Origin of the sequence: Streptosporangium sp. NPDC049644 (assembly GCF_040675205.1) — a bacterium.
GTDB lineage: Bacteria > Actinomycetota > Actinomycetes > Streptosporangiales > Streptosporangiaceae > Streptosporangium > Streptosporangium fukuiense.
The window spans coordinates 1-54,300 of the sequence record NZ_JBFAOJ010000069.1; the positions used below are offsets into that span (position 1 = coordinate 1).

The 54,300-nt window shown below is 70.5% G+C and carries 48 protein-coding genes; 26 read left to right on the forward strand and 22 right to left on the reverse strand.

Going from position 1 to position 54,300, the window contains the following annotated elements; translation table 11 throughout:
• Positions 1 to 226 precede the first annotated feature (226 nt).
• Both AB0J58_RS30655 and AB0J58_RS30660 read left to right on the forward strand, forming a co-directional pair.
• On the forward strand, positions 227 to 877 hold the full coding sequence (locus tag AB0J58_RS30655) for a lysophospholipid acyltransferase family protein (protein WP_364222229.1): 651 nt from the start codon (positions 227 to 229) through the stop codon (positions 875 to 877).
• Between the two features lie 72 nt (positions 878 to 949).
• Positions 950 to 2,581, forward strand: a complete 1,632-nt coding sequence (locus AB0J58_RS30660) for a penicillin-binding transpeptidase domain-containing protein (protein WP_364222232.1) — start codon at positions 950 to 952, stop codon at positions 2,579 to 2,581.
• A 31-nt stretch (positions 2,582 to 2,612) separates the two neighbouring features.
• Here AB0J58_RS30660 and AB0J58_RS30665 read toward each other — a convergent pair whose 3' ends face one another.
• Complete coding sequence (locus AB0J58_RS30665; RefSeq protein WP_343980587.1) at positions 2,613 to 2,903, reverse strand: DUF3040 domain-containing protein; 291 nt, start codon at positions 2,901 to 2,903, stop codon at positions 2,613 to 2,615.
• 581 nt (positions 2,904 to 3,484) lie between these two features.
• Here AB0J58_RS30665 and AB0J58_RS30670 point away from each other — a divergent pair.
• Together AB0J58_RS30670 and AB0J58_RS30675 are read left to right on the forward strand one after the other, a co-directional pair.
• Positions 3,485 to 3,664 (forward strand): hypothetical protein, encoded by a 180-nt coding sequence (locus AB0J58_RS30670; RefSeq protein WP_343980585.1) that lies wholly within the window; start codon positions 3,485 to 3,487, stop codon positions 3,662 to 3,664.
• A 70-nt stretch (positions 3,665 to 3,734) separates the two neighbouring features.
• Positions 3,735 to 6,950, forward strand: coding sequence for a PDZ domain-containing protein (locus AB0J58_RS30675; RefSeq protein WP_364222235.1), 3,216 nt, complete (start codon positions 3,735 to 3,737; stop codon positions 6,948 to 6,950).
• A gap of 57 nt (positions 6,951 to 7,007) precedes the next feature.
• Here the strand turns inward: AB0J58_RS30675 and AB0J58_RS30680 are convergent, their stop codons facing one another.
• Together AB0J58_RS30680 and AB0J58_RS30685 are read right to left on the reverse strand one after the other, a co-directional pair.
• Positions 7,008 to 7,403, reverse strand: coding sequence for a VOC family protein (locus AB0J58_RS30680; protein ID WP_343980579.1), 396 nt, complete (start codon positions 7,401 to 7,403; stop codon positions 7,008 to 7,010).
• Between the two features lie 268 nt (positions 7,404 to 7,671).
• Positions 7,672 to 8,628 carry a YafY family protein gene (locus AB0J58_RS30685; RefSeq protein WP_364222238.1) on the reverse strand — a complete coding sequence of 319 codons (957 nt, stop codon included), beginning with the start codon at positions 8,626 to 8,628 and terminating at the stop codon, positions 7,672 to 7,674.
• 83 nt (positions 8,629 to 8,711) lie between these two features.
• Here AB0J58_RS30685 and AB0J58_RS30690 point away from each other — a divergent pair, with 83 nt between their 5' ends.
• From AB0J58_RS30690 to AB0J58_RS30710, 5 genes are all read left to right on the forward strand, one after another.
• The gene (locus AB0J58_RS30690) at positions 8,712 to 9,458 is read left to right on the forward strand and encodes an alpha/beta fold hydrolase (protein WP_364222241.1); all 747 of its coding nucleotides are present in this window, start codon (positions 8,712 to 8,714) and stop codon (positions 9,456 to 9,458) included.
• Positions 9,459 to 9,659: 201 nt separating this feature from the next.
• On the forward strand, positions 9,660 to 10,547 hold the full coding sequence (locus tag AB0J58_RS30695; protein WP_364222244.1) for an ABC transporter ATP-binding protein: 888 nt from the start codon (positions 9,660 to 9,662) through the stop codon (positions 10,545 to 10,547).
• Positions 10,547 to 11,272 carry an ABC transporter permease gene (locus AB0J58_RS30700; protein WP_364222247.1) on the forward strand — a complete coding sequence of 242 codons (726 nt, stop codon included), beginning with the start codon at positions 10,547 to 10,549 and terminating at the stop codon, positions 11,270 to 11,272. The genes AB0J58_RS30695 and AB0J58_RS30700 overlap by 1 nt, the downstream gene beginning before the upstream one ends.
• 117 nt (positions 11,273 to 11,389) lie before the next feature.
• A complete protein-coding gene (locus tag AB0J58_RS30705) occupies positions 11,390 to 12,439 on the forward strand; it encodes a histidine kinase (RefSeq protein WP_364222250.1) in 1,050 nt (349 codons plus the stop codon).
• A gap of 67 nt (positions 12,440 to 12,506) precedes the next feature.
• Entirely contained in the window at positions 12,507 to 13,112 is a 606-nt protein-coding gene (locus tag AB0J58_RS30710; protein WP_364222253.1) for a response regulator transcription factor, read from the forward strand.
• Positions 13,113 to 13,137: 25 nt separating this feature from the next.
• Here the strand turns inward: AB0J58_RS30710 and AB0J58_RS30715 are convergent, their stop codons facing one another.
• On the reverse strand, positions 13,138 to 13,992 hold the full coding sequence (locus AB0J58_RS30715) for a GDSL-type esterase/lipase family protein (protein ID WP_364222256.1): 855 nt from the start codon (positions 13,990 to 13,992) through the stop codon (positions 13,138 to 13,140).
• A 179-nt stretch (positions 13,993 to 14,171) separates the two neighbouring features.
• Here AB0J58_RS30715 and AB0J58_RS30720 point away from each other — a divergent pair, with 179 nt between their 5' ends.
• Together AB0J58_RS30720 and AB0J58_RS30725 are read left to right on the forward strand one after the other, a co-directional pair.
• Positions 14,172 to 15,401: an isochorismate synthase gene (locus AB0J58_RS30720; protein WP_364222259.1), complete on the forward strand. Its 1,230-nt coding sequence runs from the start codon at positions 14,172 to 14,174 to the stop codon at positions 15,399 to 15,401.
• 176 nt (positions 15,402 to 15,577) lie between these two features.
• Positions 15,578 to 16,132: a GNAT family N-acetyltransferase gene (locus tag AB0J58_RS30725; protein WP_343980551.1), complete on the forward strand. Its 555-nt coding sequence runs from the start codon at positions 15,578 to 15,580 to the stop codon at positions 16,130 to 16,132.
• 138 nt (positions 16,133 to 16,270) lie between these two features.
• Here the strand turns inward: AB0J58_RS30725 and AB0J58_RS30730 are convergent, their stop codons facing one another.
• Positions 16,271 to 16,954, reverse strand: coding sequence for a GntR family transcriptional regulator (locus AB0J58_RS30730; RefSeq protein ID WP_364222262.1), 684 nt, complete (start codon positions 16,952 to 16,954; stop codon positions 16,271 to 16,273).
• A gap of 236 nt (positions 16,955 to 17,190) precedes the next feature.
• On the opposite strand from AB0J58_RS30730, the gene AB0J58_RS30735 reads away from it, so the two are divergent.
• The 6 genes from AB0J58_RS30735 (at position 17,191) to AB0J58_RS30760 (ending at position 24,621) form a co-directional block, all read left to right on the forward strand.
• Positions 17,191 to 18,015: an ABC transporter ATP-binding protein gene (locus AB0J58_RS30735; RefSeq protein ID WP_364222265.1), complete on the forward strand. Its 825-nt coding sequence runs from the start codon at positions 17,191 to 17,193 to the stop codon at positions 18,013 to 18,015.
• A complete protein-coding gene (locus AB0J58_RS30740; protein WP_364222268.1) occupies positions 18,012 to 18,833 on the forward strand; it encodes an ABC transporter permease in 822 nt (273 codons plus the stop codon). Before AB0J58_RS30735 ends, AB0J58_RS30740 begins: the two co-directional genes overlap by 4 nt.
• Positions 18,830 to 21,010 (forward strand): arylsulfatase, encoded by a 2,181-nt coding sequence (locus tag AB0J58_RS30745; RefSeq protein WP_364222271.1) that lies wholly within the window; start codon positions 18,830 to 18,832, stop codon positions 21,008 to 21,010. Before AB0J58_RS30740 ends, AB0J58_RS30745 begins: the two co-directional genes overlap by 4 nt.
• Complete coding sequence (locus AB0J58_RS30750) at positions 21,007 to 21,990, forward strand: formylglycine-generating enzyme family protein (protein ID WP_364222274.1); 984 nt, start codon at positions 21,007 to 21,009, stop codon at positions 21,988 to 21,990. The genes AB0J58_RS30745 and AB0J58_RS30750 overlap by 4 nt, the downstream gene beginning before the upstream one ends.
• A 118-nt stretch (positions 21,991 to 22,108) precedes the next feature.
• On the forward strand, positions 22,109 to 23,035 hold the full coding sequence (locus AB0J58_RS30755) for an ABC transporter substrate-binding protein (protein ID WP_364222277.1): 927 nt from the start codon (positions 22,109 to 22,111) through the stop codon (positions 23,033 to 23,035).
• A 245-nt stretch (positions 23,036 to 23,280) separates the two neighbouring features.
• The gene (locus tag AB0J58_RS30760; RefSeq protein ID WP_364222348.1) at positions 23,281 to 24,621 is read left to right on the forward strand and encodes a sulfatase-like hydrolase/transferase; all 1,341 of its coding nucleotides are present in this window, start codon (positions 23,281 to 23,283) and stop codon (positions 24,619 to 24,621) included.
• A gap of 437 nt (positions 24,622 to 25,058) precedes the next feature.
• Here AB0J58_RS30760 and AB0J58_RS30765 read toward each other — a convergent pair whose 3' ends face one another.
• Positions 25,059 to 25,694, reverse strand: a complete 636-nt coding sequence (locus AB0J58_RS30765) for a DedA family protein (RefSeq protein ID WP_364222280.1) — start codon at positions 25,692 to 25,694, stop codon at positions 25,059 to 25,061.
• Positions 25,695 to 26,042: 348 nt separating this feature from the next.
• Positions 26,043 to 26,672, reverse strand: coding sequence for a YigZ family protein (locus AB0J58_RS30770; protein ID WP_364222283.1), 630 nt, complete (start codon positions 26,670 to 26,672; stop codon positions 26,043 to 26,045).
• A 445-nt stretch (positions 26,673 to 27,117) separates the two neighbouring features.
• On the opposite strand from AB0J58_RS30770, the gene AB0J58_RS30775 reads away from it, so the two are divergent.
• The gene (locus AB0J58_RS30775) at positions 27,118 to 28,104 is read left to right on the forward strand and encodes a sulfotransferase (protein ID WP_364222285.1); all 987 of its coding nucleotides are present in this window, start codon (positions 27,118 to 27,120) and stop codon (positions 28,102 to 28,104) included.
• A 227-nt stretch (positions 28,105 to 28,331) separates the two neighbouring features.
• Here the strand turns inward: AB0J58_RS30775 and AB0J58_RS30780 are convergent, their stop codons facing one another.
• The 3 genes from AB0J58_RS30780 to AB0J58_RS30790 form a co-directional block, all read right to left on the reverse strand.
• A complete protein-coding gene (locus AB0J58_RS30780) occupies positions 28,332 to 29,222 on the reverse strand; it encodes a hypothetical protein (protein ID WP_364222288.1) in 891 nt (296 codons plus the stop codon).
• 337 nt (positions 29,223 to 29,559) lie between these two features.
• Positions 29,560 to 30,882, reverse strand: a complete 1,323-nt coding sequence (locus AB0J58_RS30785) for a lanthionine synthetase LanC family protein (RefSeq protein ID WP_364222291.1) — start codon at positions 30,880 to 30,882, stop codon at positions 29,560 to 29,562.
• A gap of 111 nt (positions 30,883 to 30,993) precedes the next feature.
• The gene (locus tag AB0J58_RS30790; protein WP_364222294.1) at positions 30,994 to 31,797 is read right to left on the reverse strand and encodes an inositol monophosphatase family protein; all 804 of its coding nucleotides are present in this window, start codon (positions 31,795 to 31,797) and stop codon (positions 30,994 to 30,996) included.
• A gap of 412 nt (positions 31,798 to 32,209) precedes the next feature.
• Between AB0J58_RS30790 and AB0J58_RS30795 the strand changes: the two genes are divergently transcribed.
• Positions 32,210 to 34,516 (forward strand): AAA family ATPase, encoded by a 2,307-nt coding sequence (locus AB0J58_RS30795; RefSeq protein WP_364222297.1) that lies wholly within the window; start codon positions 32,210 to 32,212, stop codon positions 34,514 to 34,516.
• 214 nt (positions 34,517 to 34,730) lie between these two features.
• Here the strand turns inward: AB0J58_RS30795 and clpB are convergent, their stop codons facing one another.
• The 9 genes from clpB to AB0J58_RS30840 all read right to left on the reverse strand — a co-directional run bounded on the left by clpB (position 34,731) and on the right by AB0J58_RS30840 (position 44,361).
• Entirely contained in the window at positions 34,731 to 37,337 is a 2,607-nt protein-coding gene (clpB, locus tag AB0J58_RS30800; protein ID WP_364222300.1) for an ATP-dependent chaperone ClpB, read from the reverse strand.
• Positions 37,328 to 37,762, reverse strand: coding sequence for a chaperone modulator CbpM (locus AB0J58_RS30805; RefSeq protein WP_343978299.1), 435 nt, complete (start codon positions 37,760 to 37,762; stop codon positions 37,328 to 37,330). The genes clpB and AB0J58_RS30805 overlap by 10 nt, the downstream gene beginning before the upstream one ends.
• Positions 37,759 to 38,715, reverse strand: a complete 957-nt coding sequence (locus tag AB0J58_RS30810) for a DnaJ C-terminal domain-containing protein (protein ID WP_364222304.1) — start codon at positions 38,713 to 38,715, stop codon at positions 37,759 to 37,761. Before AB0J58_RS30810 ends, AB0J58_RS30805 begins: the two co-directional genes overlap by 4 nt.
• The gene (locus AB0J58_RS30815) at positions 38,715 to 39,398 is read right to left on the reverse strand and encodes a nucleotide exchange factor GrpE (RefSeq protein ID WP_364222307.1); all 684 of its coding nucleotides are present in this window, start codon (positions 39,396 to 39,398) and stop codon (positions 38,715 to 38,717) included. Before AB0J58_RS30815 ends, AB0J58_RS30810 begins: the two co-directional genes overlap by 1 nt.
• Positions 39,391 to 41,289: a molecular chaperone DnaK gene (gene dnaK / locus AB0J58_RS30820; RefSeq protein ID WP_364222309.1), complete on the reverse strand. Its 1,899-nt coding sequence runs from the start codon at positions 41,287 to 41,289 to the stop codon at positions 39,391 to 39,393. The genes AB0J58_RS30815 and dnaK overlap by 8 nt, the downstream gene beginning before the upstream one ends.
• Before the next feature lie 131 nt (positions 41,290 to 41,420).
• Positions 41,421 to 41,903: a general stress protein gene (locus AB0J58_RS30825; RefSeq protein WP_364222312.1), complete on the reverse strand. Its 483-nt coding sequence runs from the start codon at positions 41,901 to 41,903 to the stop codon at positions 41,421 to 41,423.
• Between the two features lie 500 nt (positions 41,904 to 42,403).
• Positions 42,404 to 43,033, reverse strand: coding sequence for a response regulator transcription factor (locus AB0J58_RS30830; protein ID WP_364222315.1), 630 nt, complete (start codon positions 43,031 to 43,033; stop codon positions 42,404 to 42,406).
• A gap of 175 nt (positions 43,034 to 43,208) precedes the next feature.
• Complete coding sequence (locus AB0J58_RS30835; protein ID WP_364222318.1) at positions 43,209 to 43,862, reverse strand: histidine kinase; 654 nt, start codon at positions 43,860 to 43,862, stop codon at positions 43,209 to 43,211.
• A 346-nt stretch (positions 43,863 to 44,208) separates the two neighbouring features.
• Positions 44,209 to 44,361 (reverse strand): hypothetical protein, encoded by a 153-nt coding sequence (locus AB0J58_RS30840; protein ID WP_364222321.1) that lies wholly within the window; start codon positions 44,359 to 44,361, stop codon positions 44,209 to 44,211.
• A gap of 12 nt (positions 44,362 to 44,373) precedes the next feature.
• Here AB0J58_RS30840 and AB0J58_RS30845 point away from each other — a divergent pair, with 12 nt between their 5' ends.
• Positions 44,374 to 44,772 carry a hypothetical protein gene (locus AB0J58_RS30845; protein ID WP_364222324.1) on the forward strand — a complete coding sequence of 133 codons (399 nt, stop codon included), beginning with the start codon at positions 44,374 to 44,376 and terminating at the stop codon, positions 44,770 to 44,772.
• Positions 44,773 to 44,811: 39 nt separating this feature from the next.
• Here the strand turns inward: AB0J58_RS30845 and menD are convergent, their stop codons facing one another.
• Both menD and menB read right to left on the reverse strand, forming a co-directional pair.
• Positions 44,812 to 46,470: a 2-succinyl-5-enolpyruvyl-6-hydroxy-3-cyclohexene-1-carboxylic-acid synthase gene (menD, locus tag AB0J58_RS30850; protein WP_364222327.1), complete on the reverse strand. Its 1,659-nt coding sequence runs from the start codon at positions 46,468 to 46,470 to the stop codon at positions 44,812 to 44,814.
• Between the two features lie 117 nt (positions 46,471 to 46,587).
• On the reverse strand, positions 46,588 to 47,442 hold the full coding sequence (menB, locus tag AB0J58_RS30855) for a 1,4-dihydroxy-2-naphthoyl-CoA synthase (protein WP_051752699.1): 855 nt from the start codon (positions 47,440 to 47,442) through the stop codon (positions 46,588 to 46,590).
• A gap of 116 nt (positions 47,443 to 47,558) precedes the next feature.
• Here menB and AB0J58_RS30860 point away from each other — a divergent pair, with 116 nt between their 5' ends.
• From AB0J58_RS30860 to AB0J58_RS30870, 3 genes are all read left to right on the forward strand, one after another.
• A complete protein-coding gene (locus tag AB0J58_RS30860; protein WP_364222352.1) occupies positions 47,559 to 48,761 on the forward strand; it encodes an AMP-binding protein in 1,203 nt (400 codons plus the stop codon).
• A 21-nt stretch (positions 48,762 to 48,782) separates the two neighbouring features.
• A complete protein-coding gene (locus AB0J58_RS30865; RefSeq protein ID WP_364222330.1) occupies positions 48,783 to 49,145 on the forward strand; it encodes a hypothetical protein in 363 nt (120 codons plus the stop codon).
• Between the two features lie 192 nt (positions 49,146 to 49,337).
• Positions 49,338 to 50,672 (forward strand): RNA polymerase sigma factor, encoded by a 1,335-nt coding sequence (locus AB0J58_RS30870; protein ID WP_364222333.1) that lies wholly within the window; start codon positions 49,338 to 49,340, stop codon positions 50,670 to 50,672.
• A gap of 88 nt (positions 50,673 to 50,760) precedes the next feature.
• Here AB0J58_RS30870 and AB0J58_RS30875 read toward each other — a convergent pair whose 3' ends face one another.
• Positions 50,761 to 50,970 carry an MbtH family protein gene (locus AB0J58_RS30875; RefSeq protein ID WP_364222336.1) on the reverse strand — a complete coding sequence of 70 codons (210 nt, stop codon included), beginning with the start codon at positions 50,968 to 50,970 and terminating at the stop codon, positions 50,761 to 50,763.
• Between the two features lie 381 nt (positions 50,971 to 51,351).
• Here AB0J58_RS30875 and AB0J58_RS30880 point away from each other — a divergent pair, with 381 nt between their 5' ends.
• From AB0J58_RS30880 to AB0J58_RS30890, 3 genes are all read left to right on the forward strand, one after another.
• Positions 51,352 to 52,113: a 2,3-dihydro-2,3-dihydroxybenzoate dehydrogenase gene (locus AB0J58_RS30880; protein WP_364222339.1), complete on the forward strand. Its 762-nt coding sequence runs from the start codon at positions 51,352 to 51,354 to the stop codon at positions 52,111 to 52,113.
• Positions 52,114 to 52,133: 20 nt separating this feature from the next.
• Positions 52,134 to 53,300: an isochorismate synthase gene (locus AB0J58_RS30885; RefSeq protein WP_364222342.1), complete on the forward strand. Its 1,167-nt coding sequence runs from the start codon at positions 52,134 to 52,136 to the stop codon at positions 53,298 to 53,300.
• Between the two features lie 215 nt (positions 53,301 to 53,515).
• A complete protein-coding gene (locus tag AB0J58_RS30890) occupies positions 53,516 to 54,253 on the forward strand; it encodes an isochorismatase family protein (protein WP_364222345.1) in 738 nt (245 codons plus the stop codon).
• Positions 54,254 to 54,300 lie beyond the last annotated feature (47 nt).

Sequence of the window (54,300 nt, forward strand, 5' to 3'; positions counted from 1 at the left end):
CCGGACAGGCCACCCGTTTCGGCGTCCTTCTTCGCGAGGAACGCCACCACCTCAGCGATCATCCGCTTCGGCACACCGACCAGGATTTCGTCGGGCTCGCCCCGGAAAAGGGCCACGCTGTTGGAGGAGGGCTACAAACCCGGCGGCTCCGCTTGTGCGGTTGCGTACAACCGTCAGCCGTCGGGCCACCACCTAGTGTGGTGAACCCGTCTCATGAGGAGAGTCCGTGCTCTATCGCCTGACCAAGACCGTCAGCGCTCCGCTCCTGCATCTGCTCTGGCCGACCACGGTCACCGGGCATGAGCACGTTCCCGTCACGGGCCCGGCCATCATGGCCTCCAACCATCTGTCGATCCTCGACTCGACCTTCCTGCCGCTGGTGCTCAAGCGCCAGGTACGCTTCGTCGCCAAGGCCGAGTACTTCACCGGTAACCCCGTCACCGCGATGTGGATGCGCGCCACCGGCCAGATCAGCATCGACCGGCAGAGCCCGACCTCGGCCCAGGACATGCTCGACGCGGCGGCGAAGGTGCTCGGCAACGGCGAGCTGTTCGGCATCTACCCCGAGGGCACCCGCTCTCCCGACGGCCGCCTCTACCGGGGCAAGGTCGGCGTCTCCTGGCTGGCCCTGGCCACCGGCGCGCCGGTGATCCCGGTGGCGATGGAGGGCACCGACAAGGTGCTGCCGATCGGTGCCGCGAGGCCCCGGCCGGGCCGGGTGAGCGTCCGCATCGGCAAGCCGATGACCTTCACCGGCTCCGAGACGAGCGCGCGCGACCGGCGCATGGTGACCGACGAGATCATGGCCGCGATCCAGGAACTGTCCGGACAGGAGTACGTGACGAGCTACGCGCCCAGCCGTACACAGGGCAAATGATCATTTATCGGAATATCTCGCGCAGGTCACGCTAGGCTGCGGCCCTGGGGGACCGAGAGCTGAGGGGATCACGTGGCACGGGGCAGAACGATCGCGATCACATCGGCGGCCGTCGTACTGGTGGCGGGGGCCGCCGGCGGCGGCGCCTGGTGGTACCTGCACACCAGGGGCACGCCCCAGGAGACCGCGCAGCGATTCGTCAGCGCCTGGCAGAGCGGCGACCTGGCGGGCATGCGCGCCGAGCTGGCAGCGCCGGATCCGGCACTCGCCACGACGTACGACAACATGCGCAAGGCCCTGGCGGTGGAGAACACCGTGGTACGGCTCGACGGGGTGCGCGAGACCGGGGACGGCACCGGCCAGGCCTCCTACACCGCGACTCTGAAGCTGAAGGACGTCGGTGAGTGGAGTTACTCCGGCAGCGTCGACCTGGCGGTCGTCGACCGGCACTGGCGGGTCAGGTGGTCGCCCAGTGCCGTCCACCCAGACCTGACCGCGACCACCGCCTTCGCGCTGAGAACGAAGTGGCCGGAGCGTGCCGCGATCACCTCCGCCGACGGCGCCCGCATCGACGGCGCCGACGTGGGCGGCTCGGTGCAGCAGCTCGTCGGCTATCTGGAGAAGGCCACGGCGAAGAGCGTCGCGAAACTGGGGGTCCCCTACAAGGTCGGCGACGCGGTCGGCGCGAGCGGGTTGCAGAGCACCTTCCAGAAGCGCCTGGCCGGCACCCCCGACACCGAGGTCGAGCTCGTCGGCGCGGACAAGAAGACCGTCAAGACGCTCGGCAAGATCGAGGGCGAGGCCGGAGAGAACCTGGAGACCAGCTTGGACATGCGGGTCCAGCGAGCCGCGGTCGAGGCGGTCCGCGACCTGGATAAGACCACCGCACTGGTCGCGATCAAACCCTCGACAGGCGAGATCCTCTCGGTGGTGAACAACAAGGGCGGCTTCAACCGGGCACTGGACGGCAACTATCCCCCCGGCTCGACCTTCAAGGCGGTCACCGCCGTGGGACTGCTGGCCGAGGGGATGAAGCCGGGCGATCGGGTCACCTGCCCCAAGGACGTCAAGGTCGGCGGCCTGCCGATCCGCAACTCCCACCACGCCGCCTACGGTTCGGTGTCGCTGTCCGACTCCTTCGCCCACTCCTGCAACACCACCTTCGCCCCCCTGGCCAAGGAGCGGCTGGGCGCCGACAAACTGCTGAGCACCGCGGAGCTGTTCGGTTTCAACAAGCAGTTCAGCATCGGCGTCCCGGCCGCCAAGGGCAGCTTCCCCAGAGCCCAGAGCGACGCGGAGCTGGCCGCGGAGTCCTTCGGGCAGGGCCGGATCACCGCCAGCCCGCTGATGATGGCCTCGGTGGCCGCCGCGCTGGCCGACGGCACCTGGCGCCCGCCGACCCTGGTCCCCTCGGTCGAGCAGAAGGTCGAGTCTCAGCTGCTCCCCGAGGCCGTCATGCCTGGCATGCACCAGATGATGTCCGCGGTGGTCACCAAGGGAACGGCGAAGGACGCGGGCCTGCCCCGGGGCACCCGGGGCAAGACCGGGACCGCCGAGTACGGCGCGCAGGACGACCTGAAGACCCACGCCTGGTTCATCGGCTTCCGCGGCGACCTGGCCTTCGCGGTGATCGTCGAGGAGGGCTCCGGCGGCGGGGCGGTCGCCGCCCCGGTGGCCGCCGACTTCCTGCGCGCCCTCGGCTGACGAACGGCCGCGATCGCGGCGGCGGCCGTTGTCACAGCGGGAACGCCGCGGCAGCCTCGTGGCGCAGCACCATGATGAGAAGCGTGGCGATCAACGTCGCGATCAGCAACCAGCTGAACATGATGATGACCGTCGAACGGCGCAGGCGCCTGGCGGAACGCCCCCTGCCCTTCGTGGTGCCGCGTTTGCGGCCACCGCCACCCTCCTTGCGCTGGACACGCTCGTTGAACGACTCCAGCCGCGCGGCGAGCCGCGGATCCTCATCGACGAGATGGCGCTCGATCTGCAGCAGCATGCGCTCCTCGTCTTGTGACCAGGCCATGCATCACCTCCCCGGAACGCAAGCCATGTGCCGACGTTCTGCCCAATCGTGAAGATCATTATCCGTTCCGAGGGCTGCGATTTACCTCTTCTTTTCGCAGGCGCGATCCAAGCACGTGATCATGCCCTCCCCCGGGGGCGGAAGGGCCGCGACTCAGCTGTCGGGCGATTCCCAGCCTTCTCCGCGATCTCGACATTCCCGCGGTCCCGATCGCCGCCATCGGCCGCTCCGGCGGCTCGTCCGGGCGGCCCCCGGGACGAGCGGCCCCCGCCCGACGTCGGCGGATCGTCTCGGACGGCCTCGAAGGCGACCTCGCGCTCCTGCCCGCCACCGCGAGCTCCGCGTGCGCGACACCGGCACAGTGATCACCGGGGCATGAGTGCGCGCGGCGGCAGGAGCTCTCACCGGAGCCCCCGGGCGCGAGGAGCGCACCTGATTCGACGTGCCGGCCGGCGCCACCCTCGGCCACGCACCGTATCCATAACCACACATTCTGTGGGTGGTTGATGCTTGCAAAGGGTATTAAACCCCCTTGAGTGCCTAATCAAGGGCGTCGTCCATCAAGCACACCGGGGGAAACGATGACGGACACCAAGAACACCAAGGACAGCAAGAACAAGGCGGCGAAGAGCTCGGGTAAGAGCAAGAAGGCCGCCATAAAAGCGACACGCTCCGCCAAACAGGCGAAGAAACAGGCCGGACAGCCCGAGATCAGGTTGCCCGAGACGGGGTCCGTCCACCCGGGTGGACGAGCCTCCTAGCCGCCGAGGGCGTGAAATCATGATCGGGCGACCGGCATGAAACCCGGTCGCCCGATCATGGAGTGACACGATGCCCGCCTACCTTCGTTTTCCGACGATCTTCGGCAACATGGTGGTCTTCGCCGCCGAGGACGACCTGTGGATGGTCACCGCCGGCGGCGGGCGGGCCTTCCGGCTGACCGCCGGGGTGGCCGAGGCGGGATACCCGCGCTTCTCCCCCGATGGCGACCGGCTCGCCTTCGTCGGCCGCGAGGAGGGGCCCGAGGAGGTCTACGTGATGCCCGCCGACGGAGGCGCGGCCCGGCGGGTGACCTACCACGGTGCCCGGTCCAGCGTCACCGGCTGGGATCCCGACGGCGGCATCGTCTACGCCAGCGACCAGGGCCAGCCCTTCGACGGCCGCAACCGGCTGCACCGGGTGGAACCGGATGGGATGCCCGAGCTCCTGCCGTACGGCCCGGCCAACACCATCTCCTACGGCCCGCGGATCGTGCTCGGCCGCAACACCGCCGACCCCGCCCGGTGGAAGCGCTACCGAGGCGGCACGGTGGGCGATCTGTGGATCGAGACCGGCGACGACGGGCGGTTCCGGCGGCTCACCGCGCTTCCCGGCAATCTCGCCTCGCCCTGCTGGGTGGGGGACCGGGTCTACTTCATCTCCGACCACGAGGGCGTGGGCAACGTCTACTCCTGCGACGCGAACGGCGGCGACCTGCGCAGGCACTCGGACCACGCCGACTACTACGCCCGCAACCTGTCCGGCGACGGTCACCGGCTGGTCTACCATGCCGGAGCCGAGCTCTACCTGGTGGAGGAGGGCGAGTCGCGCCCCATCGAGGTACGGCTGCGCAGCTCGCGCACCCAGCTCAACCGCCGCTTCGCCTCGGCCGAGAACTTCCTGGACAGCGCCACGCTCAGCCCCGACGGCAGTGGCCTGGCCATCACCACCCGGGGCAAGGCGTTCTCCTTCGCCGCCTGGGAGGGTCCGGTACGCCAGCACGGGGCGCTGTACGGGGTGCGTTACCGGCTGCTGAACTGGCTCAACGACGGTGAACGGCTGGTGGCGGCGGCCAGCGACGAGGGCGACCGCGAGGTGCTGGTGGTGCTCACCGCCGACGGCTCCGCCGACCCCGTCAGGCTCGACCACCTCGAGGTCGGCCGCGCCACCGCGCTGGAGGTCTCCCCCACGGCCGACCTGGTCGCGGTGGCCAACCACCGCAACGAGCTGATCCTGGTCGACCTCGCACCGAAGAGGTCCCCCAGGGCCTCAAAGAAGAGCAGGGGCCTGGCACAGGGCAGGACCGTCGACTCCAGCCGGTTCGGCGCGATCGAGGACCTGGCCTGGTCCCCCGACGGCCGCTGGCTGGCGTACGCCTGCCGGGACACCGCGCAGACGACGGCGGTGAAACTGTGCCGGGTCGAAACGGGCGAGACGTTCTTCGCCACCCGGCCGGTGCTGGCGGACGTCCTGCCCGCCTTCGACCCGGGCGGCGACTACCTCTACTTCATCGGCAAACGCGTCTTCAATCCCGTCTACGACGAGCTCCACTTCGATCTGGGCTTCCCGCTGGGCTCCCGCCCCTACGCGATCGCGCTCCGCACCGACGTCACCTCTCCCTTCGTCCCCAAGCCCCGGCCTCTCACGGACGACGACGGCGACGATGACGAGAACGAGGACGACGAGGTGCCCGAGGTGGTCATCGATCTGGACGGCATCGAGAACCGGATCGTCGGCTTCCCCGTCCCCGAGGGCCGCTACGAGGGCATCGCCGGCATCAAGGGCAAGGCCGTCTACCTGACCTTTCCCGTCGAGGGCAGTCTCGGTGACGACTACGCCGACTCCTCCGAGGGCACCCTGCACGTCTACGACTTCGCCAAGCAGAAGCAGGAGACCATGGTCGGGGACGTGTCGGAGTTCCGGCTCGGCCGCGACCAGAGCACGTTGCTCTACCAGGCGGGCAGGCGGCTGCGGGTGGTCAAGGCGGGCGAGGAGCCCGAGAGCGACGAGACCCCGGGCCGGACGAGCGGATGGGTGGACCTGTCCCGGGTCAAGGTGTCCATCCGCCCCGAGGCCGAGTGGCGGCAGATGTTCAGGGAGGCCTGGCGGCTGCAGCGGGAGAACTTCTGGACCGAGGACATGGCCGGGCTCGACTGGGACGGCGTCTACCTGCGCTACCTGCCGCTGGTCGACCGGGTCACCACCCGGGGGGAGTTCTCCGACCTGCTGTGGGAGCTCCTCGGCGAGCTGGGCACCTCGCACGCCTACGAGAGCGGCGGCGCCTACCGGCCCCGGCCGCACTACCGGCAGGGCAAGCTGGGCGTCGACTGGGCCTTCGAGGACGGGGTCCACCGGATCGCGAGGATCGTCGGCGGTGACCGGTGGGACCCCGAGGCGACCTCGCCGCTCAACCGCCTCGGGGTGGACGTGCAGCCGGGTGACGTGGTGCTGGCCGTCAACGGCCAGCCCGTCGGCGGCGAAGTGAGCCCCGACGAGCTGCTGGTCAACCAGGCCGACCAGGAGGTCCAGCTCACCATCCGGCGCGGGGACGAGCGGCGGACCGTCACCGTCATGGCCATCGGCGACGAGCAGCCGGGCCGCTACCGCGACTGGGTGGAGGCCAACCGGGCCCGCTGCCACGAACTCGGCGGCGGCCGGATCGGCTACCTGCACATCCCCGACATGGGCCCGGAGGGCTATGCCGAGTTCCACCGCGGCTTCCTGACCGAGTACGACCGCGAGGCGCTCGTGGTGGACGTCCGCTTCAACGGCGGCGGCCACGTGTCGGCGCTGCTGCTGGAGAAGCTGGCCCGGCGCCGCCTGGGTTACAACTTCCCCCGCTGGGGCGTGCCCGAGCCCTACCCCGACGAGTCGCCGCGCGGCCCGATGGTGGCGATCGCCAACGAGTGGGCGGGCTCCGACGGCGACATCTTCAGCCACACCTTCAAGCTGCTCGGCCTGGGCCCGCTGATCGGCAAGCGCACCTGGGGCGGGGTGATCGGCATCTGGCCCCGGCATCACCTGGCCGACGGGACGGTCACCACCCAGCCGGAGTTCTCCTTCGCCTTCGACGACGTGGGCTGGCGGGTGGAGAACTACGGCACCGACCCCGACATCGAGGTCGACATCACCCCGCAGGACTACGCGGCGGGCGTGGACACCCAGCTGGACCGGGCGATCGAGGTCGCCCTGGAGCGCCTGGTCCTGCAGCCGCCGCACACCCCCAACCCGGCGGCCCGCCCTCGGCTCGTGGTGCCACGCCTGCCACCCCGCCGGCGTTCCCGCTGACCGCGAGCCGGCCGCGTCACGAGCGTGCGGGATCCGCCGCGGCGGGCCGGGGAGGAATCAGGCGAGGTTCAGCTGCCAGGAGACGCCGAAGCGGTCGTTGGTCCAGCCGAAGAGCTTGCTGAAGCCGTAGGAGCCGAGCGGCATCAGTGGCTCGCCGTTCTCCAGCAGCGCCGCGTACAGGCGCTCGATCTCCGCCTCCGACTCGCACTGCACGTACAGCGAGACCGAGGGGGTGAAGGTGAAGGCGTGCTGCACGTTGCTGTCGATGGCCATGTACTCCTGGCCCGCCAGCGTGAACGTGGCGTGCTGCACGCTGCCCTCCGCGCCCGGTCCCTCGGGACCGTAGCGGGCGATGGCGAGGATCTCCGCGTCGTCGAACAGCGACGTGTAGAACGTCATCGCTTCCTCCGCCGCTCCTTCGAACATCAGGAAGGTGGTTATTTTTTGTGACATCGGATGAACTCCCGTCAGGGTAGGTGGAAGTACGGATGTTCTCGGCCGCCAGGGCGGTCGGCTCGCCGGCGGTCCCGGCGGCCGGCGCGCCTCGCCCGGACGTGGCCGACGACGAGTATTTCAGTTTCAATTTATATAAGTCAAACTCGATATAAAGATATGCGGCACGGGATCCGGCCGGCTCCCGGTCCCACCTGGAAACGCTCCACGACACGGAATCACGGAATCCTCGACTCCACCCGGCCGGTTCGATCCGCAGGAGCCCCGGTCAGGGCGGGGTGGTGTCGGCGGAGGCGAGGAGGCGGGCGGCGAGGGCTCTGATCTCGTCGCGCAGTTCGGCGGGGGCGACGACGGTGAACGGCCAGCCGAGGCCGGCGAGCATCTGGGCCATTCCGTCCAGCCGCTCGGCCCTGGTGGTCAGCAGCACCCCGGCTGAGGTCTCGGCCAGGGTCGCCGTGGCGGCGGGAATCCGGGCCGCGGCCTCCTCCAGCGTGGCCTCCAGCAGCACCCTGACCTCGTGGCGGTAGGGCACCGCCGACAGCGATCCGACCACGTGCGCGACCGGGTCGAAGTCGTCCGGGACCGGGAATCTCCGCTCGGTGCGCTCGGCGCCCGCCACCCGGTCCACCCGGAAGGTCCTGATCTCCCCGCTGCCGTGGTCGAGTCCCGCGACGTACCAGCGGCCGGAGTGGAAGACGATGCCGTACGGGTCCAGCTCGCGCGTCGAGGCGTCGCCACGCCAGGAGCGGTAGGCCAGCCGGACGGCGACCCGGCGGCGGGCGGCGTCGGCGAGGGCGAGCAGCGGGCCCGCCCTCGGGGCGGGTGCCCGCGTCGTGGCGCCGGTGTGGCCCAGCGTCTCCGAGATCGCGTCGACGCGCTCGCGCAGCGGCCCCGGGAGCACCCGCTGGATCTTGGCCAGGGCGCTCTCGGTGGCCGTCTCCCCCACCGCCAGCCCGGTCCGCCGCCCGGCCAGCAGCCCCAGCACCACCGCGGTGGCCTCGTCGTCGGTGAGCATCAGCGGCGGCAGCTTGTAACCGGGCAGCAGCCGGTAGCCGCCGTGGCGGCCCCGCTCGGCCGAGACCGGCACGCCGAGCTCCGACAGCCGCACCACGTAGCGGCGCACCGTGCGCTCGTCCACCTCCAGCCTGGCGGCGAGATCGGGACCGGTCAGGCCGGGAGCGGCCTGCAGCAGTTCCAGCAGCGCGAGGACCTTCGCGGCGGTCATTCGAGATCTCCTCAAAAATCAGGACCGATACTGTCCGGATTCGATCCTAGGGTGAGACCAGGCGAACGAAGGAGAGCTGAGATATGAGCACTTACCTGCTGGTTCCCGGTTTCTGGCTGGGCGCGTGGGCCTGGGAGAAGGTCACCCGGCCGCTGCGCGAGGCCGGGCACGAGGTCCACCCGGTCACGCTCACCGGGCTCGGCGACAGAGCGCATCTGGCGGGCCCCGGGGTCGATCTGGAGACCCACATCCAGGACATCGTGAACACCGTCGTCTTCGCGGACCTGAGCGAGGTGATCCTCGTCGCCCACAGCGGGGCCGGCGCGCCGGTCACCGGCGCGGCCGACCGGATTCCCGAGCGTGTCGCCCGGATCGTCTACCTCGACGGCGGTCCGCTGGCCGACGGCATGACCCAGTTGGACATCAACGAGCCCGAGTGGCGGGCGTTCATCGAGAAGCGGGTCGCCGAGCGGGGCGACGGGGTGGGGTACCCGCTCATCTCCTGGGAGGAGCAGGAGCAGGCCGGGGCCAGCCTGGAGGGGCTGGGCGAGGCCGAGCGCGAGTGGTTCACCTCCCGCGCGACCCCCCAGCCGTACGGGACGATGACCCGGCCCCTGGTGCTCAAGGGCGGCGCGGACGCGCTGCCCAAGACGCTCATCGCGTGCTCGTTCCCGCTGGAGCAGGTGCACGCCATGATCGCCGCCGGCCACCCGGCCTTCGCGGCGCTCGCCGGACCCGAGTGGAGCTTCGCGGCGGTGCCCACCGGCCACTGGCCGATGTTCTCCAGGCCGGAGGAGACCGCGGCCGCGCTCGCCGCGCTGGCGGTCTGAGACGAAAAGCCTGACCGGGCGGGGGAACGGGAAAGGGCAGGCGAGGCCGAGCGCGGCCGGCCTGCTCCGCCCGATGCCTCCACGCTGCGATTCCGGTGACGGGCCGGGAACTCCGCGAGCACCCAGGGGTGACATTTGTCCTGGGCAGCCCTGGATCGATGGATCTACCTGGGATCCTGCGCCCTCCGTAGCGTCTTTCGCATGACGAACAACGCGGTGTCCCTCAATAACGTGACCAAATGTTTCGGGGCGGTACGCGCCGTGGACGACCTCAGCCTCGACATCCCCGCCGGGCAGACCGTCGCCCTGCTCGGTCCCAACGGCGCGGGCAAGTCGACCGTCCTCCGGTTGCTGCTCGGGCTGCTGGCCGCCGACTCCGGGACGGTACGCGTGTTCGGGGGCGCCCCGGAGGCCGCGATCCGGAGCGGGCGGCTGGCGGCGATGCCCCAGGAGGGCGGCCTGGTCTCCCGGACCACGGTCGGTGAGCTGCTCGGCTTCGTCTCCGGGACCTACCGGGCGCCGCTCCCGCTACGGGAGGTGATGGCCGTCGCGGGGCTGGAGGAGCTGGCCGGCCGCAGGGTGGAGCGGCTCTCCGGCGGCCAGGCGCAGCGTCTCCGCTTCGCGCTGGCGCTGGCCGGGGACCCGGAGCTGATCCTGCTGGACGAGCCGACCGCGGCGCTGGACGTCCGGGCCAGGCGGGAGTTCTGGGAGAGCATGCGTGCCTTCGCCGCGCGCGGCAGGACCGTGCTGTTCTCCACCCACTACCTGGAGGAGGCCGACGAGTACGCCGACCGGGTGGTGGTGATCGACAGAGGCCGGATCGTGGCCGACGGCACCAGCCGGGAGATCAAGCGCCTGGTCTCGCTGACCACGGTCAGCGTCACCGTCTCCGCGCCGGAGACGGCCTGGCTGGAACTCCTTCCCGGGGTCACCTCCGTCGAGAGCCGTGGGGAGCGCGCTCACCTGCGCACCCGCGACGCCGACGCCACCGTGCTGGCGCTGGCCGAGGCGGGAGCCGTACGAGACCTTGAGGTGGTCCCCGCCGCGCTCGAGGACGCCTTCATCGCACTGACGGGAGCGGACGTCTGATGCTCGGCTACATCCGCCTGGAGATCGCCAGAGCCCGCCGCGACCCGGGATACGTGATCATGGGTTTCGCCATGCCCGTGGTGATGTACCTGCTCTTCAGCAACCTTGGCGTGGCGGGTGACGACCACGGCTGGGCCGTCCTGCACGTGATGGTCAGCATGGCCGCCTTCGGCGCGATCGGCTCGGCCTTCAACAACGGCACCGGCATCGCCGAGGACAGGACCGCGGGCTGGCTGCGGCAGCTGCGCATCACTCCCCTGGCGCCGGTACAGGTGGTCGCCGGCAAGGCGGGCACCGGGATGCTCGTGGTACTGCCCGCGATCGCCGGGGTGTGCCTGTCGGCGGCGCTGCTCAACGAGGTACGGCTGGAGATCTGGCAGTGGGTCTCGATCGTGCTGCTGCTCTGGGCGGGCTCCCTGCCCTTCACCCTGCTCGGCCTGGCCATCGGCTACCGGTTCAGCGGCCAGACCGCCGCCGTGCTCAACATCGCGGCCAACCTGGTGCTGGCGATCGTCGGAGGTCTGTGGCTGCCCGCCGAGGCCTTCCCCTCCTGGCTGAAGGCGCTCGCGGAGTGGACGCCGAGTTTCGCCTACGCCGACCTGGCGCGGAAGATCGCCTTCGGTCAGGCGCCCGGGACCGGCGTGGCGCTGATCCTGACCGGCTGGCTGGTCACCTTCGGCGTCCTGGCGGTGTACGGCTACCGCCGGGCCGGGCGCGTGGTGTGAATCGCGCGGGCCGCGTGATAGGAGTGGCCGGATGAACCGAGGGCCGGAGGGAGCGGGGTGACGGAGCGGGAGAGGCCGCAAGAACCGGAGAAGGCGAAACCGAGATGGCCGGGGAGGTTGAGAAGGCAGGGGCCCGGGGAACTCGCCTTCTATCCGTGGCTGCTGATCGCCTACCCCCCGATCAGCGACCTCGTGGAAGGACACGTGCGGCCGGCGCTGCCGGCCGCGCTGGGCGTCGTCGGCTTCGCCGTCCTGTACGTGCTCTGCATCCGGCTGTCCTTCCGGGGCCGGCGACGAGCGGCGGCCGTGGCCCTGGCCGGGCTGCTCGTGGTGATCTTCCTGCTGCTGACGGGGCCGGCGCAGAACTGGTTCTACCTCGCACCGCTGATGACGATCGCCTGCGGGGTCGTGCTGCGCGGCAGGTCCGTCTACCTCCTCCTGACCGTCCTGACTCTCGCACTGACCGCGGTGATGTGGCACTCGGGAGCCGGCTGGGCGAGTATCTCCCTGGCCACCTGGGGAACGGCCACCGGCGGCCTGGTGGTCAGCGTCGTCCTGAAGCTCTTCTCCGTGATCACCGAGCTCCAGGAGACCCGTGAGGAGCTGGCCCGGGTCGCGGTGGCCGAGGAGCGGCTGCGGTTCTCCCGCGACCTGCACGACCTGCTCGGGCACACCCTGTCGGTGATGGTGGTCAAGGCGGAGGCCGTACGGCGGCTGGCCCCCCGCGACGCGGAGGCGGCGGCTCGGCAGGCGGCCGACATCGAGGCGGTCGGCCGGAAGGCGCTGACCGAGGTGCGGGCCGCGGTCAGCGGTTACCGGGGGCGCGGGCTGGCCGCCGAGCTGGCCTCGGCGCGCACGGTGCTGGCCGACGCGGGCATCGCCGCCACGGTCACCGTCTCCGAGGACCGCCCCGCGCCGGAGGCGGACGCCCTGCTGGGCTGGGCCGTGCGGGAGGGTGTGACCAATGTCGTCCGCCACAGTGCCGCCCGCAGCTGCGAGATCACTCTGGAGGGCACGGTGCTGGAGATCCGCGACGACGGCCGGGGGGCCGGCCCGGGGGCCCTGGGCAACGGCCTGCGCGGCCTGACCGAGCGGGTCGTCGCGCTCGGCGGAACACTGGAGGCCGGCGGAGGCGACGGCTTCGTGCTGAGGGTGACGCTCCCGTGATCGGCGCTCTTCCGCCGGGGAGGAGCCTTTCGAGATCGCCGGTTTTCCGCCGAGGAGGAACGCTTTCATGATCAGGGTGCTGCTGGCCGAGGACCAGGGCATGATGCGCAGCGCGCTGGCCCTGCTTCTCGCTCTGGAGGACGACATCGAGGTCGTCGCCACGGTCGCCGGAGGCGACGAGGTCGTGGCCGCCGCGCTGGACACACGTCCCGACATCGCCCTGCTGGACGTCGAGATGCCGGGGATCAGCGGCCTGGAAGCCGCGGCCGGCCTCCGGGACCGGCTGCCCGGCTGCCGGGTGCTGATCCTGACCACCTTCGGCAGGCCCGGCTACCTGCGCCGGGCGATGGAGGCGGGCGCCGCCGGATTCCTCGTCAAGGACGGCCCCGTCGAGGATCTCGCCGCGGCGATCCGCCGGGTCCTGGCGGGCGAGAAGGTGATCGATCCCGCGCTGGCCGCCGCCGCGCTGAGCGCCGGCGCCAGCCCGCTGACCGATCGCGAGCGGGACGTACTGGCCGCGGGGGCGGACGGCGCGACGATCGCCGACATCTCTCGGCGGCTGCACCTGTCGGAGAGCACCGTCCGCAACTACCTGTCCGCCGCGATCGGCAAGACCGGCACCCGTAACCGCATCGAGGCCGCCCGCGCCGCCCGGCACAACGGCTGGCTCTGAAGACCGGCCGGCCCGGGCCGCCGGCTCAGGGGGCGAGGACGGGCACCGGTTCCTCTTCCGCGAGCCAGTCGCGCATCGCGCCGTAGGTCTTCTCCGCGATCAGCCGCTGACCCGCGGCGTTGGGGTGGAAGAAGTCCCACTTGCTGATGTGGCTCAGCGTGAACGCCTGCCTGAACACCTCGTTGCCGTCGAACCGGCAGTTCGGGCCGTACGCCGCGCAGACCCTGGCGAGTGCGGCGTTGAAACCGATCACCCGGTCGCGCACCCGGTCGCGGCGGGCCTGGTCGGCCGCCGACGTCGAGGTGGGGCGCGCCAGCATGGTGGGACAGATCCGGCCCACCTCCCAGAACCCGCGTGCCACCAGGTTGTTCCTGCCGGTCTGCCAGAGCCGGCTGATGTCGGGGATGCTCGCCACGAACACCCGGGCGTCGGGCCTGCCCGCCCGCAGCAGGGCCAGCGCCCCGGCCACCCGGCTCTCGTAGACGGCCACGGGGGTCATCAGCCGCTCCTCGGACACGCAGACGTCCTGGGCGCCGATCAGGAGCGTCACGTAGTCGGCGCGGTGGCCGACCGCCTGCGTCACCTGCCCGGCCAGGTCGGCGCTGGTGGAGCCGGGGACGGCGAGGTTCACATTGTGCCCGGCGAGTGCCACGTCCAGGGCGCGTAGCCTCAGGTAGTGGCTCCTGACATCGCGGTGCTCGCCGGTCGACCAGGAACGCGAGGCGCAGGTGACGTACCACCCGCAGGCGTTGAACCCCGCGCTGATGGAGTCTCCGAGCGCCGCCATGACCACCGGCCGCCAGGGTTGCCCCACCGCTGTCGCCCCGGCCGGAGCGGCCTGGGCGGCCGTCAGGGCGGCCAGCCCTGTGAGTGCTGTCACAGTCCTGCGAAGCATGACACCTCCGCTGCGAGATCGCGTCTGCTTCGGATGTATCACCGCAGGCCAGGGCGGCAGGCTCCGTTGACCGAGTGCCTTGGTTTTCTTGACACCGCGTGGCGGCCGTGCTGGCGGGGGAACCGCCGTCGAACATGTTCAGTTTCCGGCATAGAGTGGCGGGGGTGAGTGTAGCGCTCGGATCAACCCGTCCTCTCGTGGTGCGAACCACCTCCGTCGACGACCCCGGTGACCTGTTCGCACGGCTGCCGGAGACCGCGCCCTATGCCTGGGTCAGGCGCGGAGAGGGCCTCGTGGCCTGGGGCGAGGCCCTGCGTCTGGAGGTGCCGCCCGGCCCCCGGCGTTTCGACTGGGCTCGTGACCGGCTGTCGGACCTCTTCGGCGAGGCGGATGTCGCCGACGACGTGACGACCCCCGGTTCGGGCCCCGTCGCCTTCGGCTCGTTCACCTTCGACCCGGAGTCACGCGGGTCGGTCCTTCTCGTCCCCCGGACCATCCTCGCCCGCCGCGACGGCCGCGCCTGGCTGACCACCGTCGGTGAGCAGCGGCTCGACGCCGTCACCCCGCTCCGCGACCCCGGCAGGATCCGGTACGGCGACGGCAGCCTGAGCGCGCCGGAGTGGGAGCACGCCGTGGCCCGCGCCGTCCGGCGGATCAGGTCGGGCCGGTTGGAGAAGACGGTGCTCGCCCGCGACCTGACCGCCGTCGCCGAGCGGGCGATCGACGTCCGCCTGCTGCTGGCCCGCCTGTCGGGCCGCTACCCGGAGTGCTACACCTTCTCCTGCGCCGGGCTGGTCGGCGCCACCCCCGAGCTGCTGGTCCGGCGTACCGGGGAGACCGTCGAGTCCCTGGTGCTGGCCGGCACGATCGCGCGGGGCCGCGACCGGGCGGACGACATGGCACGCGGCGCCGCCCTGTTCTCCTCGGAGAAGGACCGCTACGAGCATGCCTGCGCGGTCGCGTCGGTACGGGAGGCGCTCGACCCGCTCTGCGCCGAACTGAAGATCCCCGAGGAGCCCGAACTCCTGGTGCTCCCCAACGTCCAGCACCTGGCCAGCCCGGTGACCGGGCGGCTGTCGGCGGGGATCTCGGTCCTGGACGTGGTGGCGGCCATGCACCCGACCGCCGCCGTCGGCGGCACCCCGACCGGGGCCGCGCTCGGCGTCATCCGCGAGCTTGAGGGCATGGACCGCGCCGGATACGCCGGTCCTGTCGGCTGGATCGACGCGCGGGGGGACGGCGAGTGGGGGATCGCGCTGCGTTGCGCCCAGATCGAGGGCCCCCGGGCCAGGCTGTTCGCCGGGTGCGGCATCATGGGCGACTCCGATCCCGCGTCCGAGCTCGCCGAGGCCCAGGCCAAGCTCCGGGTGATGCAGTACGCCCTGGAGGGCTGACCAGGGCGATCACCCCTGAACGGGTAATTCCCACCCGGCTGGTCGACGGCAGCCAGATGGGCGTACCCTCACAAGGGCAACACATCGGACATTTCCGGCAAGAAAACAACACTTTCCGCTACTCGCTGTTCTCTCGTCGCCGCACGGCCGGCTCGCTCGCCGGGGAGAGGAAGACCATGGCGTTACTGACCACCGACCGCCTCACGGTACGCGACTGGAGTCCCGAGGACGCCCGCGACGCTCTGGCCATCTACGGCACACCGGAGGTCACCCGGTGGCTGTCTCCGGCGATGAACCAGCTCGACGGTGAGGGGGCCATGCGGGCCACGCTGGAGGCGTGGGAACGCAACCGTGAGACCCTGACGCCCCCGCTCGGCCGCTGGGCGATCGTCCGCAACTCCGACCAGCGGATCATCGGTGGCCTCTCCCTGAGGTACCTGCCGCCCGACGAGGAGGACATCGAGATCGGCTGGCAGCTCGCCCCCGACTTCTGGGGGCACGGCTACGCCACCGAGGCCGGCCGCGCCCTGGCCGGATGGGCCTTCTCCATCGGTGCCCACGAACTCGTCGCGGTCGTGCGGGTGAACAACGAGCGCGGCGCCGGCACGGCCAGGCGCATCGGCATGCAGTGGGTCGGCGAGACGGACAAGTACTACGAGACGCGCCTCAACGTCTACCGGCTCTGGCCCAGCGACCTCACCTCGGCCCAGGAGGACGAGCTCCGGCTCTGACCGGCGGGCGTCCCGGGGCGGCCGCCGTATCCTCGATCTTCGACCGGCCAGGATCCGGCGTCGGGAGCCGAGATAGCGCAGCACGGCCAGGACACGGCGGCTGTGGCCGGCGACACGCAGCAGCCCGCCCACCTGGCGCTACAGGACAGGGGGGCGACGCTGGAACTTGATGTGGAGGATGTCGGGCCGGAACGTCGCCACGGCGTACACCGCGGTGTGCCCCCTGACCGTATAGATCGTCTGCCAGGTGCGGACCACCAGCGTCGAGGAATCGACGTCCAACAACTCGGAGGTCCTCTCGTCCGGCACCAGCGGCTCCAGGTAGGCGTCGGCGTGACTCAGGGGTATGCCGAGTTGCTGCGCGAAGTACGCCTGGATGTCATCGCCCACCCCCCGGGGGTCGATGGAGACTCCGTCGAGCAAGGTGGGCAGGAACTCGTGGACCCACACCACGGGGATCTCGTCGGCGAAGTAGAGCCGGTCGGTCTTCCAGACCTCGCTTTTTCGCGGGACATGCAGGGCGGTGGCGACCTCGTCGTCCGCCGGTACCTTCCCGTGGGGCTGCTCGACGATGCGGCACACACGTCCGGCGGCGGTGAGCAGCGTCTCGACGGACACCAGGTCCGAGAGCGTGTACTCGATCTGCTCGGGCCGCTTCGCCATGAAGGTGCCTATGCCCCACCGGCGAACCACGAGCCCACGGACACGTAACTCCTCCAACGCCTCGCGGAGCGTGTTGCGTGAAACCCCGAGCTCGGAGGCGAGGGTCACCTCGGGGGGCAGCTTGGAGTCGGCGGGGAATCGTTCGAGCAGCTCCCGCACGAGGGCGCTCCGCTGAGTGCGCTGCACTGATCGCGTCGCAGGTTGTGATGGCATCAGGCCCACCCTTCCTTGCTTCCGGTCACACCACTACCGCCCATTCGACAGACCGATTCTGCCGGAATGAATATTGACGAGGTAGAAGGTCCAACCTATCCTGATGGCCTTATCAGCGGCAACTTGGCGCCACCGCTCATCAGAGGCGTCGGACATGCCGGCCGGATAGGAGTTGAGCGGCGATGAACAGATCGACCGAGCGTAAAAAATCAGACACATTACCTGACACCGGTAGCCGCGAGGCACTCGCCCTTGACCGGGTCACCGTCTCCTTCACCGTCGGCGGTGACAGGATCGTCGCTCTTGACGACGTGAGTTTCGAGGTCGGACACGGCGGGTTCCTATCGGTACTCGGCCCTTCCGGCTGCGGCAAGTCCACCACACTCCGCCTCATCGCCGACCTGCTGCGTCCCGGGGAGGGAGAGCTGAACGTCCTGGGCGACAGCCCAGGCACCGCCCGAGCGCATCGGCGCGTTGGCTTCGTGTTCCAGGACGCCACCCTGCTGCCCTGGCGGCGGGTCATCGACAACGTGCTCCTACCGACTCAGGTCGGGCCATCGCGCGTGCGCGGCAAGCTCGGCATGTCGCCGAACGAGGCTCTCGCCGTGGTCGGGCTCACCTCCTTCGCTCAGGCGTACCCGTCCCAGCTCTCGGGAGGAATGCGGCAGCGGGTCGCCATCGCGCGGGCGCTGGTGACCAAGCCCGACATTCTCCTGATGGACGAGCCGTTCGGCGCCCTGGACGAGCTGACCCGCGACCGGCTGAATGTCCAGCTTCTGGACATCTGGCAGGCCAGCAAGACGACGATCGTCTTCGTCACGCACTCGATCCCGGAGGCCGTGTTCCTCGGGCAGCGCGTGATTCTCATGTCCTCCAGACCGGGCCGCGTCAGGGCGACGGTGGAGGTGCCTCTGCCGTACCCCCGCGAGTTGTCCTTGCGAGACAGCCCTCAGTTCACCGGCATCGTCGCCCAGTTGCGGCGCCTGCTCACCGAGGAGGAACTGTGACCGTCCAGTCGGGCACTCGTGAGCACGGCCGCCTCCAGGAAAAAAAGAGGTCGAAGAAGCGGTCACCGATCGCGCGGGCTCTCGTACCGGCCATGGGCTTCGTCCTGTTTGTCGTGCTGTGGGAAGCCGCGGTTCGGGCCTTTGCCGTGCCCGTCTACCTGGTGCCGGCCCCCTCGGAGGTCTTCACCGCTTTTGTCGACAACTGGGAACTCATCTACTCCAACACCGGTCAGACCGCGCAGGAGGCCTTCCTGGGCTTCGCGATCGGAAACGCCGCGGCCATCGCGCTGGCCGTCGTCTTCGTGATGAGCCCGTTCCTCGAACGACTCACCTTTCCCATCGTGGTCGGCCTGCGCACGGTCCCGATCATCGCCATCGCGCCGATCCTCATCATCATCTTCGGCAACGACGCCACACCCAAGATCGTGATCGCGGCGTTGATCTCGTTCTTTCCGACGCTGGTCAACGCGATCGTCGGCTTCAAGAACGTCGATCCCAAAATGCTGGAGCTCATGGCGATCCTCTCGGCGCGGCCGTGGGAGACGTTCCTGCGGGTGAGGGTGTTCAGCGCCCTTCCCTTCATCTTCTCCGCGCTGAAGATCGCGACAGGGAACTGCGTGCTCGGCGCCGTGGTGGGTGAGTGGATCGGCGCGGACAGGGGACTCGGCTACCTGATCATCCAGTCGACGTTCGACTTCAACACGACACTGCTGTACGCGACGATGTTGGTCGTCTCGATACTCGCGATAGTCGCCTTCGGGCTCGTCGCCGTCGCCGAGAAGCTGATCGTGCGCTGGGAACAGGAGCCGGCGCGATGACCTTCGAGGAAGAGTTCCGCGGCGTCATCGGCACCTCCGTCACCGAGTCCACGCCGTGGTGGCCCGAGACCCCCAGCCACTCGAACCGGCCCAACATCGTCGTGATCGTCCTCGACGACACCGGATTCGCGGACCTCGGCTGTTACGGATCGGAGATCAGGACGCCTAACATCGACCGGCTCGCCTCCGACGGCCTGCGCTTCAGGAACTTCCACACCACGCCACTGTGCTCCCCGACCCGGGCGGCCCTCCTCACCGGCCGGAATTCACACAACGTCGGTATGCGCTTCCTGTCCGAGGTGGACACCGGATTTCCCAACTGCCGTGGCCAGATCTCCGCCACCTGCGGCACGCTCGCCCAGATCCTTGACACGAACGGTTACGCGACCATGGCGGTCGGCAAGTGGCACCTCGCGCCGCTGACGGAGACCTCGCACGCCGGCCCCTTCCACAACTGGCCGTTGGGCCGGGGATTCCAGCGTTTCTACGGCTTCATGGGCGGGGTGACCGACCACTACACGCCGGAGCTCGTCCGGGACAACACACGGATACGCCGGGACTTCGGCGACGACTACCACCTGTCCGAAGACCTGACCGACGAAGCCGTGCTCTTCGTACGCGAACAGACCTCACTGGCTGCCGACCGGCCGTTCTTCCTCTATCTGGCCTTCGGCGCGACCCACGCGCCGTTTCAGGTGCCGGTGCACCTGGTGGAGAAGTACGACGAGGTCTTCGCGCACGGCTGGGACCGGATTCGCCTGGAACGCCTCCAGCGGCAGATCGAGCTTGGGATCGTTCCACAGGGGACGGAGCTGTCGGAGCGGCCCCAGGACATACCGGCCTGGCACGACCTCGACGACCGGCAGCGCCGCGTCGCCACCCGGCTGCAGGCGACCTACGCGGCCTTCCTCGAGCACACCGACACACAGATCGGGCGGCTGCTCGACGCACTGGGCGGATGCGGTGTTCTCGACGACACGATGATCGTGCTGTTGAGCGACAACGGTGCCAGTCACGAGGGTGGGAGCGGCGCCATGCAGGTGCTCGCCCCGTACAACGGCCTGTCGGAGGAGCTGTCCGAGTCGGAGCGCTTCCTTGAGGCGGCCGGAGGCAGGACGACCGCCCCGCACTACCCGGCAGGCTGGGCCATGGCGAGCAACACCCCCTTCCGGCGTTACAAGCAGTACGTGGACGGCGGTGGTGTCAACACGCCGCTGCTGGTCCGCTATCCCCACAGGATCGGAGACGCCGGGGCGGTGCGGACGCAGTTCGTGCACGCCATCGACATCACCCCGACGATCCTCGACGTCGTCGGCATCGACCCGCCGAGGTCGATCGCCGGTGTGCCGCAACGTCCGATGGACGGGCGAAGCGTCGCCGCCGCGCTCGACAACCCGGACGTCCCCGCAGGCCGCCGGACCCAGGCATTCGAGATGTTCGGTCACCGGGCGCTGGTGCACGAGCGATGGAAGATCGTCGCCGAGCACGTGACGGGTGAGGACTACGCCCAGGACCGGTGGCGCCTGTACGACCTCCATACCGATGTCTCGGAACACCACGACCTCGCCGCCCGGCAGCCTCGTCTCGTCGAGCAGCTGGCCGCGCTCTGGTGGCGGGAGGCCGAGGCCAACGGCATCCTCCCGCTGGACGACCGTCCCATGCGTGACATGCTCAACGGCGGCCACGTCGCCCCCGCCTACCGGCGCACCCGGTGGACCCTGTACCCGCCGACCTACGTTCCCTTCGGCCTCGCCCCCAACCTGGCGAGGCGTGCCTGGAGCTGCCGGGCGGACCTGTTGGCCGGGGAGGGCGACGGGACGGTGTTCGCCCAGGGCAGCGCGCTCACCGGGCACGGGCTCGGCATCATCGACGGGATCTTGGTCTACGAGTACAACGCGCTCGGCCACCGCACCCGTGTCAGTGCCGGGATACCCGTGCCCACCGTCCCGGCGCGAGTGGAGATCTCGTTTCGTCCCGCGCGGGAGCGGGGCGGCAGCGTCCGGCTGCTCATCGACGATGTGACCGTCGGCGAGGGACGTATCCCCCTGACGCTCGACAACGTCTCGTTCCTCGGCCTGGCCGTTGGGCGTGACAGCGCCTCACCGGTACTCAGTGGTGAGGTGCTGGGGCGTCTGCTGCGACTGGACCTCAGACTGCTTGAGGAGCGTCCCACATGACCGGGCCCGCTGCCGCCGAGGGAATGGTCTGGATTCCCGGCGGCAGAACCATCGTAGGGTGTGACACCGCGTATCCGGAGGAAGCCCCCGCGCGCGAGGTGCTCGTGGCCGGCTTCTGGATGGACCCCTGCCCGGTGACAAACCGGCAGTTCGCCGAGTTCGTCGAGGCGACAGGTCATGTCACCGACGCGGAACGGCCGCTGGACGCGAGCGTGTACCGCGACCTGCCTCCTGACCTGCGAGCCCCCTCCTCTCTGCTCTTCACTCCCGGTGACCATCCAGTCGACCTGCACGACGCCTCGCAGTGGTGGCAGATCGTACCGGGCGTCACCTGGTGTCACCCCTCAGGGCCGGGCAGTGACATCGCCGGTGTGGAGGACCATCCGGTGGTCCACGTCACGATCGAGGACGCCCGTGCCTACGCGCGCTGGAGAGGAGTCGAGCTCGCCAGCGAGGACGAGTGGGAACACGCCGCGCGCGGAGGTCTGCACCAGGCGCGCTACGAGTGGGGCGACGAGTTCGCCCCCGGCGGGAAGCACCGGGCGAACACCTGGCAGGGCCGGTTCCCCTGGGAGAACCTCGCCGTGGACGGCTGGGTGGGGACCTCCCCCGTCGGCTCCTACCCGGCCAACCGGTACGGCCTCCACGACATGACGGGAAACGTGTGGGAGTGGACCACCAGTTGGTGGACCGCCACCCGCCAGTCAGCGAAGGCCCTGTCACCCTGCTGCGGCCCCCCGCGAATTCCGGACGACGCGTGGGATCCCACGATGCCACAAGCCCGTATTCCGCGCTTCGTCACCAAGGGCGGCTCGCACCTGTGCGCCCCCGACTACTGCCGACGCTACCGACCGGCAGCTCGCAGTCCTCAGGCCGCCGACACGTCGAGCTCACATCTCGGCTTTCGATGCATTCTCCGTACAACTTCTCCTTCTCCTTCTGCGAGAACCCCCCCAGAGGACACCCATGTCAAACAATGATCTCTCCCGACGTTCCATGCTCAGGGCAGCGCTCGCGGGCGTAGCCGGAATAAGCTCGGCCACTCTGCTCGCGGGTTGCGGACAGGACCGTCGCGACGCGGGCACACGGAACACCACCGTGCCCGGCGCGAAGAATCTCTCCCTGCAGCTCGCCTGGCTCGCCAACGTCCAGTCGGCCGGCGAGATCGCGGCCGACAGGCTCGGGTACTTCAAGGAAGTCGGGCTGACGGTGGCCACCCGGCCAGGTGGCCCGAACGCCAATCCGATCCCGCTGGTGGCGGGGGGAAACTCCCTGGTCGGAATCACCTACGCGCCCGCGCTGATGTTGGCGCGCAGTCAGGGCATCCCCGTCCGCTGTTTCGGCGCCGCGATGCAGAAGGCGCCGCTGGCCTACTTCTCCCTGAAGAGCAGCGGCATCACCAGCGTGAGTCAGTACAGGGGCAAGAAGATCGGAGTGCAGGTCGGTGGAGAGCCCCTGCTCTCCGCGCTGCTCCGCAAGAACGACCTGGACCTGTCGGACGTCGAACTGGTCAAGGTCGGCGCGGACACGACCCCGCTCATCACGGGGCAGGTAGACCTCTTCGCCGCCTGGGTGCTCAACCTCCAGCAACTGGCCCCCGCCAAGGAGAAGGGCCTCAACCACCAGACCCTGTGGGACAACGGCGTGCGCATCCAGTCCAACTACTACATCGCCACGGAGGAAACCCTCACCAACCGCCGAGACGAACTGGTCGCCTTCCTCGAGGCGGTCTCCAAGGGCTGGGCCTACGCGATCGACAACCCACAGCAGGCGGTCGACATGGTGGCCGAGGCCGCTCCCGGGCTTCAGAAGAAGCACGAGCTTGAGGAGATCAAGACCCTTCTTCCCGGCTTCCTGTACGGACCCCAGACCCAGCAGCACGGATGGGGGTGGATGGACAAGGCGCTCTGGGAGAGCGCGCTCAGCGAGTACCAACAGCTCGGTGTCCTGAAGAAGCCGGTCAGCGTCGACGAGATCGCGACCTGGGAGGTACTCAACGGCGCTACGGGGCGTGTACGGCGCTAGGAGGCGTGGTCGACTCCATCGGCGAAATCCCGAGGCACCCTCATCCGGCTTCGACGGCGGGCCTACGACGGCGTGGAGGTCCACACCACGCCAGGACAGTGCTCATCCGCGGTCGGCTGCTCAACACCACGCCCTGACGGGCGGGAGCGAGCGCGCGCTCAAGGGCGGACACATCACCGCGCCCGAAAGACCCGCCCATAGCTGTTCTCCCCTCATCATCGATCGGATCGGAGCATGACGTGAACATGTCTGGTTTACCCGGCAAGCACATCGTGTTGTTCATCTGCGACCAGATGCAGTACATGAGACAGGGGCGTGTCGATCCTCTGGCTCGGACGCCCAACCTCGACGCGCTCGCCGACGAGGGCGTTTTCTTCGACCGGTTCTACTGCTCGAACCCACAATGTTCACCGTCTCGCATGTCCCTGCAGACAGGCCTCCACCCCCACGAGGCCGGCGTGATGGTGATCTATGGCTTCGGTGGCCATACCGGCCACCTTGGCCCCAGGCACCGCACGATCGCGCAGGTCCTCAAGGAACACGGTTACCGAACCGCCTACTTCGGTAAGAGCCACTTCGGGTACCCGCTTGAGAAGCTCGGCTACGAGAAGGGGATCGAACGCGGTGGCGGAAGTTCCCTGGCCGTCGTGGACGAGGAGATCACTCGCGACGCCACGAACTTCCTGGCGAGCTACGACGCGACGGAACCGCTCTTCCTAGTGATATCCCTCCATCAGCCGCATCCTCCCTTCGAGTCCGTCGAGCCATACATCCGGTCGTTCGACCCGGAACAGATGCCGATTCCCCCCTCCTTCGCCGACGACCTGGCCGGCAAGCCCGAGTTCCAGAGAAAAAGAAGAGAGTCACCTGGAGGAGGCGTCACCAGGCAACAGTTGCGTCTTGAAATGGCGCAGTACTACTCAATGATCACCAAAGTAGACGAACTCTTTGGCAGAGTCCGTCACGCCCTCGAGGGCCGCGATCTTTGGAACGATTCGGTTATCGCGTTCACATCAGATCACGGCGACATGATGGGCGGCCACGGCTTGCGGCTGAAAGGCACGTTCCCGTACGAAGAACTCTTCCGTGTTCCTCTGATCATCAAGGCGCCCGGTGTCGCGGGTGGTGCCCGCACGGCGAGCCTCGGGGTGAACGTGAGCCTGCCCCGAACTCTGATGGAACTCGCCGGAGTGGAAGTGCCCGACGACTGGCCGAACCGCTCGGTCACCGATGTGGTGCTCCGGCGGGCAGAAGGTCCTGAGCAGGTCTTCATGGAGCACTACGGCGCCTACTGGGGGTGGCACCCGTTCCGGATGATCGTGACTCGTTCCTACAAGTACGTCTACTACTACGGCCCCGACGAGCCCGCTGAGGAGTTGTACGACCTTCAGCACGACCCCCGCGAGGAGCGCAACCTCGCCGCCGACACAACCTACGAGGATCTGAAGCGTCGGCTCAAAGCCAAGCTTGAGTTGTGGTGGCGCACTACGGACGGCAGGACGTTCGCATACTACGAATCAGCTGATTTCAAGCGGATCGACGCCGCGACCTTGGTCGACGACAACGAGCTTTGGGCCTTCACGTGAACCGGGGCCACCACGGTGTCGGCCGTGCGCTCAGGTTCCTTGGCGTGCGGTCGGGTTCGGTGGTTGCTCGTCTTGATTTCGGCGGCGGCCTCCGCGGCGACGGGGGCCGCCGCGGGGAGCGCCTGGCGCTCGGAGTCGGAGCGTGCGGCAAGGGCAGCGGCTTCAGGTCTCTCAGCACCTGCTGAGCCTGATCGTGGGCCTGCCGGAGAGGTTCATCGAGCAGTTCGGACGAGCGCCCCGATCGGCATGGCCGGCGCGACCAGGCGCTGTTGCACACCGTCGCGCAGGTCGCGCTCGATGCGCCTGCGCTCTTGATCGACCGCCGCCACGATGCCCGTCCGTGTACCGGCCGGTTCGGTGCGTTCCGGCCCCGGCCGAGAGGGCCCCGAGCGCGAGACCGGCAGGCGCCCGGCAGGCCCTGCTCAGCGGGTTCACGGTCAGGCGTGGTGCTTGCCCTTGCGCCTGTCGGACAGCCTGACGACCACGAAGACCAGCACGGCGAGGATCACGATGCCCAGCACGGCCTTCGAGACGATCCCCATGTAGTCCTCGACCAGCGACCAGTTCTCTCCCAGCAGGAACCCCGCCATCACGAACGCCGTGTTCCAGATGAGGCTGCCCAGGGTGGTGAGCAGGGTGAAGACGAGGATCGGCATCCGCTCGACCCCCGCCGGGATCGAGATGAGGCTCCGGAAGATGGGGATCATCCGGCCGAAGAAGACGGTCTTCCTTCCGTGCTTGGCGAACCACGCCTCGGTCTTCTCAATGTCGGAGACGCTGACCAGCGGCAGCTTGGAGGCGATGAACACCACGCGTTCGCGGCCCAGCACGGCCCCGACCCCGTACAGCGCCAGCGCGCCGATCACCGATCCCAGGGTCGTCCAGAGCACGGCGTCGAACAGCCCCATGTTCCCCTTGCTCGCGGTGAACCCGGCCAGCGGCAGGATCACCTCACTGGGCAGCGGCGGGAACAGGTTCTCAAGTGCGATCGCCAGCCCCGCCCCTGGCGCACCCAGGGTTTCCATAAGGTTGATCGCCCATCCGGCGACTCCGTCGAGATTCGGTGAACTCATAGGGACAAGGCTACGGAGAGTTGGATAGGGCGTGGATGAGGAATGCGCCCGTTCCCGCCTCGTGCACGCCACAGGGTTCGGCTGCGGAAAACCACAGGTGCCTGGAACCCCATCGCGGCGATCACGAAATCTCCGGGGTTCTCGCACGTCAGGGTGGGTGTTGGCCGGCCGGACGAGTGCGGCGGGCAGCGGCCGTCACGGCCCGGGAAAGGGCGGGCGCACCCGCCCTCCGGCGAGGCTCGCCACCCCCAACTGTGACCTATCCCACATTGACCGCCGCCGAAAAGTGGTTTGAGCCCATGCGGGGGACGTCTGGGTATCTTTACTCTTATACGGTCCGGCACCATTTCAGCTGTTTTTGAGATGGACCGTCTCGCCCTGCTCGATCCTGGCGCGGCCCGCGGTCAGCGTGGCGACCCAGCCGGGAAAGCCGGCCAGGTCACGCTCACGCACCGCGACGCGGAAGCCGACCTCCGCGCCGTAGCGGACCTCCCTGACCTCGTACGGCGAGATGCGCAGGTCGTTCTCCAGCCGCCCGGCCTGGACGTGGTCCACGGTCACTGTCATGACCCTTGCGGGCACCATCTCGACCAGCGGCGTGAGATCCAGCGTCTTGCCGACCGACGAGCCGTACGCGCGGACCAGACCTCCCGCACCGAGCTTCACCCCGCCGAAGTACCGGGTGACCACCGCCACCACGTCGGCGACGCCCCTGCGCAGCAGGGTCTCCAGCATCGGGGTGCCCGCGGTGCCACCGGGCTCACCATCGTCGTCGGCCCGCTGGATGCGGCGGTCGCCACCGATCACGTAGGCCGAGCAGTTGTGCGTGGCGTCACCGTACAGCCGTTTGCGGCCGGCGATGAACTCCCTGGCCTCTTCCTCCGAGGCGACCTGACCGACGGCGCACAGGAAACGGGAGCGTCTTATGTCGATCTCGTGCTCTGTCGTGTTCCGCGGAGTCAGATACGGGTCGGGCATTCGGCAAGGGTATCGGCGGGGTTCCCGGTTCGCTCCTTCGCGCACGCGTTTCCGGCCGCCCAGGAGGCGCCCCGATGCCGAAGCCCTCGCGGCGGATGGCCCGATGCTTGATCGCCGCCGCGGAAAGGGGCCCGGGACCGCGCTCGCCCGCCCTCCGGGAGTCCGGCGGGCCGCATCAGGATCGGAATACGGAACGGACGCCGCGTTTATTTACAACGCAACAAAAACCCCCTCGCGACGTCGAAATAGCAGAGAAGCACCTGGCGTTCATTGCATGAAACAGCGCGACTCACCTCCCATGAGCTGGGGATCAGGCGTCGGCGACTGGAACTCCCGCCAAGGGGCAGGCCTTTCGGGCACGACGACCCCGCGGTGGGACGCTTGCCTTCACCGGGAAAGGGGTTATATTTACCAATAATAATAGTAGGGATTGAGGGTAATAACGATGCCCCTGCCGAATTTCCTCACGATCGGTGCCCCTAAAACCGGGACCACCGCCCTGCACGCCGCACTGGCCCGGCACCCGGAGCTGTTCATGTCCCCGGTGAAGGAGCCGAAGTTCTTCCTCAGTGATGGCCCCCCTCCCACCAGGGGAGGCCCGGGCGACGTCCAGACCTACCGCGAGCACGTCTGGCGGCGCGAGGACTACGAAGCCCTGTTCGACGCGGCACCGCCGGGAACGCTCACCGGCGAGTCCACGCCGTTCTACCTCTACGACCTGGCGGCCCAGCGGCGCATCAGGAGGACCATCCCCGACGCCAGGCTCATCGTGGTGCTGCGCGACCCGGTGGAGCGCGCCCACTCCAACTGGACACATCTGTGGTCGGCCGGACTGGAGCCGATCGGCGACGTGCTGGAGGCCTGCGCCGAGGAGGAACGAAGGGTCACGGCCGGCTGGGCGCCGTTCTGGCACTACCTGGGGCTCGGCAGGTACGGCAGGCAGCTGGAACACCTGTTCACCCTGTTCCCCCGCGAGCAGGTGCTCGTCTACCGCTACCGCGACCTGGTCGACCGGCCCGCCGACACGCTGGACCGGATCTGCCGCTTCCTCGGCGTGGAGACCGGCGTCGTCACCGAGGTCCCCCGGGAGAACGTGACCGCCCATCCGGAGCCGACCCGCGGACACCGGATGCTGTCGCGGGCGTTGCGCGTGGGGTCGTCCGTGGGACGGTTCCTGCCGTCGCGGGTGAGCGTGGCGCTGACCGATCCACTGGAGCGCACGCTGCAGCGGCGGGCCCGCTCCCGCCAGCCGCTGACCTGGGACCAGCGGGAGAAACTGATCTCCCACTTCACCCAGGACGTGGCACTGCTGCAGAGGGTGACCGGCGAGGACTTCAGCGACTGGCTCCGCCCCCGCGAGCGCTCCGGCGGCCTGGTGGGCATCCGCCCCAACGGCCAGCGCCAGGCCCGCAACGGCCGCCCCCAGGTTTGACCATTCGCCGCGAGGTCGGCGAGCCGCCACGTCGCCGTGCGGGTGTTATCCCTGTTCCCCCTTCCGGGAGTCCCCGATTCGTCGGTGCGCGCCCGAGCCCCGTACCGGGCGGCACCGCCCGGTACGGGGCTCGTGGGCCTCACCGTTCGGACCTCACCGTGCCCGGCCGGGGCGTGATCGCCATGACCTCGCGCAGGTCGGCGGCCGTGCTCAGCGCAGCTCAGTGCTCAGCGCAGCTCGGTGCGGAGCTCGTGCGCCCCGTCCGCGCGGGTGTACTCGTAGTAGAGCCGCCGCCCGCCCTCCGGCAGGTCCACGATGTCCAGGTAGCGCAGGCCACCGCCCGCGTGCGGCGAGAGGGCGGCCGGCCCGGCGCCGACCGGGGTCAGCTCCGCCGGGTCGGTGCCGACCGCGACACCGGTCTTCTCCTCGTAGTTCTCCGCCGCCGTGGCCCTGCCGTCGTAGAAGGCCACCACCTGCTCCCCGAGGAAGCGGACCGCCGCCACCCGCGCCCCCCGGGCGTCCCAGTCTCCGGGCCGGCCGCTGAGCGCGGTGCCCTGCCAGGTCCACTCGATGCCGTCGGCGCTGGTGGCGTAGTCGGTCACCATCTGGTCGGCCTCGTCGTCCTCCGCCAGGGGGTGGCAGGAGGCCCACAGATGCCACACGTCGCCCCGCCGCACGATCACCGGGTCCTTGACGCCGGTCTTCGGATCGCCGGGTAGCACCACCTGCCGCTGCGAGGCGCGGAACCCGGACGGGTCGTCGGCCTCCAGCACCTCGACCCGCCAGTGCTTGGTGTCATAGGTGGCGCAGCTGAGGTAGAGCCGCCAGCGCCCTTCCGGTGTGCGGACCAGGGTGGGCCGCTCCAGTGACTCGGTGTCCATCTCCCGCCTGTCGATGGTGAGCAGGGTCTCGAACCGCTCGCCGTCGGTGGAGCGGGCGACGGCGACGGCGTAGCCGCGGCCCTCACCGACGGGGCGGCGCAGCCGGTAGGCGAGATAGATCAGCCCGTCGCTCGCCACGGCGCTCGGCGCACCGGCCCAGTTGCCCACGCCCGGCCGGGCCGGTTCGATCGCGACTGTGGAACGGCCCGGGTCGGGAAGAAAATCCTCGATCGTCACGACACCGAGATTAGGCAGGCCCTGGGTGGCACTCACGGAGAATCACCAATCATGGTCACGAGTTTTGTCACCCCTTGACGGCCAAAGGGTGCGTCGTTCTCGGGCCTCCGGCGTGGGAGGCGCGGCGGCCGCCGTCCCTCCACGGCCGGACCGGCACGATCGGGCGCGCGGGGGTGACACGGTCCGGATGCCGTGCGCGCCAGGGGACGGGACCGTGATGCCGGGACCCGCGAAGACCTCGATGCCGACCGTACAGGGTGGGGGGAGGTACGCGGGCCCGAGCCGTGCTCCCCCGCGATGATCGTCCGGTTCACCGGCGACGCGCCTTCCACGCTCTTCAGGACCGGCGGAGCGTCGCGCTCGGCAGCGGGATGGCGGGGAACGGGTTGTCCGGCGGCAGGATGAGCCGCCGGGCCTCCTGCGGGCGCGCGGTGGCGTCCAGGTGCAGGAGCGCGGCCCCGATGCCCGCGGCGCCGACCATGTAGCCGGTGTCGGCGGTGACCTCCCAGGGACGCAGCCGCCGGTAGGCCTGGTACCAGCGAGAGCCCCGGCCGTCGTGGCCGGTGGCCAGGCCGGTCAGGTTCTCCCCCAGCGTGCGGGCGAACTCCAGGTGCTGCGGGCGGCCGGTCGCCGCCCAGAGCCCGACGAACAGCTCCACCAGCCCGGCGATGCCGCAGCACTGGCAGGCCGAGTTCCAGTGGCCACCGCTCTGGCCGGCGGGGGCGCCGCTGCTGACGATCCCCCTGGCCAGCCGCTCGACCCAGTCGAGGTCTCCGGCGTCACCCGACACCCGGTACAGCTCGTAGAAGGTCCGGGCGACCCCCGCTGAGCCGGAGCAGAAGCCCAGGTAGTGCAGGTCGCGGCCCTGCGGGATGTGGTGCGGCACCAGCGCGCACCGCTCGGTCACGGCGCTGACCGCGCGGACGAAGTCGGCCCCCCTGCGAGAGCCGTCGAGAAAGCGGGTCTCGCCGGTCACGCCGTACAGGCGGGCGAGCAGGAAGGCGGTGCCGGCCGTGCCGGACAGGAACCCCGGGGTGACCGCGTCCAGCGGCAGGTCGGCGCAGGCGCCCTCGCCGAAGCGGTGGCCGGGGACGGCGAGTGCGGCGATGCGGGCGCCGGCCTCGACGGCGATCTCCTGGTAGGCGGGCACCCCCAGGATGCCCCCGGCGTGCAGCAGGCCGAGGATGATCCCGCCGTCGCCGCGCTGGGCGGGGTCACCGGTCCAGCCCAGGCCGCCGTCGATGGGGCGGGCGCTGCGCACGATGCGGTCGGCGACCGCGCCCGCCTCGACCTCGAAACCCCGTTCACCGGTGGCCCATCCGGCCTCGGCGAGGGCGAACATCACCCCGGCCAGACCGTGGTGGAGGGAGAGATCGGCCTGCTCCCGCCAGGTGGCGGCGAGATAGCGGGCCCCGGCCGCGGCGTCGTCCAGGTAGCCCTCCTCACCCGTGGCGGCGGCGAGCTCCAGGAAGAACAGGATGATCCCGGCCGCCCCCGAGTACAACGACAGGGGGTGGTCGGGCATCGCGGCCCGGCCCCGGGGGTCGGGGTTGGCCTGCCAGTGCCGTCCCCGCTCGTCGTCCACGGCCGCCGAGCGGATCCAGCGCGCGGCCCCGACCGCGGTGGCCAGCGGGCTCTTCGCCCCCGACTCCAGGCTCATGGCGGCTCCTTCGTACGGCGAGACAATCATGTTACCTGTATTTCCTACAGGATCAATAGGTAATGCGGTGACGCCTGCTCGTGGACCACGCGGGTCTCCCCTCGCCCGTGTTCAGGCCGAGCGGCCCGGGGGAACCAGATCGCTCATGACCGATCCCGCCAGATCGAACCCGCCGACATGGGCGAGGTAGCCGCCGGGTTCGAAGATCGATCCGTCCAGCGGGATGAACACTCCCCCCGCCTGCCGGACCAGCAGCGACCCCGCCGCCACGTCCCATGGGCTGACCCTACTGCCGTAGGCGACGTCCGCCCACCCTCCCGCGACATGGGCCAGCTTGAGCGCCGTGCTGCCCGGGCGGCGCGTGGAGGCGAACGACGCCAGCATCCGGCCGAACTGGCGCAGCACCTCCTCCCCGCCGTCGGCCAGCTCACGGGGGGTGGGATAACTGGTCAGCAGCATCGCCTCCCGATCGCGCGTGGCGCCGGCGCTGCGCAACCGCACGTCGTTGCACCAGGCCCCGCCCAGGTCGGCCCGGAACTCGTCGTCGCGCACCGGGTCGTAGACCACCCCGGCGACCACCTCGTCCCCGGCGGCGGCGGCGATCGACACGCAGAAGAAGGGCAGCCCGGCGGCGAAGTTCGCGGTCCCGTCGATCGGGTCGACGTACCAGCGGATCTCACCGGACCCCTCGCTGCCGCCCTCCTCGCCGATGACCGTGCTGCCCGGGACGCGCCTTTCGATGACCTCCCGGATGATCTCCTCCGCGGCGCGGTCGTGCTCGGTCACCGGATCGTGGAAGTCGCTCTTGGTCTCGACCGCGGGACGCGACCTGAACGCCTTGCGGAGCCGGTCGCCCGCCGCGCGGGCGGCCTCGACCGCGACGGCTGAGAGCTCTGTCGAGGTGCTCTGATCCATGCTTCCTCCATTGGCGCGATCGGGCCGCGCCGGTCGTCGACGCTCTCGGGAGCGGGCCGGACGGCAAGGATCCGGTGAGCCCGCAGACCGGCGCCGGAAGCCGCCCCGGCTCCCATCCTGTACGAGAAGGCACCCCCCTACCCACGTGGCGGGCGTCTCCGCGAGCCTCGGCCGTTTTTCGTCAGGACGTTCCGATCCCCGCCGGGGGCGGGACCCGTACGGAACGCACGCGGTGATCGCGCTCGGCGGGCATCGGCCAGAACGATTAGAAGTCGTACTTAAAGGTCAAATCTGTATCAAACAACCAGTAGTCGGGAGCATCCACCGCATGGCATTTCGCCCGATGGGGATGTCATACGGGTAATCACCGCTAAGAAAGCCTGGCGTATGACCCCAGATCCGAGACAAGACGATGCGCGGCCGGAGAGATGAACAGGCGGCGGTCCTCGCCCTGCTGGAAGGCGTCGCGTCCACGACAGGGAACGTCATGCTCGTCGAGGGCGAGCCGGGGATAGGCAAGACGCTGCTGCTCGGCGAGGCGGCCGGTCTCGCGGCCGCGCGGGGGACGGCGGTCGCGAGCGGACGGGCCGACGAACTGGGACGGCTGACACCGCTGGGGCCGCTGCTGTCGGCCCTGGAGGAGTCCCCGGCACCCCTGGCCGTGGCCAGGAACGCCGCCCCCGACGGTCCCGGCCTGCTGCTCTGGCTGGCCGAGCAGGTCAGGACCTCGCTGGAGAGAAGGCTGGGCGCGGGGCCGTTGCTGGTCACCCTGGACGATCTGCAGTGGGCCGATCCCGCCACGCTCATGGCCCTGCGCACACTGCCCTCGCGGCTGGCCGAACGGCCGGTGGCATGGCTGCTGGCCTGCCGCAGCACCCCGGCGCGCGGCGACGCCAGACGGCTGTTCGACCTGCTCGAAGAGGAGGGGGCCACCCGGACCGTACTGCGCCCGCTCGACGACGGCGCGGTCGCCGAGGTCTGCGCCGACATCCTGGGCGCGGCTCCCGGGAAGGATCTGGCGGCACTGGCCGCACAGGCCGGCGGCAACCCGCTGCTGCTGTCGGAATATCTCACCGGACTGTGCGAGGAGGGCGCCGTCCTCGTGCGGGACGGCGTCGCCCGGCTGGCCGAGACCACTCCGGCCGGAGCCGAGCTGCCCCTGCGGGTGCACACCGCCGTCCGGCGGCGGCTGAACGAGCTCGGCGCCAAGACCAGGTACCTGCTGGAGGCCACGGCGGTGCTCGGGCGCTCGTTCTCACCGGCGTACGCGGCCGAGATGCTCGGCGAGACCCCGGCCGCACTGCTTCCCGCGCTGGAGGAGGCCCTGGCCGCGGGCGTGCTCGTCACCACCCCCGACGAGCTGGCGTTCAGGCACGAACTGCTGTGGCGCTCGGTCGTCGAGAGGGTGCCCCAACCGGTGCGGCGAGCGCTGCGCGAACAGGTCGAGCGCGCCGCCCGGCCCCGCCCGGCCCGTCTGACCGGGGGCGGCGGCGCCGGGACGCTGACGGACCTGGCCCTGCTGGCCTGGGACGAGGGCAGGCTCTCGTACGGACTGGACCTGGCGCGTGAGGCCGTGGAGCAACCGGCCGGTGGACGGCGGCGGCAGCAGCCCCGGGCCGTGCTGGCCTCGATGCTGATCGACCTCTGGCTGCTGGAGGAGGCGGAGGCCACGACGGAGATCGCCGCGGCCGAGGCCGAGGGCGAACCGGCCTGGGCCGCGGAGATCCCCGTCCTGCGCGCCCGCCTGCACCTGGCCGCGGGCAGGCTCGGCAGCGCGATCGAGCACGCGGAGGCCGCTCTGGCCGCCGCCGGGATCCTGGGCGCCCCGTTACCGGCCTCCTCGGCCCTGTCGGTGCTCGGCACCGCGTCACTGCGGGCGGGCGACCTGCCGGGGGCCGTCAGGTACATGGAGAGGAACCTGGTCGGGGCGGCGCGAGGTCTGCCCCCGCGCACGTGGCTGCGCTCGGAGCTGGTGGCCGGTCGGATCAACGAGGCGCGCGACGGAGCCACGGGCGGGATGAGCTCGCTCGGCGGGCTGTACGACGCGCTTCCCCGGCACACCGGGGCGCTGACCAGCGAGCCCACCGCCGCGGCCTGGCTGGTGCGGCTGGCCATGGCGACGGGTCAGCGGCACCGGGCCGACGCCGTGGTCGACGCGGCCGAGGGCATCGCCCGGCGCAGCCCCGGCCTGCCCAGCCCGTCGGTGGCCGCCGACCACGCCCGTGGACTGCGGGAGGGCGACCCCGAGGCGCTGGGCCGCGCGGTGGCCGGGCACGGCGATCCGTGGGCCAGGGGGTCGGCGGCGGAGGATCTGGGCGTGCTGCTCGGCGCGGACGACGGCTGCCGGGACCCGGCCGTGCAGAACCTCAAGATCGCGCTCGCCTGCTACGGCGCGATGGGGGCCGTCCGTGACGCCGCCCGGGTACGAGGCAGGCTGCGGCTGCTGGGCGAGCGGCGCCGCCACTGGGTCAGGACCGCCCATCCCACCTCGGGATGGGCCAGCCTGACCGGCACCGAGCAGGCCGTCTGCGACCTGGTCTCCCAGGGGCTGACGAACCGGAACGCCGCCGAGCAGATGTTCATCAGCGAGCACACGGTCGCCTTCCACCTGCGGCAGGTCTTTCGCAAGCTGGGCATCCACTCCCGGGTCGAGCTGGCCAGGCTCTCCGCCGAGGAGGGCGTCCACCACGGCCACCGAGACCTCCGCGAAGACCCCTGAGCGCCCCTCCCGGACGCGGTTCACCTGGGCCGTCTCCCTGGCGAGGTGCTCGTGGATCGGCCGGGCCACCGTCGCTTCTCCCCCGCGGCTTTCGACCGCCTCGGCGATCCGGGACGGCGCGCTGCCGCGGTCGCCGCGCCGCGACCGTGGGGGTCCGGCTCCCCTTCCCGCAGTTCCGGCATCGCACGATATCTGGTGACGTTGCCGGTTCTCCTCATCGGTAGGTGACGTCGAGCTCCCCCTCGGCGAGGTCGACCCGGACCACGCCCCCCTCGTACGCCTCCCCGGACAGCAGTGCGCGGCCGATGCGCGTCTCGACCTCCCTGGAGATGAACCGGCGCAGCGGGCGGGCGCCGTAGACCGGGTCGTAGCCGCGCTCGGCGATGTACCTGAGCGCCGCCTCGGTGACGTCCAGCCGGATCCCCCGCTGTTCGAGACGGGTCCGCAGCTCGGCGAACATCAGGCCGACGATGCGCTCGATCTCCTCCATGGTGAGCGGCTTGAAGATCACGATGTCGTCGACGCGGTTGAGGAACTCGGGGCGGAAGTGCGCGCGCAGCTCGGCCATCACCCGCTGCTGCGCCTCCTCCTCGATCTCTCCGCTCGGTGTGACGCCCTCGAGGAGGTAGACGGAGCCGATGTTGGAGGTCATGATCAGGACCGTGTTGCGGAAGTCGACGGTCCTGCCCTGCGCGTCGGTGAGCCGCCCGTCGTCCAGCACCTGCAACAGCGTGTTGAAGACATCCGCGTGCGCCTTCTCCACCTCGTCGAAGAGCACCACGGAGTACGGCTTGCGCCGCACGGCCTCGGTCAGCTGGCCGCCCTCCTCGTACCCCACGTAGCCGGGGGGCGCGCCGACGAGGCGGCTGACGGTGTGCCGCTCCTGGTACTCGCTCATGTCGATGCGGATCATGTTGTCCTCGGTGTCGAAGAGCGCCTCCGCGAGCGCCTTGGCCAGCTCGGTCTTGCCGACGCCCGTCGGTCCCAGGAAGATGAACGACCCGATCGGGCGGCGCGGGTCCTTGATGCCGGAACGGGCCCGGATGACGGCGTCGGCCACCAGCCGCACCGCCTCGTCCTGGCCGATCACCCGCTCGTGCAGGACCTGGTCGAGCCGGAGGAGTTTCTCCCTCTCGCCCTCCTGCAGGCGGCTCACCGGGATGCCCGTCCACCGGGAGACGATCATCGAGATCTCGTCGTCGGTGACGACCTCGCGCAGCAGGCGCGCCGTCCCCTGCTTGGCGAGCAGACGCTCCTCCTCCGCCTCCAGCCGCCGCTCCAGGTCGGGCAGCCTGCCGTGCCGCAGCTCCGCGGCACGGTTGAGGTCGTAGTCGCGTTCGGCCCGATCGGCGTCGGCGCGTACGTGTTCGATCTCCTCGCGCAGGTTCTGGACCGCGCGTAGCGCGTGCCGCTCGGCCTCCCACTGCGCCCGCATGGCGTCGGCCTCGGCGCGCACGTCGGCGAGCTCCGCGCGCAGCTCCTCCAGGCGGACTCCGCTCGCGAGATCCTCCTCCTTGGCGAGCGCGGCCTCCTCGATCTCCAGGCGCATCACCCTGCGGGTGAGCTCGTCGAGCGCGGCGGGCATCGAGTCGATCTCCGTGCGGAGCATCGCGCACGCCTCGTCCACCAGGTCGATGGCCTTGTCCGGCAGGAAGCGATCGGAGATGTAGCGGTGGCTCAGCACGACGGCGGCCACCAGCGCGCTGTCCTGGATCTTCACCCCGTGAAAGATCTCCAGGCGCTCGCGCAGGCCGCGCAGGATGGAGATGGCGTCCTCGACCGAGGGCTCGTCGACCATCACCGGCTGGAACCGGCGCTCCAGCGCGGCGTCCTTCTCGATGTGCTTGCGGTACTCGCCGAGGGTCGTCGCCCCGATCATGTGCAGCTCGCCGCGGGCCAGCATGGGCTTGAGCATGTTGCCCGCGTCCATGGCGCCCTCGGCCGCTCCGGCGCCCACCACGGTGTGCAACTCGTCGACGAAGAGCAGGATCCGCCCCTCGGCGGCCTTGACCTCGTTGAGCACGGCCTTGAGGCGCTCCTCGAACTCGCCCCGGTACTTCGCCCCGGCCACCAGCGAGCCCATGTCGAGGCTGAAGACCGTCTTGCCCTTGAGTCCCTCCGGCACGTCCCCGTGGCTGATCCGCTGCGCGAGGCCCTCCACGATGGCGGTCTTGCCGACACCGGGGTCACCGACCAGTACCGGGTTGTTCTTCGTCTTGCGGGACAGGATCTGCACGACGCGGCGGATCTCGGCGTCGCGCCCGACGACCGGGTCGAGCTTGCCCGACAGGGCGTCGGCCACCAGGTCGCGCCCGTACTTCTCCAGCGCCTCGTACGCCACCTCGGGCATCGCGGACGTCACCCGCTGGTTGCCGCGGACCGCGGTGAGCGCCTTGAGGAAGCCGTCCCTGGTCAGCCCCTGATCGTGCAGCAGTCTCCCGGCGGAGCTCGAACTGCCCTCCTCCAGCAGGGCGATGAGCAGGTGCTCCACCGACACGTACTCGTCCTTGAGCCGGTCGGCCTCCCGCTTGGCCGCGTCCAGCAGGCGGGAGAGCCGCTGCGTCACATAGACCTGACCCGGCGCGGCACCTGGGCCGCTCACCTTGGGGCGGCGGCCCAGCTCCGCCTCCAGATCGTCCCTGAGCCTGTCGGTGTCGACGTTCGCGTACGAGAGCAGGCGGGGTATCAGCCCCTCCGGCTGGTCGAGCAGCGCCAGCAGCAGGTGCTCGCCGTCCACCTCGGTGTGCCCGAAGCGCAGCGCCTTGGTCTGCGCGTCGTGCAGCGCCTCCTGCGACTTCTGGGTCAGCTGGTTCATGTCCACGGCGAGCCTCCGGTGAGTCGGGAACGCCCACGCTGGGCGGCCTCCAGCTGGGCGATGCGGTCCAGCAGGTCGAGCACGAGGCCGAGCGCGGCGTAGTTGATCGAGAACCCGGCCCGCAGCCGCCGGATCCGCGCCATGGTGAGCACTTCGGGAGGCGGGAACCACAGGTGCCCGGCGGAGTCGGTCCCGGCCTCGAGCAGGCCCAGCCTGACAAGGCGTCGCACCAGCTCGGGGTGGGTCCCCGTCGCACTGGCGAACGTCTCCAGATCCAGGCGCTCGGGCCTGGTGAGCTGATAGGTCCGCTCCACTCCGCCCGACGCCCTCCCCGGGCGGGAGACGGAGCCCCCGGCCGAGGCCGCCCCCCGCGGGCCGGAGGGCCGCGCCCCCGGGTGGGGCGGCCTGCGCTCCGGGAAGGGATGGGTCATCGCCGTCTCCTCGGATCGAACGTGGAGACAGCGGCGAGCTGCTCGAACAGCCGCCGCTCCTCCTCCGACAGCCGGGCCGGAACCATGATCCGCACCTCGGCGTACAGGTCGCCCGCCTTGTTCTGGGGACCGGGCATCCCCCTGCCGCGCAGCCGCAGCCGCTTGCCGCTGGAGGTGCCCGCCGGCACCTTGACCTTGGCCTCGCCTGCGGGGGTGTCGATCGCGACGGTGGCGCCGAGCGCCGCCTCCCACGGGGTGACCTGGAGCAGGACGTGGATGTCTCGCCCCGAGACCCGGTACCGGGGGTGCGGCGCGATCCTGACGATCAGGTAGAGGTCGCCCGCGGGTGCCCCGTCGCCGCCCCTTCCGCCCTGCCCGGCCAGCCTGATGCGCTGCCCCTCGGAGACGCCCGCGGGAATCTCGACCCGCAGCGTGCGCGAACCGACGGTGATCGAGTGGCGGCCGCCCCGGTAGGCGTCCTCGACGCTCAGCTCGATCTCGGCCTCCTGGTCGGCGCCGGGGATCGGCCCCCAGCCTCCGCCGGCCCTGCCTCCCCGCGCTCCCCGTCCGGAGAACAGCCCTTCGAGAAGGTCGTCGAGGTCGATCCCCTCCCCGAAACCGGCCTGCCCCGTGGCCCTGCCCCCGCCGGCACGGCCCGCCCCCGCGCCGGCCCGCGTACGGCGGCCCTGGGCGCGCGCCCATGCCTCGGGGTCCACGTCCTCGGGCACCTGGCGGAAGTTCGGCCCGAACGCGTCGTAGCGGCGCCGGGTCGCGGGGTCGGACAGCACGCTGTACGCCTCGGAGACCTCCTTGAAGCGGTCCTCGGCGGCCGGGTCCTTGTTGACGTCGGGGTGGTTGACCCGCGCCAGCTTGCGGTAGGCGCGCTGGATCTCCTCCTGGCTCGCGCCCCTCCGCACCCCGAGGATCTCGTAGAAGTCGCGCTCGGGGGGCATCAGTCCCCCTTGGCCACCACGACCAGCGCGGGCCGTAGCTGTTGTTCGCCATCTCCGTAGCCGGGCCGCACCACCTGCAGGACCGTGCCGTCGGGCACGCCCTCCCGCGGGAGCACGGCCACCGCCTCGTGCCTGGCCGGGTCGAAGGCGGCGCCGACGTCGTCGCGGCGCGGGTAGCCGAGGCGGGAGAGCACCTCCTGCGCCTGGTCCCTGATCGCCCGCATCCCGTCGACGATGGAGGCGGGGTCGGTCTCCGCGTGCTCCAGCGCGCGGTCCAGGTTGTCCAGTACGGGCAGCCATTCGGTGGCGGCCCGCGCCCGCTCCTCCTCCCGCATCCGCCCGGTGTCCCTGCTGACGCGCTTGCGCAGGTTGTCAAGGTCGGCGAGGGCGCGCCGCCAGCGGTCCTGCAGGTCGCTCACCAGGGCCTGGAGCTCCTCGACCCGGGCCGCCAGGTCGGCGGCCGGGGCGGCCTCTGGCTCCCCGCGCGCCTCCTGGGCATGCGGTCCTTGACCGTGCTGTTCTTGACCGCGCCGTTCTTGCGCATGGGTCTTCCCGCCGTGCTCCTCCTGGCCGCCTGGCCGGTCCCGGTCCTTGCCCGGCCCCTCGGCGCCGGGCCGGCCCTGGGCCCGCGGATCCGGCTCACGACCAGGGACGTGGCCGCCCTGCCCGGCTGTCTCACTCATCGGTCGTGAACTCCGCGTCGATGACGTCGTCGTTCCCGCCGGCACCCGCCTGACCGCCCGGAGCCCCGGTCGTGCCCTTCCCCGGGCCGGAGGCGCCGGAGGCCGACGCGCCGAGGCTATGGTAGACCTGCTGGAGCTCGGCGGTGAGCGAGCGGACCCGGTCGAGCGGGGCCTCCTGCTTGATCGCCTCGCGGGCGTCGTTCACCAGCATCTCGCCCCGCGCCTTCTCATGGACGGGCACCGACTCCCCCAACTCGGCCAGGCGGTGCTCCACCTGGTAGGCGGCGCTGTCGAGCTCGTTGCGCGCGTCGATGACCTGCCGCATCCGCTGGTCCTCCTCGCGGTGCCGCTCGGCGTCGGCGACCATCCGCTCGACCTCACCGGTGTCCAGGTTCGAGCTCTCGCTGATCGTGATGCGCTGCTCGGCGCCGGTGTCCTTGTCCTTGGCCGAGACGTTCAGGATCCCGTTGGCGTCGATGTCGAAGGTCACATCGACCTGCGGCACGCCGCGCGGAGCGGGCCTGATGTTCTCCAGCCGGAACCGGCCGAGGGAACGGTTGTCGGCGGCGCGCTCGCGCTCGCCCTGCAGCACGGCGACGTCCACGGCGGTCTGGTTGTCCTCCGCGGTGCTGAACACCTCGGAGCGGCGGGCCGGAATGGTGGTGTTGCGCTCGATGACCTTCGTCATCACCCCGCCGAGCGTCTCGATGCCGAGGGAGAGCGGCGTCACGTCCAGCAGCACGACGTCCTTCAGCTCGCCCTTGATGACGGCGGCCTGGACCGCCGCGCCCAGCGCCACGACCTCGTCGGGGTTGACCGTCATGTTCGGGTCCTTGCCACCCGTCATGCGGCGCACCAGGCTCTGCACCGCGGGCATCCTGGTCGAGCCGCCCACCAGGATCACCTCGTCGATGTCGTCGGCGGTGAGCTTGGCGTCGGCCATGGCCTGCTGGATGGGGGGCTTGCACCGTTCGAGCAGGTCGGCGGTGATCTCCTCGAAGGTGGAGCGCCGCAGCGTGGCGTTCAGGTGTTTGGGGCCCGAGGCGTCCGCCGTGATGAAGGGCAGGCTGACCTGCGTCTGGCTGACCGCCGACAGCTCGACCTTGGCCTTCTCCGCGGCCTCGAAGAGCCGCTGCAGGGCCTGGGGATCCTGGCGCAGGTCGATGCCGTTGTCCCGCTGGAACTCGTCGGCGAGGTGGTCGACGATGCGCCGGTCGAAGTCGTCACCGCCCAGATGGGTGTCGCCCGCGGTCGCCCGTACCTCGACGACGCCGTCGCCGATGGCGAGGATGCTGACGTCGAAGGTGCCGCCGCCCAGGTCGAAGACGAGCACGGTCTCGTTCTCCTTGCGGTCGAGGCCGTAGGCGAGAGCCGCCGCGGTCGGCTCGTTGACGATCCGCAGGACCTCCAGGCCGGCGATCTTCCCCGCGTCCTTGGTGGCCTGGCGCTGGGAGTCGTTGAAGTACGCGGGCACGGTGATGACCGCCTCGGTGATCTTCTCCCCCAGGAACTTCGAGGCGTCGTCCACCAGCTTGCGCAGCACGGCCGCGGCGATCTCCTCCGGCGCGTACAGCCTCTCGTGGATCTTGAAGCGGACGGCACCGTCCGGACCTGGGACGACGTCGAACGAGACGGCGTTCAGCTCGCTGGTGACCTCGTCGTAGCGGCGGCCGATGAAGCGCTTGGCCGAGTAGATCGTTCCCTTGGGGTTCAGGATCGCCTGACGGCGGGCAAGCTGCCCGACCAGGCGCTCACCGTTCTCGGTGAACGCCACGACCGACGGCGTCGTCCGCACCCCCTCGGCGTTGGGGATCACCGTGGGCTTGTCGCCCTCCATCGTGGCGATCACCGAGTTGGTGGTGCCGAGGTCGATTCCAACTGTTTTAGGCATGCTGATCTCCTGTGGACATGACGGCATCGCCGCCCCGATCCTCGGGCCCGGCCGCTCCACGCCCCGGTGAGTCCGGTGATCCAGGTGGCGGGCACGGCACGCCGGCGCGGGCCCTGCTCAGGGAGCGCCGATCAGATCTGTTGTGGCATCTGCGGGGGCATGCCCACGTTGAGCAGCCTGCGCGCCTCGGCGGCGTACGGGCTCTCCACCAGCACCTCGTAACGGTCGGCGACGATCGAGCTCGACGAAAGGAAGTCACGCTTGCCCCCGGTGAGCGCGTGACCGATCAGTCCGAAGATCGCTCCGGCCACGGCCCCCCAGATCAGGCCCCACAGGACCAGGACGAAGGGGAAGCGCCCCGGAGTGAAGATCGCGAAGAACAGGCCGATCAGCAGGCCGAACCAGGCACCGGCACCGGCCCCCATCCACGCGGCGCGAAGGTAGGTCAGCCGCCCGAGCACCCTCTCGACGAGCCGGAGTCCGACTCCGACGATCAGGGCGTGCTCGACCGGGAACTTCTGGTCGGAGAGCTGGTCCACGGCACGCTGGGCCTCGGCGTAGGCGCCGAAACCCGCCACCGTCTCATGGGCCTTCAAGGTGACATCCGATGGCATGGCACTTCCCTTCAACGGGTACCCGCGAAGTGGATCCTTACCCGCTCACCGTGCCTCTCGGGACGGCGCCCTCACATCCCCAGATCTGACAGTCTTGAAGCGCTCCCCACGGATGAATCCGGGGATTCCAGCCGTCCCAACCGTGCGGCTCTGCGCATGGTCGCGACGCTGTTGCTTGGCGGTTCACCTTCCGGCCCCGTTTAGGCGGGTTTCCACGCCCCAGCCCACGATCCCGTTCCGGGTGACGCGGGCTCCGCCCTCCCGGCGGTGAGTAACGGCCAAGGTTGCGAGCTTGGTTATCGCTCACGCGTTCGACCGCGACTGACTGTACCGGCGCGTGGTGAGCTGACGCAGCCGGTTCCGGTCAAACCACGCTCAGGCGCTGGAGCGCCTTCCCGCGCCGGGCTTACCCCCATAGCTGAAGCCAGGGGTCCGCGCCCGGCATCTCCGGTCGCCATCGTGGCACGTCCCCGCCCCCTGCCCCACCCACACCGCCATGGTCACTCAGGTCCCAGCCCGTGCCGGAAGGCGTACGTCACGGCCTGGGCGCGGTCCCGCAGCCCCGCCTTGGCGAAGAGGTTGTTGATGTGGGTCTTGACCGTCGCCTCGGAGACGAACAGCGCTCCGGCGATCTCCGCGTTCGAATGGCCCACCGCTATCAGTCGTAGCACCTCGCTCTCACGGCGGGTGAGCCCGTCGGGCAGGTCCGGCGCGCGGCGGTTCACGGTCACCGCCTCGGCCAGCCGCCGCTGGATGCCGGGGTCGAACTGGGCCTGTCCCTCGACCACGGTCGCGATGGCCGAGGCCAGGGACTCGGCGTCGGTGTCCTTGGTCAGGTAGCCCCGCGCCCCGGCACCCAGCGCGGCGAAGACCGACTCGTCGTCGGAGTACGTCGTCAGGACCACCACGTGGACCTCCGGGTGAGCCGCCCTGATCCTGCGGGTCGCCTCCACCCCGTCCATCCGGGGCATCCGCAGATCCATCAGGACCACGTCGGGCCCGAGCTCACCGACGAGCCGGACCGCCTCCCCGCCGTCGGCCGCCGCGCCGACGACCTCGACACCGGGCAGCAGCACCAGCCCCTCGCGCACCACCGTCTGATCGTCGGCCACCAGCACCCGCACGGTCACCTCGACACCCCCGCGTCCCTCGACTCCGCCCGTGCTCTGTGGCGTCTTCCCCGCCGAGGTGGAACCGTGCCGCGGCCACGCGCCGCCTCCCCCACCCCCGCATCGGGGCCCGCACCGGCGTGAACCGTCCACGGCGCGGTGCCCACCCCCGAGACGGCATCGCGCCGTGAGCGGCTCACGCCGGGACCCGCAGGAGGACCCTGAAGCCCTCCGTACCCGGCCTCGCGGCCAGTGACCCGCCGATCAGCTCGGCCCGCTCGCGCATCCCCACCAGCCCGTCCCCTCCCCCCGATGACGACAGCCGGCCCGGCGGGCCACCCGTGTCGCACACCTCCAGCTCACACCAGCCCTCGACGCGGCGCAGCGCCACCGAGACCGCGGCGCCCGGCGCGTGCTTGCGCACGTTCGTCAGTGCCTCCTGGGCGGTCCTGGCCACCGCCAGCCGGGCTCCGGCCTCCAGCGAGTCGAGGCTCCCGGTGACCGAGACCGTGCAGGGCGCCCCGGTCACCGACCGGAACTCCACAGCCAGCCGCTCCAGCCGCTCGGCCAGCGGCAACTCCTCCCCGCGCAGCCCGTCGAGCGCCCGGCGGGTCTCCTCCAGCCCGGTCCGCGCCAGGCGCACCGCCCGCTCGACCCGGTCGAGCGCCGCCGCCGGATCGTCGCCCCGCTCCAGCAGCAGCCGCGCACCCTCCAGATGGACGATCTGCGCCGACTGCGAGTGCGCCAGGATGTCGTGGACCTCCCTGGCCAGCCGCGCCCGCTCAGCGAGCACGGCCTCGCCCGCCCGCGCCTCGGCGAGTGCCGCTCCGTGCTCCCTGATCGTCTTCACATGCCGTCGGCTTCTCGGCCCTGAAGGGACCGAGCTTGCAGTTCCTCGCCGTACCTGGCAGGTACGGTTCAGACCGCGTCGTCGGCAGCGTGACTCACTGCCCTGTGCTTCCTCCCGGCCCTGAAGGACCGGGCTTCCGCGCTGTAGGTGTTTGGTGAAGGTGACCGGATGAGCCGCCTGATCCGCGCCGAGCTGTTCAAGGCCCGCGCGAGCCGCGTCACCTGGATCCTCGTCGCGCTGGCCCCCCGCTGTGCGTACTCTGGGCGGGGCTGATGGTCGCGACGGCGGAGTCGGGCGGCGCGACGGCGCCGCAGATCGAGAACGTCTACAACATGGCCCAGCAGTCCTATGTCTTCGCCCTGATCCTCGGTGTCCTGGGCATGGCCGGGGAGAACCGCCACCAGACGATCACCTGGCAGTTCCTGGTCACCCCCCGGCGGGAGAGGGTGGTGGGGGCGAAGCTGGCCGCGTACGGGATCGTCGGGCTGCTCGTCGGCACGGTGTCGGCACGGTGTCGGCGCTGGTCACGCCGGCGGCGGGCCTGGTCATGCTCGGCCTGGCCGGTCATCCCGCCTGGACTCCACGGGTGCCGGTGGTACTGCTCGGCTCGGTGCTCAGTGTCGTCCTGTACGGCCTGCTCGGAGTGGGCCTCGGAGCTCTGCTCCGCAACCAGGTCGCGGCGGTGGCGGTGGCGCTGGCCTGGTTCATGTACGCCGACTACCTGCTCACCATGCCGCTGCCCGGCCTGGGCCGGTGGCTGCCGACCGGGGCGGCCCGCGCCCTGGGCGGCATGAACATGCGGGGCGGTGAGCTGCTGCCCGCCTGGGGCGGCGGGCTGCTGTTCGCCGGCTATGTCGTGGTGATCGTGCTGGCCGCCCGCGCGCTGACGCTCCGCCGCGACATCACCTGATCTCGCCGTACACCGACGCGGGTGCGGGCGGAGGGAGCGTCAGGACATGACCTCGCGGACGGCGGCGTGGGCCGCGTCGCGCATCATGCCGTGCAGCATCGCGTTGGACTCCCGCTCCGTCCGCACCTCGACGATGCGCAGCCCCTCACCGCGCAGCGCCTTCACCAGCTGGCCCGGCTCGTTCACGAAGGTGTACGGCGTGCCGGTGGCGGCTGCCACGTAGCCCAGGTCCACCCCGTGCGTGGTGCCGAAGATCCGCTCGAAGGGGTCGCGGAGCGTGGCCTGGGGAAGCAGCGAGAAGATCCCGCCGCCGTCGTTGTTCACCACGACCAGGCAGAGGTCGGGGCGGGGCTCGCGAGGGCTGAGGACCAGCCCGTTCTGGTCGTGCAGGAAGGTCAGATCGCCCATCAGGGCGTAGGAGGGGCCGTTGTGGGCGAGGGCCGCACCCATCGCGGTCGACACGACGCCGTCGATTCCCGCCGCTCCCCGGTTGGCCAGGATCCGCAGTCCCCGCCGGGAGCGCATCGCCTGGTCCAGGTCGCGGATCGGCATGGAGGAGCCGGAGAACAGCAGGGACCCGTTGGGCAGCGCGTCCACCAGGTCGCGGGCCAGGCGCGGCTCGCTGAGCCCGGCCCCGTCCAGCACGTCGTCGATCGCGGTCCTGGCCGCCGTCTCGGCGCGACGCCAGGAGTGCAGCCACGTGTCGTCGCCCGCCGGGATCGGGATCTCCACCACCTGGGCGGCCTGGGTGGCCGAGCGGGTCGGGTCGGGCCAGCGGGTCATGTCGGCGGCGACCACGATGTGCTCGTCCGCGTGACTCAGCCAGTTGAGCAGCGGCCGTGACAGCCCGGGACGGCCCAGGGTGACCACCACGTCCGGCCGGTGCCGGTCGGCGAACTCCGGGGTGCCCAGGAGGAAGTGGTAGGTGGACATCGCGTGGTCGCCGTAGCGGGCACCGCCGTTGGGCTCCGACAGGACGGGCCACCCGGCCATGCCCGCCGCCGCCACGTATCGGCGCACGTTGGTCGCGCCGTCACCGACGACGAGCACGCCCCGCCGGGTCGGCGGCAGGTGCAGCGCCACCGACGGGGAGCCCACTCTGGCGCGGATCCACGGCCCCGGCGCGTCGCTCTCCAGGGACTCGCACCAGGAGAGGTCGCCGTCAGGGATCAGCGGCTCCCGGAAGGCCACGTTGAGGTGGACCGGGCCCGGGTCGTAGGGGCCCAGCGCGCGCTGGTAGGCGCGACAGGCCAGCGACCGCCAGTAGGCGACCTGCCCCGGCCGCTCCTCGGGCACGCCGACCTCGCTGAACCAGCGGACGGCCGTGCCGTACAGCTTGATCTGGTCGACGGTCTGGCTCGCGCCGGTGTCGCGCAGCTCGGGCGGGCGGTCGGCGGTGAGCACCAGCAGCGGCACCCCCGACTCGTGCGCCTCGATGACGGCCGGATGGAAGTTGGCCGCCGCGGTGCCGGAGGTGCAGATCAGCACGACCGGCCGCTCACTGCGGCGGGCCAGCCCCACCGCGAGGAAGGAGGCCGAGCGCTCGTCCACCCGCACGTGCAGCCGGATACGGCTGTCGGCGTGCACGGCGAGGGCGAGCGGCGCCGAGCGCGACCCCGGCGCGAGCACCACGTCCGTGACACCGCAGCGGGCGAGCTCGTCGACCAGCACGGTCGCGAGCGCGGTCGCGGGATTCACGCATCGCCTCCTTAACTCCGCACCCGGGGGTAGGTCCATCCCGAGGCGCGCGAAACCGACCTCGCCTACGCGGGACGGCGCGCCTCGGGACCGGCCCCGTTCGGATCTTCGCTGCCCCTAGGGGCGGCGCGGGAACCTGCCGAAGTCGGGGGCGCGCTTCTCCTTGAAGGCGTCGCGGCCCTCCTGCGCCTCCTCGCTCATGTAGTAGAGCAGGGTGGCGTCGCCGGCGAACTGCTGCATCCCGGCGGCGCCGTCGGTCACCGCGTTCAGCGCGCCCTTGAGCATGCGCAGCGCCAGCGGCGACTTCTCCAGCATCTCCCTGGCCCACCTGACCGTCTCGGCCTCAAGCTCGGCGAGCGGGACGACCGCGTTGACCAGACCCCAGTCCAGGGCGGTCTGCGCGTCGTACTGGCGGCAGAGGTACCAGATCTCGCGGGCCCGCTTCAGGCCCACGGTCTCGGCCAGCAGCCAGGAGCCGTAGCCGCCGTCGAAGGAGCCGACCTTGGGACCGGTCTGGCCGAAGACCGCGTTGTCGGCGGCGATGGACAGGTCGCAGCACACGTGCAGCACGTGGCCGCCGCCGATGGCGTAACCGGCGATCATCGCGATGACCGGCTTGGGGCAGCGGCGGATCTGGACCTGCAGGTCCAGCACGTTGAGCCTGCCCACGTGCGGGGTGGACTTGTCGACGTAGCCGTCGTCACCGCGGATCTTCTGGTCGCCGCCGGAGCAGAAGGCCCTGTCGCCCGCGCCGGTGAAGATGATCACACCGACCTCGGAGTCCTCCTGGGCGGCGTTGAAGGCCTCCTTGAGCTCGAAGAGCGTGGTCGGGCGGAACGCGTTGTGCCGCTCCGGACGGTTGATCGTGATCTTGGCGATGCCCTCGCCGGTCTCGTAGACGATGTCCTCGTACTGACCGGACCTCTTCCAGTCGACCGCACCGTCCCGCTCGGGAGTCGTCTCCGCCGCCACCTGCTCGTCCGCGCCCGGCTCGACTCTCTCCGTGCCCACGATTGCTTCGCCCCCTCCGCTGCGCCGGGGCCGTCCCCGGCCGTTGTCCGGCTTTCGGCACTAACCTTACGACTGTGATGACCATTCCTGTGCACGAGGAGTGGCTTTCCGTGCAACGAGAACTGCATGCCGTGGTGTCCGCGGCGGGTCCGGAGCTGTTCCGGGCCGTCGGCTCGGCACTGGACGGCCAAGGCCCGGCCATCCTGCCTCTGTCCCCCGCCCTGCCCGCCCCTGCGTTGCGGGCGACGCTGGAGGCCCTGCGCCCGACCCACGTCGACGGGGTCCGCCGCGAGGACGGCGTCGGCGTGCCCGCCGAGGTGGCGGTGGTCATCGCCACCAGCGGTTCGACCGGCACCCCGAAGGGCGTGCAGCTGTCGGCCGAGGCGCTGAGGGCTTCGGCGTCGGCCTCGCTGCGGCGCCTGGACGCGGGGGCGGGCGAGCGCTGGCTCTGCTGCCTGCCCCCCTCCCACGTGTCCGGCCTGCAGGTTCTGGTGAGGGCGCTACTGGGCGGGACCGAGCCGATCACGCATGAGGGGTTCTGCCCCGAGGCGGTGCTCACCAGCGGTGCCGACCACGTCTCGCTGGTGCCCACCCAGTTGCGCCGCCTGCTCCACGCGGATCTGTCGGTGTTCAAGACGATCCTGCTCGGCGGTGCCGCCGCTCCCCCCGACCTGCTCGACGCGGCCCGCGCGGCCGGCGCACGGGTGGTCACCACGTACGGCATGAGCGAGACCTGCGGCGGGTGCGTCTACGACGGCGAGCCCCTCGACGGGGTGGGGGTCGGCATCGGCGGCGACGGCCGGATCCGTCTGAGCGGGCCGGTGCTGTTCTCCGGCTACCGGCTCCAGCGCGGCCTCACCGAGGCCGCGCGCGACGGTGACTGGTTCCTCACCTCGGATCTGGGCGCCCTGGATGACGGGCGGCTGCGCGTGCTGGGGCGGGCCGACGACGTCATCAACACCGGGGGCGAGAAGGTCGTCGCCGCGGCGGTGGCCGCCGCGCTGGCCGAGCATCCCGCGATCATCGACGTCGCCGTGGTCGGCCGCCCCGATCCCGAGTGGGGCGAACGGGTGGTGGCCTTCGTCGTTTCGCAGGCCCCGCCGTCCCTGGCCGAGTTGCGCGCCTTCGCCAAGGAGCGGCTACCCGCCTACGCGGCTCCCGCCGAGCTGATCATAATGACCGAAATACCGCTTTTGGCCAACGGCAAGCCGGACCTGGAAACTCTCCGTTATGGTCGTGACCGGGAACCGTGGAGACGCTGTCACACGTCCAAGGGATAGCCGAAGCAGGAGGACAATCTCATGAACGTCACCCGCAAGACATGGGTCTCGGCTGGAGTCGTGAGCCTGGTCCTGGCCGGCGGCATCTCCGTCACGGCGGCCGCCGCGGCGGGAGGCATCGGGAAGGGCGAGCCGGTGCCGGTCGCTCCGCACGACCCCGCCCCGTCCTCGTCCCGGGGCGGCCCGCCCTCACAGGAGCCGTCACCGACGGCACCGCCCCCGTCCTCGGAGGGCTATGTGCTCTCCGAGAAGGTCAACCCGGATCCGGAGAAGGTCGTCGGCTACTGGACGGAGCACCGTATGGAAGAGGCCGAGCCCTTCCCGATGCCCATGGTCGAGGGCCCTCTTGACGTGATCGAGGATTCCTCGGACGTGACCGAATAGGGCCCTACCAGGCACTCGTACACGGGTGGATCGCCGAGAGGACGGTCCACCCATCATATTTTCCGAGTCAAGTCGGGAACAGAAAGTTCTTGGCTGTGGTTATTGGTACTGGTGCGCCGAGCGGCCCCAGGCCGCCCCACCCGAAGACTGAAAACCGTAATCAGACGACTCCGTGATGGAGGAGGTGTCCTCATGCCCCCGACCGCCGTGGCGGCCTCATCTGAAGCCCCGACGACCCTCGAACAGCTCATTGACCGAGGGCGAGTTCAGGGCCACCTTTCACTCGCGGAGCTGCGTCACGCCTTCGCCGAGGCGGGCATCAGCCCCACCGAGGGCAGGTCGATCCTGCGAGAGCTCACCGAGTCCGGCGTCAGCCTGGCCGCCGAGAACGAGCCCGTGCTCTCCCCTGCCACCGCCAAGGCGGCGAAGACCACCACCCGCAAGAGCACCGCCCGCAAGGCGAAGCCCGCACCCGCGAAGAAGGCGCCGGCCAAGACCGAGACCGTGGCCAAGGGCAAGGACGCCGCGGCGGAGGCGGACGACGAGTGGAACCCCCCGGAGGAGATGGAGGCCGAGACGGAGACCGAATCGACCTTCGACCTGGACGACCACTCCTCCGTCATGGGCGACTCCGTGCACACCTATCTGAAGTCGATCGGCCGCCGCACCCTGCTCACCGCCGCCCAGGAGGTCGAGCTGGCCAAGCGCATCGAGGCCGGCCTGTACGCCGAGTCCAAACTGGAGGCCGAGCCGGGCCTGTCCGCGGTCATGCGCGACGACCTGGAGTGGATCGCCGAGGACGGCCGCCGGGCCAAGGACCACATGCTGGAGGCCAACCTCCGTCTGGTCGTCTCCGTGGCCAAGAAGTACACGGACCGGGGCATGGCCCTGCTCGACGTGGTCCAGGAGGGCAATCTCGGCCTGATCCGCGCGGTGGAGAAGTTCGACTACACCAAGGGCTACAAGTTCTCCACCTACGCCATGTGGTGGATCCGCCAGGCCATCCAGCGCGGCTTCGCCGACTCGGCCCGCACCATCAGGCTGCCGGTGCACGTGCTGGAGATGCTCTCCAAGCTGTCGCGCATCGAGCGCGACATGCACCAGCGCCTGGGCCGCGAGCCCACGCCGGACGAGCTTGCCGTCGAGCTGGACAAGACTCCCGACCAGATCGAGGAGCTGCTGCGCACCAGCCGCCAGCCGATCAGCCTCAACGCCACCATCGGCGAGGACGGCGAGACCACCATCGGTGACCTCATCGAGGACATCGACTCGCCCGAGGCCTCGGAGGTCGTCGACCGCCAGCTGCTGGGCGAGCAGTTGCGCGGTGTGCTCGGCAACCTCTCCCCGCGGGAGGCCAAGATCATGGCCTTGCGCTTCGGTCTCATCGACGGTAAGCCCCACACCCTCGACGAGATCGGCAAGCACCTAGGCCTGACCCGCGAGCGCATCCGCCAGCTGGAGAAGGAGTCGCTCTCCAAGCTCCGCCACCCCAGCAACACACGCCCGCTGCTCGACTGGGCCAGCTGACCCGCCCCGAAGGGCGCCCCCGCGAGACCTCCCGGTCCGTGAGGGCGCCCTTCGCCGTCTCCTGGGCCGCCGCGAGGGGGCCGGCGGATCAGCCGCCCATCACGGCGGCAAGGCTCCTGGGGCGCATGTCGGTCCAGGAACCCTCGACGTAGGCCAGGCACCCGGCGCGGGAGTCCTCACCGTGGGCGACCTCCCAGCCCGCGGGGACGCCGGCGAACGCGGGCCACAGCGAGTGCTGGCCCTCCGCGTTCACCAGCACCAGGAACGGCGCGCTCTCGTCGTCGAACGGATTGGTCATCGAGTACCTCCAGCGGGAACATCCCGGGCCTCCGGCCCGGAGATCGGAATCGGGTGCCCCTCTCGGGGAGGGGGAGGCGAGCGACGCGAACGGAGGTCACCCGCCGGGCGGACGGGTTCCCCCTCCCGGATCCAGGGATCCGGGAGGGGACGAAGGGTCACTTGACGCTTTCGGAGAACACCTGGCCACGGCGCCGAACGAGTGACCGGGGGACTCCTGAGACAGGTTTTAATTAGGAAAGCCTAACCTAAAATCCACCTTATTGACGCAGGCGTCAAGCGGCATATCATCATGACCAGATCACATTTCACATCTACTGACATCCCCTGACGTATGGGGCAAGTGAGGTAAGGCTAACCTAAACTTTTTGGTGAGGTGTATGTGACCAACAGGCAAGACCATCCTGGCCTCCCCGGGACGGTGGCCCTTGTAACGGGCGCCGCGGGAGGCATCGGAGCCGCCGTCGCGACGGCTCTCGCCCGCGCCGGGATGATTGTGGCCGGAGTCGATGTGCGCGACGGACCCTGGGAGAGCCGGCCAGAGCCGATCGCCCGCCACCTGGCCGACGTCAGGGACCCCGGCCAGGTTGACGCCGTCGTCAGCAGGATCGAGAACGAACTGGGCCCCATCGGCGTCCTGGTCAACGTCGCGGGCGTACTGCGTACCGGCGCGGTGACCGATCTGAGCGCCGACGACTGGGAACACGTGTTCGCGGTGAACGCCGGCGGGGTCTTCCACACCCTCCGCGCCGTGACCCGCCACATGATCCCCCGCGGCCGCGGAACGGTCGTCACCGTGGCCTCCAACGCCGCGGGCGTACCGCGCGTCGGCATGGCGGCATACGCGGCCTCCAAGGCCGCCGCGGTCATGTTCACCCGATGCGCCGGGCTGGAACTCGCCCGCCACGGCATCCGCTGCAACGTGGTCTCACCCGGATCGACGGACACCGCGATGCAGGCGGGGCTCGACCCCCGCACCGTACTTGAGGGAGATCCGTCCTCCTACCGCGTGGGCATTCCGCTGGGCCGGCTGGCCGACCCCTCGGACATCGCCGAGGCGGTGCTGTTCCTCGCCTCGGACCGTGCCCGGCACATCACCATGCAAGACCTGTACGTGGACGGCGGCGCCACGCTCCGGGCCTGAGATCCCCCGAAAGGTCAGCTTTGACTATCGCATACGAGGCGATCAGCGCCACCGAACTCCTCGACGAATACCGGCCAGGCTCCTCATCGATCTTCTCCTCCCCCCGGCACACCCTCCTCGCCGGAGGCGTCGCCGCCGTGCTGCCACCCGTGCGCACCCTGCGGGAACTGGCCCAGAGCGTACGCGGGCACGGCGACCTGATCCTCGGTGCGGTCCCATTCGACGACCCCGCCTCGGCGCACCTGGTCACCCCCCTGCGCACCCGCTGGGCCGACCCCTTCCTACCCGGCGAGCCGCCACGCAGGGAGAGCACACGACCATGGCGGATCACCCCCGTCCCCACACCCGCGGGCCACCTGGAAGGCGTCCGGCGGGTACTGGAACTGCTCCGCACCGGATCGGTGGAGAAGGTGGTACTGGCCAGGTCCCTGGAACTGACGAGGCCCGAACCCGCCGACGTCGCCTCGATGGTCCGACGCCTGGCGGTACGCGATCCGCACGGCCACGTCTTCGCCATCGACCTGCCTGGCGGACGGATCCTGGTGGGCGCCAGCCCCGAACTACTGGTCTCCAGGGACGGCCCCGCCGTCGTCGCCAACCCACTGGCCGGCTCGGCCGCGCGCAGCGCCGACCCCGCGGAGGACCGCCGCCGGGCGGCGGCGCTTCTCTGCTCGGCCAAGGACCAGCACGAGCACGCGGTCGTGGTCCAGGCCGTGGCCGCCGCACTCGCCCCGCACTGCCGGGCACTGAGCGTCCCATCCGAGCCGTCACTGATCTGCACCTCGACCATGTGGCACCTGTCCAGCAAAATCACCGGCCGGCTCGCCGACCCCCGGACCACCTCCCTCGACCTGGCCGTCGCCCTGCACCCGACCCCCGCGGTCTGCGGCACCCCCACCGCCGCGGCACGCGCCGCCATCACCGGTATCGAACCCTTCGACCGGGGCTTCTACAGCGGCATGGTCGGCTGGTGCGACACCTCGGGCAACGGCGAATGGGCGGTGGCCATCCGCTGTGCCGAGGTGACCGGCGCGGGCATCCGGCTGTTCGCCGGCGGCGGGATCGTGGCGGGCTCGGTCCCCGAAGAGGAACTGGCCGAAACCTCCGCCAAGTTCCGCACCCTCCTGCACGCCCTCGGCCTGGACCTGGACTCCGACCCCTGCCCCGGAGAGAGACCGGAGAGGTGACGAGGCCGACCCGGCCGCCCGGCGCCGGTCATCCGGCCGTGCCGAAGACCCTCCCGCCGAGGCGGGACCGGCCACGGGAGCGATCCCCGACCGGCTCCCGCTCGCGAAGACCCAGCCGAACCACCACCGCCAAGGCACACAGGACGAACTCGCGCTCCCGGCGACCCCCCGTACGCGTCGAGACGTCGAGCACAAGGTAAGAAGGAGAGGCAGCCGTGGCCATACCCACCATCACCCCCTATCCGATGCCCCGCGAGGACGAGATGCCGGTCAACCGCGTCTCCTGGACACCGGACGCCCGCCGGGCGGTGCTGCTCGTCCACGACATGCAGAACTACTTCGTCAACGCGTTCGCGCCGGGAACCTCACCGATCGTGGAACTGGTCTCGGCGATCACCGGCCTCCGCGAGACGGCCTGGCGACTCGGCATCCCGGTGGTCTACTCGGCCCAACCGGGCGGACAGACCTCGGCACAGCGTGGCCTGCTGGAGGACTTCTGGGGAGCAGGGGTGGGTGCCGACCCCGGCGCCCAGGAGATCGTCACCGCGCTCACCCCGGGCCCGGCCGACATCCGGCTCACCAAGTGGCGCTACAGCGCCTTCCACCGCACCCCGCTCCGTGAACTGCTCGCCGAGCAGGGCCGCGACCAGCTCATCGTCACCGGCATCTACGCCCACATCGGCTGCCTGATGACGGCCTGCGACGCCTTCATGGGAGACGTCGAGGTGTTCTTCGTCGCAGACGGGGTGGCCGACTTCTCCGCCGAACACCACCGAATGGCCCAGACCTACGCGGCCGAGCGGTGCGCGGCGGTCCTGGCCGCCGTCCGCGTCCAGCGACTGCTCACCGCCTCCGCCGCACACGCCGCCCGGGGGGGCGGGCGGGTCCGCCGGGGGCGCGGGGGGGGGCCGGCCCCCCCGCGGGGGGGTGGGGGGTGGACCACGGGGGAATAACCCGACGAAAAAAAAAAAAAAGGATTTGGGGGGTTTGGTGTTGTTTT

Coding starts and splice junctions, on each gene's coding strand:
- AB0J58_RS30685 (WP_364222238.1), bottom strand. CDS start 8,628: ATGACCGCCGCGAAGGTCCTCGCGCTGCTGGAACTGCTGCAGGCCGCT.
- AB0J58_RS30675 (WP_364222235.1), top strand. CDS start 3,735: ATGCCCGCCTACCTTCGTTTTCCGACGATCTTCGGCAACATGGTGGTC.
- AB0J58_RS30765 (WP_364222280.1), bottom strand. CDS start 25,694: ATGAGTTCACCGAATCTCGACGGAGTCGCCGGATGGGCGATCAACCTT.
- AB0J58_RS30665 (WP_343980587.1), bottom strand. CDS start 2,903: ATGGCCTGGTCACAAGACGAGGAGCGCATGCTGCTGCAGATCGAGCGC.
- AB0J58_RS30680 (WP_343980579.1), bottom strand. CDS start 7,403: ATGTCACAAAAAATAACCACCTTCCTGATGTTCGAAGGAGCGGCGGAG.
- AB0J58_RS30815 (WP_364222307.1), bottom strand. CDS start 39,398: ATGAGTGAGACAGCCGGGCAGGGCGGCCACGTCCCTGGTCGTGAGCCG.
- AB0J58_RS30670 (WP_343980585.1), top strand. CDS start 3,485: ATGACGGACACCAAGAACACCAAGGACAGCAAGAACAAGGCGGCGAAG.
- AB0J58_RS30860 (WP_364222352.1), top strand. CDS start 47,559: ATGACCATTCCTGTGCACGAGGAGTGGCTTTCCGTGCAACGAGAACTG.
- AB0J58_RS30825 (WP_364222312.1), bottom strand. CDS start 41,903: ATGCCATCGGATGTCACCTTGAAGGCCCATGAGACGGTGGCGGGTTTC.
- AB0J58_RS30725 (WP_343980551.1), top strand. CDS start 15,578: ATGGCGTTACTGACCACCGACCGCCTCACGGTACGCGACTGGAGTCCC.
- AB0J58_RS30710 (WP_364222253.1), top strand. CDS start 12,507: ATGATCAGGGTGCTGCTGGCCGAGGACCAGGGCATGATGCGCAGCGCG.
- AB0J58_RS30690 (WP_364222241.1), top strand. CDS start 8,712: ATGAGCACTTACCTGCTGGTTCCCGGTTTCTGGCTGGGCGCGTGGGCC.
- AB0J58_RS30865 (WP_364222330.1), top strand. CDS start 48,783: ATGAACGTCACCCGCAAGACATGGGTCTCGGCTGGAGTCGTGAGCCTG.
- AB0J58_RS30775 (WP_364222285.1), top strand. CDS start 27,118: ATGCCCCTGCCGAATTTCCTCACGATCGGTGCCCCTAAAACCGGGACC.
- dnaK (WP_364222309.1), bottom strand. CDS start 41,289: ATGCCTAAAACAGTTGGAATCGACCTCGGCACCACCAACTCGGTGATC.
- AB0J58_RS30695 (WP_364222244.1), top strand. CDS start 9,660: ATGACGAACAACGCGGTGTCCCTCAATAACGTGACCAAATGTTTCGGG.
- AB0J58_RS30750 (WP_364222274.1), top strand. CDS start 21,007: ATGACCGGGCCCGCTGCCGCCGAGGGAATGGTCTGGATTCCCGGCGGC.
- AB0J58_RS30760 (WP_364222348.1), top strand. CDS start 23,281: ATGTCTGGTTTACCCGGCAAGCACATCGTGTTGTTCATCTGCGACCAG.
- AB0J58_RS30700 (WP_364222247.1), top strand. CDS start 10,547: ATGCTCGGCTACATCCGCCTGGAGATCGCCAGAGCCCGCCGCGACCCG.
- AB0J58_RS30805 (WP_343978299.1), bottom strand. CDS start 37,762: ATGACCCATCCCTTCCCGGAGCGCAGGCCGCCCCACCCGGGGGCGCGG.
- AB0J58_RS30735 (WP_364222265.1), top strand. CDS start 17,191: ATGAACAGATCGACCGAGCGTAAAAAATCAGACACATTACCTGACACC.
- AB0J58_RS30795 (WP_364222297.1), top strand. CDS start 32,210: ATGCGCGGCCGGAGAGATGAACAGGCGGCGGTCCTCGCCCTGCTGGAA.
- AB0J58_RS30770 (WP_364222283.1), bottom strand. CDS start 26,672: ATGCCCGACCCGTATCTGACTCCGCGGAACACGACAGAGCACGAGATC.
- AB0J58_RS30745 (WP_364222271.1), top strand. CDS start 18,830: ATGACCTTCGAGGAAGAGTTCCGCGGCGTCATCGGCACCTCCGTCACC.
- AB0J58_RS30810 (WP_364222304.1), bottom strand. CDS start 38,715: ATGCCCCCCGAGCGCGACTTCTACGAGATCCTCGGGGTGCGGAGGGGC.
- AB0J58_RS30875 (WP_364222336.1), bottom strand. CDS start 50,970: ATGACCAATCCGTTCGACGACGAGAGCGCGCCGTTCCTGGTGCTGGTG.
- AB0J58_RS30870 (WP_364222333.1), top strand. CDS start 49,338: ATGCCCCCGACCGCCGTGGCGGCCTCATCTGAAGCCCCGACGACCCTC.
- AB0J58_RS30785 (WP_364222291.1), bottom strand. CDS start 30,882: ATGAGCCTGGAGTCGGGGGCGAAGAGCCCGCTGGCCACCGCGGTCGGG.
- AB0J58_RS30790 (WP_364222294.1), bottom strand. CDS start 31,797: ATGGATCAGAGCACCTCGACAGAGCTCTCAGCCGTCGCGGTCGAGGCC.